The organism is Cellulophaga fucicola (genome assembly GCF_900119145.1).
In the GTDB taxonomy this organism is placed as follows: Bacteria; Bacteroidota; Bacteroidia; order Flavobacteriales; family Flavobacteriaceae; genus Cellulophaga; species Cellulophaga fucicola.
Genome location: NZ_FPIY01000006.1, coordinates 57,672 through 115,342, shown reverse-complemented (window position 1 = coordinate 115,342; position 57,671 = coordinate 57,672). Strand labels below are relative to the sequence as shown.

General features: G+C 31.9%; 60 protein-coding genes and 2 tRNA genes (2 of these 62 cut by a window edge). 20 read left to right on the top strand and 42 right to left on the bottom strand.

Going from position 1 to position 57,671, the window contains the following annotated elements; all coding sequences use genetic code 11:
* The 6 genes from BT107_RS15960 to BT107_RS15935 form a co-directional block, all read left to right on the top strand.
* Positions 1 to 168 carry the 3' end of a UxaA family hydrolase gene (locus BT107_RS15960; protein ID WP_072304837.1) on the top strand. It extends 1,485 nt beyond the left edge of the window, so 168 of the gene's 1,653 nt are visible here — the last part of the coding sequence; its start codon lies beyond the left edge, outside the window; the stop codon is at positions 166 to 168.
* Positions 169 to 202: 34 nt separating this feature from the next.
* Complete coding sequence (locus tag BT107_RS15955; protein WP_072304836.1) at positions 203 to 1,681, top strand: tagaturonate reductase; 1,479 nt, start codon at positions 203 to 205, stop codon at positions 1,679 to 1,681.
* A gap of 1 nt (position 1,682) precedes the next feature.
* The gene (locus BT107_RS15950) at positions 1,683 to 2,510 is read left to right on the top strand and encodes an amidohydrolase family protein (protein WP_072304835.1); all 828 of its coding nucleotides are present in this window, start codon (positions 1,683 to 1,685) and stop codon (positions 2,508 to 2,510) included.
* Positions 2,511 to 2,520: 10 nt separating this feature from the next.
* Positions 2,521 to 3,312, top strand: coding sequence for an SDR family oxidoreductase (locus tag BT107_RS15945; protein WP_072304834.1), 792 nt, complete (start codon positions 2,521 to 2,523; stop codon positions 3,310 to 3,312).
* 95 nt (positions 3,313 to 3,407) lie between these two features.
* Complete coding sequence (fucP, locus tag BT107_RS15940; RefSeq protein WP_072304833.1) at positions 3,408 to 4,748, top strand: L-fucose:H+ symporter permease; 1,341 nt, start codon at positions 3,408 to 3,410, stop codon at positions 4,746 to 4,748.
* A 2-nt stretch (positions 4,749 to 4,750) separates the two neighbouring features.
* The gene (locus tag BT107_RS15935) at positions 4,751 to 5,092 is read left to right on the top strand and encodes an L-rhamnose mutarotase (protein ID WP_072304832.1); all 342 of its coding nucleotides are present in this window, start codon (positions 4,751 to 4,753) and stop codon (positions 5,090 to 5,092) included.
* Between the two features lie 136 nt (positions 5,093 to 5,228).
* On the opposite strand, the gene BT107_RS15930 is transcribed toward BT107_RS15935, so the two are convergent.
* The 12 genes from BT107_RS15930 to BT107_RS15875 form a co-directional block, all read right to left on the bottom strand.
* Entirely contained in the window at positions 5,229 to 6,242 is a 1,014-nt protein-coding gene (locus BT107_RS15930; protein WP_072304831.1) for an L-rhamnose/proton symporter RhaT, read from the bottom strand.
* Positions 6,243 to 6,276: 34 nt separating this feature from the next.
* On the bottom strand, positions 6,277 to 7,320 hold the full coding sequence (locus BT107_RS15925; protein ID WP_072304830.1) for an aldose epimerase family protein: 1,044 nt from the start codon (positions 7,318 to 7,320) through the stop codon (positions 6,277 to 6,279).
* Between the two features lie 10 nt (positions 7,321 to 7,330).
* Positions 7,331 to 8,422, bottom strand: a complete 1,092-nt coding sequence (locus BT107_RS15920; RefSeq protein WP_072304829.1) for a mandelate racemase/muconate lactonizing enzyme family protein — start codon at positions 8,420 to 8,422, stop codon at positions 7,331 to 7,333.
* A gap of 30 nt (positions 8,423 to 8,452) precedes the next feature.
* Positions 8,453 to 9,907 carry an aldehyde dehydrogenase gene (gene aldA, locus BT107_RS15915; protein ID WP_072304828.1) on the bottom strand — a complete coding sequence of 485 codons (1,455 nt, stop codon included), beginning with the start codon at positions 9,905 to 9,907 and terminating at the stop codon, positions 8,453 to 8,455.
* A gap of 11 nt (positions 9,908 to 9,918) precedes the next feature.
* Positions 9,919 to 11,322 (bottom strand): sulfatase, encoded by a 1,404-nt coding sequence (locus BT107_RS15910; protein WP_072304827.1) that lies wholly within the window; start codon positions 11,320 to 11,322, stop codon positions 9,919 to 9,921.
* 19 nt (positions 11,323 to 11,341) lie between these two features.
* Positions 11,342 to 12,112, bottom strand: a complete 771-nt coding sequence (locus BT107_RS15905; RefSeq protein ID WP_072304826.1) for an SDR family NAD(P)-dependent oxidoreductase — start codon at positions 12,110 to 12,112, stop codon at positions 11,342 to 11,344.
* A gap of 17 nt (positions 12,113 to 12,129) precedes the next feature.
* Positions 12,130 to 13,146, bottom strand: a complete 1,017-nt coding sequence (locus BT107_RS15900; RefSeq protein ID WP_072304825.1) for a zinc-dependent alcohol dehydrogenase — start codon at positions 13,144 to 13,146, stop codon at positions 12,130 to 12,132.
* Positions 13,147 to 13,340: 194 nt separating this feature from the next.
* Positions 13,341 to 14,132, bottom strand: coding sequence for an IclR family transcriptional regulator (locus BT107_RS15895; RefSeq protein WP_084639255.1), 792 nt, complete (start codon positions 14,130 to 14,132; stop codon positions 13,341 to 13,343).
* 114 nt (positions 14,133 to 14,246) lie between these two features.
* On the bottom strand, positions 14,247 to 15,473 hold the full coding sequence (locus tag BT107_RS15890; RefSeq protein WP_072304823.1) for a glycoside hydrolase family 117 protein: 1,227 nt from the start codon (positions 15,471 to 15,473) through the stop codon (positions 14,247 to 14,249).
* Positions 15,474 to 15,477: 4 nt separating this feature from the next.
* Positions 15,478 to 18,009 (bottom strand): glycoside hydrolase family 2 TIM barrel-domain containing protein, encoded by a 2,532-nt coding sequence (locus BT107_RS15885; protein WP_072304853.1) that lies wholly within the window; start codon positions 18,007 to 18,009, stop codon positions 15,478 to 15,480.
* A gap of 374 nt (positions 18,010 to 18,383) precedes the next feature.
* Positions 18,384 to 18,456: transfer RNA gene (locus tag BT107_RS15880), tRNA-Lys, on the bottom strand.
* 297 nt (positions 18,457 to 18,753) lie between these two features.
* Positions 18,754 to 18,826: transfer RNA gene (locus BT107_RS15875), tRNA-Lys, on the bottom strand.
* Positions 18,827 to 18,964: 138 nt separating this feature from the next.
* Here BT107_RS15875 and BT107_RS15870 point away from each other — a divergent pair.
* Positions 18,965 to 19,480 carry a shikimate kinase gene (locus BT107_RS15870; protein ID WP_072304822.1) on the top strand — a complete coding sequence of 172 codons (516 nt, stop codon included), beginning with the start codon at positions 18,965 to 18,967 and terminating at the stop codon, positions 19,478 to 19,480.
* On the opposite strand, the gene BT107_RS15865 is transcribed toward BT107_RS15870, so the two are convergent.
* Entirely contained in the window at positions 19,472 to 19,969 is a 498-nt protein-coding gene (locus BT107_RS15865; protein ID WP_072304821.1) for a phosphoribosyltransferase family protein, read from the bottom strand. The two genes, BT107_RS15870 and BT107_RS15865, sit on opposite strands and share 9 nt — an antisense overlap.
* A 49-nt stretch (positions 19,970 to 20,018) precedes the next feature.
* On the bottom strand, positions 20,019 to 20,399 hold the full coding sequence (locus tag BT107_RS15860; protein ID WP_072304820.1) for an RNA-binding S4 domain-containing protein: 381 nt from the start codon (positions 20,397 to 20,399) through the stop codon (positions 20,019 to 20,021).
* A 78-nt stretch (positions 20,400 to 20,477) separates the two neighbouring features.
* Here BT107_RS15860 and BT107_RS15855 point away from each other — a divergent pair, with 78 nt between their 5' ends.
* On the top strand, positions 20,478 to 21,443 hold the full coding sequence (locus BT107_RS15855; protein WP_072304819.1) for an FKBP-type peptidyl-prolyl cis-trans isomerase: 966 nt from the start codon (positions 20,478 to 20,480) through the stop codon (positions 21,441 to 21,443).
* A 110-nt stretch (positions 21,444 to 21,553) separates the two neighbouring features.
* On the opposite strand, the gene BT107_RS15850 is transcribed toward BT107_RS15855, so the two are convergent.
* The 3 genes from BT107_RS15850 to BT107_RS15840 form a co-directional block, all read right to left on the bottom strand.
* Positions 21,554 to 22,138, bottom strand: coding sequence for an outer membrane beta-barrel protein (locus BT107_RS15850; RefSeq protein ID WP_072304818.1), 585 nt, complete (start codon positions 22,136 to 22,138; stop codon positions 21,554 to 21,556).
* A gap of 106 nt (positions 22,139 to 22,244) precedes the next feature.
* The gene (locus BT107_RS15845) at positions 22,245 to 23,198 is read right to left on the bottom strand and encodes a transketolase family protein (RefSeq protein WP_072304817.1); all 954 of its coding nucleotides are present in this window, start codon (positions 23,196 to 23,198) and stop codon (positions 22,245 to 22,247) included.
* 51 nt (positions 23,199 to 23,249) lie between these two features.
* Positions 23,250 to 24,095: a transketolase gene (locus BT107_RS15840; protein ID WP_072304816.1), complete on the bottom strand. Its 846-nt coding sequence runs from the start codon at positions 24,093 to 24,095 to the stop codon at positions 23,250 to 23,252.
* Positions 24,096 to 24,264: 169 nt separating this feature from the next.
* Here BT107_RS15840 and tgt point away from each other — a divergent pair, with 169 nt between their 5' ends.
* The 11 genes from tgt (at position 24,265) to pyrF (ending at position 34,230) form a co-directional block, all read left to right on the top strand.
* Complete coding sequence (gene tgt, locus BT107_RS15835; protein WP_072304815.1) at positions 24,265 to 25,395, top strand: tRNA guanosine(34) transglycosylase Tgt; 1,131 nt, start codon at positions 24,265 to 24,267, stop codon at positions 25,393 to 25,395.
* Between the two features lie 3 nt (positions 25,396 to 25,398).
* Positions 25,399 to 26,475: an LptF/LptG family permease gene (locus BT107_RS15830; RefSeq protein WP_072304814.1), complete on the top strand. Its 1,077-nt coding sequence runs from the start codon at positions 25,399 to 25,401 to the stop codon at positions 26,473 to 26,475.
* Complete coding sequence (locus tag BT107_RS15825) at positions 26,462 to 27,376, top strand: DMT family transporter (RefSeq protein ID WP_072304813.1); 915 nt, start codon at positions 26,462 to 26,464, stop codon at positions 27,374 to 27,376. Before BT107_RS15830 ends, BT107_RS15825 begins: the two co-directional genes overlap by 14 nt.
* A 96-nt stretch (positions 27,377 to 27,472) precedes the next feature.
* Positions 27,473 to 28,651 carry an AIR synthase related protein gene (locus tag BT107_RS15820; RefSeq protein ID WP_072304812.1) on the top strand — a complete coding sequence of 393 codons (1,179 nt, stop codon included), beginning with the start codon at positions 27,473 to 27,475 and terminating at the stop codon, positions 28,649 to 28,651.
* Between the two features lie 50 nt (positions 28,652 to 28,701).
* Positions 28,702 to 29,148 (top strand): QcrA and Rieske domain-containing protein, encoded by a 447-nt coding sequence (locus BT107_RS15815; RefSeq protein ID WP_072304811.1) that lies wholly within the window; start codon positions 28,702 to 28,704, stop codon positions 29,146 to 29,148.
* A gap of 29 nt (positions 29,149 to 29,177) precedes the next feature.
* Positions 29,178 to 29,612, top strand: a complete 435-nt coding sequence (locus BT107_RS15810) for a thioredoxin family protein (RefSeq protein ID WP_072304810.1) — start codon at positions 29,178 to 29,180, stop codon at positions 29,610 to 29,612.
* Between the two features lie 89 nt (positions 29,613 to 29,701).
* Complete coding sequence (locus tag BT107_RS15805; RefSeq protein ID WP_170854750.1) at positions 29,702 to 30,601, top strand: FAD:protein FMN transferase; 900 nt, start codon at positions 29,702 to 29,704, stop codon at positions 30,599 to 30,601.
* 9 nt (positions 30,602 to 30,610) lie between these two features.
* Positions 30,611 to 30,820 (top strand): DUF4266 domain-containing protein, encoded by a 210-nt coding sequence (locus BT107_RS15800; protein ID WP_072304808.1) that lies wholly within the window; start codon positions 30,611 to 30,613, stop codon positions 30,818 to 30,820.
* 17 nt (positions 30,821 to 30,837) lie between these two features.
* The gene (locus BT107_RS15795; RefSeq protein WP_072304807.1) at positions 30,838 to 32,112 is read left to right on the top strand and encodes a DUF3570 domain-containing protein; all 1,275 of its coding nucleotides are present in this window, start codon (positions 30,838 to 30,840) and stop codon (positions 32,110 to 32,112) included.
* A 90-nt stretch (positions 32,113 to 32,202) separates the two neighbouring features.
* Positions 32,203 to 33,279, top strand: coding sequence for a peptide chain release factor 1 (prfA, locus tag BT107_RS15790; protein WP_072304806.1), 1,077 nt, complete (start codon positions 32,203 to 32,205; stop codon positions 33,277 to 33,279).
* A gap of 129 nt (positions 33,280 to 33,408) precedes the next feature.
* A complete protein-coding gene (pyrF, locus tag BT107_RS15785) occupies positions 33,409 to 34,230 on the top strand; it encodes an orotidine-5'-phosphate decarboxylase (RefSeq protein WP_072304805.1) in 822 nt (273 codons plus the stop codon).
* Here the strand turns inward: pyrF and BT107_RS15780 are convergent.
* Positions 34,222 to 34,416, bottom strand: coding sequence for a hypothetical protein (locus BT107_RS15780; protein ID WP_072304804.1), 195 nt, complete (start codon positions 34,414 to 34,416; stop codon positions 34,222 to 34,224). The genes pyrF and BT107_RS15780 overlap by 9 nt on opposite strands.
* A 199-nt stretch (positions 34,417 to 34,615) precedes the next feature.
* On the opposite strand from BT107_RS15780, the gene BT107_RS15775 reads away from it, so the two are divergent.
* Positions 34,616 to 35,395, top strand: a complete 780-nt coding sequence (locus BT107_RS15775) for an alpha/beta fold hydrolase (protein WP_072304803.1) — start codon at positions 34,616 to 34,618, stop codon at positions 35,393 to 35,395.
* A gap of 217 nt (positions 35,396 to 35,612) precedes the next feature.
* On the opposite strand, the gene BT107_RS15770 is transcribed toward BT107_RS15775, so the two are convergent.
* The 24 genes from BT107_RS15770 to BT107_RS15655 all read right to left on the bottom strand — a co-directional run.
* Complete coding sequence (locus BT107_RS15770) at positions 35,613 to 36,317, bottom strand: DUF4197 domain-containing protein (RefSeq protein WP_072304852.1); 705 nt, start codon at positions 36,315 to 36,317, stop codon at positions 35,613 to 35,615.
* 207 nt (positions 36,318 to 36,524) lie between these two features.
* Entirely contained in the window at positions 36,525 to 37,412 is an 888-nt protein-coding gene (locus tag BT107_RS15765; protein ID WP_072304802.1) for a hypothetical protein, read from the bottom strand.
* 47 nt (positions 37,413 to 37,459) lie between these two features.
* Positions 37,460 to 39,721, bottom strand: a complete 2,262-nt coding sequence (locus tag BT107_RS15760) for an FUSC family protein (protein ID WP_072304801.1) — start codon at positions 39,719 to 39,721, stop codon at positions 37,460 to 37,462.
* Positions 39,722 to 39,798: 77 nt separating this feature from the next.
* Positions 39,799 to 40,878, bottom strand: coding sequence for an L-dopachrome tautomerase-related protein (locus BT107_RS15755; RefSeq protein WP_072304800.1), 1,080 nt, complete (start codon positions 40,876 to 40,878; stop codon positions 39,799 to 39,801).
* Positions 40,879 to 40,905: 27 nt separating this feature from the next.
* The gene (locus BT107_RS15750) at positions 40,906 to 41,571 is read right to left on the bottom strand and encodes a peroxiredoxin-like family protein (RefSeq protein WP_072304799.1); all 666 of its coding nucleotides are present in this window, start codon (positions 41,569 to 41,571) and stop codon (positions 40,906 to 40,908) included.
* A gap of 27 nt (positions 41,572 to 41,598) precedes the next feature.
* Positions 41,599 to 42,255 (bottom strand): DsbA family oxidoreductase, encoded by a 657-nt coding sequence (locus BT107_RS15745; protein WP_072304798.1) that lies wholly within the window; start codon positions 42,253 to 42,255, stop codon positions 41,599 to 41,601.
* A 47-nt stretch (positions 42,256 to 42,302) separates the two neighbouring features.
* Positions 42,303 to 42,992, bottom strand: a complete 690-nt coding sequence (locus BT107_RS15740; protein WP_072304797.1) for a haloacid dehalogenase type II — start codon at positions 42,990 to 42,992, stop codon at positions 42,303 to 42,305.
* Between the two features lie 12 nt (positions 42,993 to 43,004).
* Positions 43,005 to 43,670, bottom strand: a complete 666-nt coding sequence (locus tag BT107_RS15735) for a hypothetical protein (protein WP_072304796.1) — start codon at positions 43,668 to 43,670, stop codon at positions 43,005 to 43,007.
* A 167-nt stretch (positions 43,671 to 43,837) separates the two neighbouring features.
* Entirely contained in the window at positions 43,838 to 44,389 is a 552-nt protein-coding gene (locus tag BT107_RS15730) for a carboxymuconolactone decarboxylase family protein (protein WP_072304795.1), read from the bottom strand.
* Positions 44,390 to 44,455: 66 nt separating this feature from the next.
* Positions 44,456 to 45,019 (bottom strand): TetR/AcrR family transcriptional regulator, encoded by a 564-nt coding sequence (locus BT107_RS15725; RefSeq protein WP_072304794.1) that lies wholly within the window; start codon positions 45,017 to 45,019, stop codon positions 44,456 to 44,458.
* A gap of 100 nt (positions 45,020 to 45,119) precedes the next feature.
* Complete coding sequence (locus tag BT107_RS15720; protein ID WP_072304793.1) at positions 45,120 to 46,016, bottom strand: hypothetical protein; 897 nt, start codon at positions 46,014 to 46,016, stop codon at positions 45,120 to 45,122.
* A gap of 119 nt (positions 46,017 to 46,135) precedes the next feature.
* Positions 46,136 to 46,972: a phosphatase PAP2 family protein gene (locus tag BT107_RS15715; RefSeq protein ID WP_072304792.1), complete on the bottom strand. Its 837-nt coding sequence runs from the start codon at positions 46,970 to 46,972 to the stop codon at positions 46,136 to 46,138.
* 202 nt (positions 46,973 to 47,174) lie between these two features.
* Positions 47,175 to 48,158, bottom strand: coding sequence for a glycosyl transferase family 90 (locus BT107_RS15710; RefSeq protein WP_072304791.1), 984 nt, complete (start codon positions 48,156 to 48,158; stop codon positions 47,175 to 47,177).
* 101 nt (positions 48,159 to 48,259) lie between these two features.
* Positions 48,260 to 49,216, bottom strand: coding sequence for a hypothetical protein (locus BT107_RS15705; RefSeq protein ID WP_072304790.1), 957 nt, complete (start codon positions 49,214 to 49,216; stop codon positions 48,260 to 48,262).
* Positions 49,213 to 50,031 carry a VanW family protein gene (locus BT107_RS15700; RefSeq protein WP_072304789.1) on the bottom strand — a complete coding sequence of 273 codons (819 nt, stop codon included), beginning with the start codon at positions 50,029 to 50,031 and terminating at the stop codon, positions 49,213 to 49,215. Before BT107_RS15700 ends, BT107_RS15705 begins: the two co-directional genes overlap by 4 nt.
* 209 nt (positions 50,032 to 50,240) lie before the next feature.
* Complete coding sequence (locus BT107_RS15695) at positions 50,241 to 52,085, bottom strand: PLP-dependent aminotransferase family protein (RefSeq protein ID WP_072304788.1); 1,845 nt, start codon at positions 52,083 to 52,085, stop codon at positions 50,241 to 50,243.
* Between the two features lie 203 nt (positions 52,086 to 52,288).
* Positions 52,289 to 53,026, bottom strand: coding sequence for an SDR family oxidoreductase (locus BT107_RS15690; RefSeq protein ID WP_072304787.1), 738 nt, complete (start codon positions 53,024 to 53,026; stop codon positions 52,289 to 52,291).
* A 13-nt stretch (positions 53,027 to 53,039) separates the two neighbouring features.
* Positions 53,040 to 53,831 (bottom strand): haloacid dehalogenase type II, encoded by a 792-nt coding sequence (locus tag BT107_RS15685; RefSeq protein WP_072304786.1) that lies wholly within the window; start codon positions 53,829 to 53,831, stop codon positions 53,040 to 53,042.
* Between the two features lie 50 nt (positions 53,832 to 53,881).
* Positions 53,882 to 54,484: a TetR/AcrR family transcriptional regulator gene (locus BT107_RS15680; RefSeq protein WP_072304785.1), complete on the bottom strand. Its 603-nt coding sequence runs from the start codon at positions 54,482 to 54,484 to the stop codon at positions 53,882 to 53,884.
* Positions 54,485 to 54,589: 105 nt separating this feature from the next.
* The gene (locus BT107_RS15675; protein WP_072304784.1) at positions 54,590 to 54,967 is read right to left on the bottom strand and encodes a hypothetical protein; all 378 of its coding nucleotides are present in this window, start codon (positions 54,965 to 54,967) and stop codon (positions 54,590 to 54,592) included.
* Positions 54,968 to 55,005: 38 nt separating this feature from the next.
* The gene (locus BT107_RS15670; protein ID WP_072304783.1) at positions 55,006 to 56,037 is read right to left on the bottom strand and encodes a serine hydrolase domain-containing protein; all 1,032 of its coding nucleotides are present in this window, start codon (positions 56,035 to 56,037) and stop codon (positions 55,006 to 55,008) included.
* A 4-nt stretch (positions 56,038 to 56,041) separates the two neighbouring features.
* The gene (locus tag BT107_RS15665; RefSeq protein ID WP_072304782.1) at positions 56,042 to 56,257 is read right to left on the bottom strand and encodes a hypothetical protein; all 216 of its coding nucleotides are present in this window, start codon (positions 56,255 to 56,257) and stop codon (positions 56,042 to 56,044) included.
* 43 nt (positions 56,258 to 56,300) lie between these two features.
* On the bottom strand, positions 56,301 to 56,831 hold the full coding sequence (locus BT107_RS15660) for a DUF4269 domain-containing protein (protein ID WP_072304781.1): 531 nt from the start codon (positions 56,829 to 56,831) through the stop codon (positions 56,301 to 56,303).
* 53 nt (positions 56,832 to 56,884) lie between these two features.
* Positions 56,885 to 57,671, bottom strand: partial view of a class I SAM-dependent methyltransferase gene (locus BT107_RS15655; RefSeq protein ID WP_072304780.1) — the 3' portion only. Its footprint extends 17 nt past the window's final position; the window shows 787 of its 804 coding nt (coding positions 18–804); its start codon lies beyond the right edge, outside the window — the gene reads right to left on this strand; the stop codon is at positions 56,885 to 56,887.

Genomic DNA, 57,671 nt, shown 5'->3' with positions numbered 1-57,671 from the left:
ATAGATATAAACGCGGGGACTATTATAAGCGGGGAGGATACCATAGAAACTATGGGAGAAAAAATTTTAGAACACATTATAAAAGTAGCTAGCGGAGAACTAGCATCTAAAGCAGTAACACATGGCAATAACGACTTTATTCCGTGGAAGAGAGGAGTTTCTTTATAAATACTATTTACATAGTAAACAACGCATTGTAAAAATGACAACAAAAGAAAAAACGATACAACTAGTAGATAGGAGTACAGCACAAAAGCCAGTTATACACCCCATACGTGTTATGCAGTTTGGTGGAGGTAACTTTTTACGCGCTTTTTGTGATTGGATGTTTGATGTGTTAAACAAAACAACAGATTTTAATGGTAGTGTAGCTGTAATAAAACCAACAGAAAGAGGTGATTATACAGCCCTTAGAGCACAAGATGGCTTGTTTACTGTTGCTTTAGATGGTATAAAAAACGGAAAAACAATTTCGGAGGTTACGTTAGTAGAATCTATAAGTACAGTTATTCAACCTTATACAGAGTGGGATAAGTACTTAGAATTAGCAGAGTTACCAGAATTACGGTTTATAGTTTCTAATACTACAGAAGCCGGAATTCTGTTTTCTAAAAATGATAAAATTACAGATTGCCCTCCAAAAGAGTTTCCTGCAAAGCTAACATTGTGGTTGCATCACAGGTATAGTTATTTTAACGGGGCAGAAGACAAGGGGTGTATTTTATTGCCTTGTGAGTTAATAGAAAATAACGGTGAGGCTTTAAAAGAAACAGTTTTACAATATGCAGAGCATTGGCAATTAAAACAAGGGTTTATAGACTGGATTTTAAATTGCAACCATTTTTGTTGCACACTTGTAGACCGTATTGTTTCTGGTTATCCTGCAGACAGGGTTGCGTCTATAGAAAACAATATAGGTTTTAAAGATAAACTTGTAGTTGCTGGGGAAGAATACCATAGTTGGGTAATAAAAGCAAATGCTATAGTACAAAAAGAGTTACCTTTTTCTAAAACAGACCTTAATGTACAGTTTGTAAAAGATTTAGCAGATTACCGAGAAATGAAAGTGCGTATTTTAAATGGCGCACATACATCTTTAGTTCCGGTTGGTTATTTAGCCGGACTTAGAACAGTAAAAGAGAGTATGGATAATGATGTGGTTAGCAATCATATTTTACAAGTTTTAGCTACAGAAATTAAACCTACACTAACCAATTTTTCAGCAAAAGAAATAGATGCTTTTATAAACTCAGTTATAGACAGGTTTAAAAACCCTACGCTTGAACATTTTCTTATTACAATTTCCTTAAATAGCACTTCAAAATTTCAGGCAAGGTTGTTACCTTCTTTTATAGAATATACCCAGTTATATGACTCTTTTCCTAAACGAATAGCTTTTTCATTGGCAAGTTTAATTCGTTTTTATAAAGGTAGTTTTAATGGGGAAGCTATTGCTGTTACTGATGATAAGTTGGTTGTAGAGTTTTTTAAAAACCAATGGAAAATGGTAGATGAAAAATCACAATCTCTATCAGATTTAGTAAAGCACACTTTAGCTAATAAAAATATAATGGGCAAAGATTTAACTCCGTATAAAGGGTTAGTAGAATTTATAACCAAAAGCATTATAGCTATTGAAGAAAATGGAATAGAACAATGTCTTAAAAGTTTAGAAAAATAATATGATAATAGATGCCCACCAACATTTTTGGAAATACGAACCAGCAAAACATAGTTGGATAGATGATAATATGGCTGTAATTAGAAAGGACTTTATGCCTGCTAATTTAAAAAAGGTTTATCTAGAAAATAATATAGACGGCTGTGTTGCGGTGCAAGCAGACCAAACAACTTTAGAGAACGATTTTTTATTGGATTTAGCATCTAAAAATAGCTTTGTAAAAGGTATTGTTGGTTGGGTAGATTTTAGAGCAGATACTATAGATGAGGTTTTAGAAAATTACAGCAAGCTAAAAAAAATAAAAGGTTTTAGGCACGTAGTACAAGGAGAGCCAGATCATAATTTTTTATTAAGGCCAGATTTTTTAAATGGAATTTCAAAATTAGAAAAATACAATTTCACGTATGATATTCTTGTGTTTCCACATCAATTGGGTGCGGTGTTAGAGTTTGTAAAAAAGTTTCCTAACATCAACTTTATAATAGATCATATAGCAAAACCTTATATAAATGACGGTTTTTATGATGGTTGGGCAAACTTAATGTTGGCAATTGGTCAACAACAAAATGTCTATTGTAAACTATCTGGTATGGTAACAGAAGCAGATTATAACACGTGGACACCAGAAATTATAGCACCATATATGCAACTTGTTTTAAAAGCTTTTGGTGCAGATAGGTTATTATTTGGATCAGATTGGCCTGTGTGTTTAGTGGCTGGTAATTATAAAAAAGTTAAAGAGTTAGTTACAGATTTTATTTCCCAATTGAGTAAGGGAGATCAAGAAAAGATACTTGGGTTAAATGCTGTAAAATTTTATAATTTATAAAAGATATAAAATGGATTTAGGTTTAAAAAATAAAGTAGTTGTAGTAACAGGTGCTGCTGGTATTAAAGGGAGTATAGGAGAAACTATAGTACAGCATTTAGCAGCAGAAGGGGCAATACCAGTAATAGTTTGTAGAAATGATAGAGGTTTTGGATACGAGAAAGAACTTAAAGAAAAAGGTGTAGATGCTTTGTTTGTAAAAACAGATTTATCAGACCACAAACAAATTGAAGCTGCGGCTAAACAAATTGAAAAAAAATATGGTAAAATTGATGCATTAATAAATAATGTAGGTGTTAATGATGGTGCAGGTTTAGATGCTTCTGTAGAGGATTTTATGTACTCACTTAAACTTAATATGGTAAGTTACTTTGCAATGGTAAAATATTGCTTGCCAATGCTTAAAAAAACCAAAGGAAATATTTTAAATATAGGGTCTAAAGTTGCTCTTACTGGTCAAGGAGGTACATCTGGTTATGCAGCATCTAAAGGAGGTGTCTTAGGTTTAACTCGTGAGTGGGCTGTAGATTTAATTACTTACGGAATACGATCTAACGCTATTGTAATTGCTGAGAGTTGGACACCTGCTTACGAAGCTTGGATAAAAACATTAGAAAACGGAGAAGAAAAACTTGAATCTATTGTAAAAAAGATACCATTAGAAAATAGAATGACAATGCCTGCTGAAATAGCAGACCAATGTTTGTTTACAATATCTTCAAAATCATCGCATACCACAGGACAGTTTATTACAGTAGACGGCGGTTATGTGCATTTAGATAGGTCTTTGTTAACAGAATAGTAGATAAAATCATTTGTTCTATTGTTTAAGCCAATTGCGGCTTTAGTTAGTATTTGTCATCTGTAGTTTTATCAATAAAAGTAATTTACCTAAATATGAATCAACCAAAAAATATCCCAATAGTAAAAAAGGAATTGTTATTTCCTTTTATAATGATAACCACTTTATTTGCTTTATGGGGAATTGCAAATGACTTAACCAATCCTATGGTTTCTGCATTTAAAAAAGTAATGCCAGAATTATCTAATATGCAGGCTTCTTTAGTACAATTTGCTTTTTATTTTGGGTACTTTTTTATGGCATTGCCTGCCGCTTTGTTTATTAGAAAATACAGTTATAAATCTGGTATAGTTTTAGGGTTGTGTTTGTATGCAATAGGAGCTTTTTTGTTTTATCCGGCAGCAGCTTTTCAAGAGTTTAATTATTTTTTAATTTCACTTTGGGTAATTACTTGTGGGTTAGCGTTTTTAGAAACCACATCTAACCCGTTAATATTATCATTAGGGTCAAAAGAAACAGCAACGCAGCGTTTAAATTTAGCACAAGCATTTAATCCTATTGGTTCTTTAATTGGGATGATAGTTGCACAGCAGTTTGTTATTTCGGCATTGCGTTCCGATGATAAAAATGAAAATGGAGAGTTAATTTATGATAGTTTATCTACATCGGCAAAAGCTGTTATTAGAGAGAACGATTTAAGTGTAATTAGTGTACCATACATTATACTTGGTGTATTTGTTTTGTGTATTATGGGAATAATTTTATTCATTAAAATTCCTAAATCCGTAGATGGTGATAAAATGTCTATTTCAGATTCATTTAAAAAACTATTTTCAAATAAAAATTACATTTTTGGCGTCATTGCTCAGGCCTTTTACGTGGGAGCACAAATTATGTGTTGGACTTATATTTTTCAATACGTAGATAATATAAACGAAGGTTTACCAGCAAATGAAGCTTTAACCGCTACGTGGTATAATGTAGCAGCTATGGTTATTTTTTTAACTGGTAGATGGATTGGTACTGCGTTAATGAAAACACTTAACCCATCACGTGTTCTATTCTTATTTGGTATAGGCGGAGTATTATTTTCTGCAGGAGCAATTTTATTACAAGGGCAAATAGGTTTGTATTCTTTAGTGGGCGTATCTTTATTTATGTCTATTATGTTTCCTACTATTTATGGTATTGCGCTTAAAAATATGGGAGACGAGGCTAAAATAGGATCGGCAGGTTTAGTAATGGCCATTGTAGGTGGTGCATTAATGCCGGTATTACAAGGTGCAATTTTAGATTGGGGAGGGCCAGGTTTTTCAGATATTAAAGTTTTAGGTTTTATACCAGAGGTTAATTTTTCATTTATTTTACCTTTAATATGCTTGTCTGTTGTTACTTTTTATGGCTATGTAACTTATAAATCATCAAAGAAAATATAAAAATGGAGATCAAAAGATATTGTTATTCTTGTGACCTAAAAGACGATTCTAAACTTATAGCAGAATACAAGGCTTACCACGCAGAAGGTAAAGCTTGGCCAGAAATTACTAAAAGCATAAAAGATGCAGGTATTGTAGATATGCAAATTTACCTTACAGGCAATAGAATGTTTATGATTATGGAGGTAGATGCAACTTTTGATCCTGTTAAAAAAGGAGAAATGGATGCTAATAATCCAAAAGTACAAGAGTGGGAAAACTTAATGTGGAATTACCAGCAAGAATTACCTTGGGCAAAAGAAGGTGAAAAGTGGATTGCTTTAGAAAAAATATTTCAATTATAACAGTTAGTTTTTTTTAGTTCTTTTTGTTAGAGTTTAGGCTGTTGTAATAACAGTCTAAACTTTTTTTGTTAAAAGTAAAAGACCCACCATATGGTGGGTCTTTTTTGCAAAAAATAAAAACTAACTCTAATTTTTTTTAAGATATACCATTACTATAAGCAACAATAACAATGCCTATTACCATACAGCTTAGGCCAAAGTATAAGAACTTACGAGCTTTAGTAGAGGCTTTAATCCATTCTTTGGTTATAATACCACTAATAATTGCGGTTACTACACAAGAGGTGTTAAATATAGCATAACCAACGGTGTTACCAGAAGCTCCTAATTTATAGGCTGCAAAAGCAAATAGGGCAGAAGCAGCATAGTGAAAGAATGCCATAACCAATATTAAAACAAAATTTTTGCCAAAAGCAGGTGTTTTAAAATCTCCCCAAGCTTTTTTAGTACTTAGCTGCCAAAGAAAGTAGGCTGTCATTACAAGACCTCCACTAATAAATATAGGAAACATTACAGCAACGGCAGTTACCCACTCTGCATTTCCTGCCGCTTGGCTAGCTTCATGCAAGTACGGTCTGCCAGCTGCATTAGCATAACTAAAACCAGTAGCTAACAAACCACCTACAACGGCTATTAATATACCTGTAGCCATAGATCCTTTTTGCGAACTATTTTCTTTATTATCTTTTTCTACCTTTTCTCTAATAAAGCCCGCTTTACCATTTGCAAATATTCCAATTAAGACAATAAAGAGTCCTAATAGAATGGTTGTTAATTTGTTTGTTGGCGGTAAACCATCTTCAATAAATGGTAGTACAGAACCAACTAAAATTATTGTACCTATAAAAAGAGAAAACCCTAAAGACAAGCCAATGTGATTAATGGCTTTACTCCACATCATTACGCCAACACCCCAAAGAAAACTGGTAAGTCCCATTTTTATCCAAATATCTGTTGGCATATTGCTAAAAATATCACTAAACCCTTTTATTAAAGATATTGATGCTATTATAGGAACCACAAACATGGTCAATAAAAAAAACAAACTCCAAGTATTCTCATACTTAAAATCTTTTGTAAATTTTTCTGGTAGGGCATATAGGCCTAACATTAATCCTGCAAAAATTGCTAGTAATACTCCTTCTGTCATAGTTTGGTTGCTTTTTTGAGTGAATTAGTTGTTGTTAAAATGAAAATTTAAATACAGTTGTGCTTGTAAAATTTTCACCTGCTTTTGTAATAGATTTAGGCGAGTTTTTAATATTTGGTCCGTTAGGGTACCTGTGTGTTTCACAACAAAATCCTCTGTATTTTCCGTATTCTAGTCCATTTTCTCGTTTAAGATTATCTGCGGTGTATTTACCTGTGTATAGTAACATACAAGGTTCTGTAGTAAAAACATCTAGACTTAACTGTGCGTCCTCACTTTTTACTGTTGCTACTTTAGTTACTGTCTCACCAGTATTATCAAAAACATAAAAATGTTCAAAACCATCATTCATTGCATTGTGTGCGTCTGCAATTTTTTTAGGTTCCCTTAAGTCATCAGGAGCGTTAGTTACATCTACTATTTCTCCTGTTGCGGCAACAGTTTCGTCTGTTTTTAACCGTCTATTAGTATATACTTGTGCAGTATGGTTCTCTATAGATGTGGTAAAGCCAGACAAGTTAAAATACGTATGGTTTGTTAATGATAATGGTGTGTCTGCATCTGGTGTAGCACTGTAGTTTATGGTTAGCTCATTACTATTTGTTAGTGTAAATGTTACAGATACAGTAACATTACCAGGAAAACCTTCTTCTAAATCTTTACTTACTAAAGATAGCTTTAATTTATTTTCACTAGCCGTAGCAGTATCTACAGTCCATATTTTTTTATCAAAGCCAACAGCACCCCCGTGTAAATTGTTTGGTCCGCAGTTTTGCTCTAATTTGTATGTTTTACCATTTAAACTAAATTTAGCGTCTTTAATTTGTGAGCAATATCTGCCAACTGTAGAGCCAAAGTAAGGCGAGTTCTCTTTGTAATTATCAGAAAAATAACTGCCTAGAGTATCAAAACCACAAGCAATTTCTACTAATTCTCCTTTAGTATTAGGAACCTTTATAGACGTAATTGTTGCTCCGTAATTGGTTATTTTTACAAGCATACCGTTTGCATTTTTTAACGTATACAAATCTATTTCTTGCTCATTTATAGATCCAAAATTACTTTTTATAGGTTTCATACTTTATTTTTTATTGTTGATAAGGTGCTAATTTTTCCCAATTAAATATTACTCCTGTTCCTGGTTCATTAGATGCTACAGCCCTATGGTTTTCTACAACAAGAGGTCTAGTAGTATATTCATCTATAGGAAAACTATGTACCTCTAACCAACCTGCATTAGGTTGTGCAGATACCAAACTTACGTGAAGTTCTTGCATACCATGAGAACAGGCAGGAATATTGTACTTATCTGCCAAACGAGCAGCTTTTAACCAACCTGTAATTCCGCCACAGTTTGATGCATCTGGTTGAATAAAAGAAAGCTTAGCTTGCTCAAAAGCATACTCAAACTCGTGTATGGTATGCAAGTTTTCTCCCATTGCTAGTGGAAAGCCTGTTTTTTCAACTATCTCTGCATAGCCTTTATAGTCGTCTGGTATAATTGGCTCTTCAAACCAAGTAATATCATATTGTTTAAAACCTTTAATAGCCTTTATTGCTTTTTCAATAGACATAGAATAATTGGCATCTACCATAAAAGTTACATCCGGACCAATAAATTCTCTAACAGCTTTTATTCGTTCTAAATCTTCATCTAAATTTTCTCTTCCTATTTTTATTTTTACAGCATTAAATCCATTAGCTAAATAGGTTTTCATATTATTAAGAAGCTTTTCTATTGGGAACTGTAAATCAATTCCGCCACAATAAGCTTTACAAGTGTTATCCTTGCCGCCAGCCATTTTCCACAGAGGAAGATTGGCTTTTTTACACTTAATATCCCAAAGAGCAATATCTATAGTAGAAATTGCAAATGATGCAATGCCACCACGACCTACGTAGTGAATATGCCACTCCATAAAATCGTACAAGCCATCTATGTCTGTACCATCTTTACCTATTAAAACAGATGCAAAATCGTTTTCTACCATTGCTTTAATAGCGTGCCCACCTTTACCGCCAGTGTAGGTATAACCTGTTCCTGTACTACCATCTTCTAAAGTAATGGTAGTGGTTACTAGCTCAAAATGTGTGTGGTCTCCGTGTTTTGCATCATTTAAAACTTCAGGTAAAGGAACCTTGAAAAGTTTAGTTTCTACACTTATTATTTTTGTATTCATCTTAATTATTTTAAAAGAAGTTGTCTTTAATTAAGCTTTATGTTTAATGTAAAAAGTCTTTTTCTCCATATACTGTTCAAAACCATATTTACCATCTTCACCACCAGAACCAGATAATTTGTAACCGTTATGAAAACCTTGATGTTGCTCTCCGTGACCACGATTTACATAAATTTCTCCATACTCTAGCTCATCATTACATTTCATAATGGTGTTCATATCATTGGTAAATACCATTGCAGCAAGTCCGTATTCACAATCATTTACATAACCTATTACCTCGTCAAAAGTTTTAAATTTTAAAACGGGTAAAATTGGTCCAAAAGATTCTTCATGAACAATAGTCATATCTTGAGTTACATTTGTTAAAACGGTAGGCTCAAACCAGTATCCTTTTTCAAATTCTGCTCCTTCTGGTTTTTTTCCTCCAGTAGCAATTGTAGCCCCTTCTTTTAGACTAACAGCAATTAAATGTTCCATATGCTTTAACTCGACAGCATTTACTTTAGGACCCATATCTGTATCCTCTAACATAGGATTACCAACTTTTAAAGCCTTAGTTTTTGTTATGAATTTCTTCATAAAAACATCGTAAATATCTTCATGCAAATACATACGTTCATTACAGGTGCAAACTTGTCCGCAATTGTCGAATCTAGAATGTAATGCAGCATCTACAGCGGCATCAATATCTGCATCTTCAAATACTATAAAAGGCGCTTTACCACCAAGTTCTAACTGAACGTGAGTAAGGTTATTGGCAGCATTCTTTGCAATTTGTTGTCCAACAGGAGTAGACCCTGTCATTGTTATCATTTTTGTAATAGGACTTTCTACTAGTGCATTACCCATAGCTCTACCTGGACCGGTAATAATGTTTATAACTCCAGCAGGAATTCCTACTTTATTTGCCAAATTACCCAACTCTAAAGTTGCTAATGGTGTTTCTGATGTTGGTTTAATTACAATAGTATTTCCTGCAACCAAGGCCGGGCCCAGTTTACGACCAGCCAATGCTAAAGGAAAATTCCAAGCCGTAATTGCAACAACAACCCCACGCGGAACTTTTTGAATCCATATTTGCTCGTTAGGATTGTCAGAAGGAATAATATCACCTTCAATTCTGCGAGCACCTTCACAAGCATACCTAATAAATGAAGCCGTAACAGCAACCTCAAAACGAGCAACCTTTAAAAGTTTTCCTTGCTCTTTGGTTAATAGTTGAGCCAAATGCTCTGTATTAGCATCAATTTCATCTGCCAATTTATATAACATATCTGCTCTAGAACGTGCAGGTAATTTTTTCCATTCTTTTTGTGCTTTATCAGCAGCTTTTAAGGCGTCTAAAGCCTCTTCTGCAGTTCCGTTTTGCACGTTTGCAACTATTTCTTCTGTAGACGGGTTTACTATAGCTATAGTTTCGCCAGATGTAGATTTTACCCACTCTCCGTTAATAAATAACTTGTATTCTTTAGTTGATGACATAGTGTATGGTGTTAATTTTTTGTGTTCGTTTTTTTATATGCATCCATGCGGTCTGCAGCATGGCCTTCAAACTCTCTTCTTAATTGCCAAAGAGGTCTTTCTAATGTTAGTTCCCAAGCAAATAATTGCTTGTATAATGTTTTTACTTTTTCTGGATATTGATTTGCAAGATTGTTTACCTCAGAAACGTCTTCTTTTAAATTGTATAGCTCTGCAGGCCTATCTGGAAAGCGAATTAATTTCCAATCCATACTTCTTATAGCTCCTCTGTTTTCTTTTTTCCAGTAAAGAACCTCATGCGGTCTTGCTGTATTTTTACCTTTTACAAAAGGCAATAGATCCACACCGTCTAATTGTTTTAGGCTAGATGAATTTCCTTTTGCAACATTTAAAAATGTAGGTAAAAGATCTAAAGTGCTAATGGGGTAATTATAAGTTGTATTTTTCTGTAATTTACTTGGCCAAGACATTAAAAAAGGAACTCTAATACCTCCTTCTAAATGGTTTGCTTTTGTGCCACTTAACGGACTATTGTTAGATTGGTTAGCATCTGATGGTCCGCCGTTATCATTGGTATAAACAATTAGAGTATTTTTCTCTAGGCCTTGTTTTTTAAGTTCTTTTAAAACATTACCAATTGCTCTGTCCATAGCCAAAGTCATAGCTGCTAGTGTTTTTCTTTTACCAGTAAGGTCAGGAAAATGTTTTAAGTCTTCTTTAGTTGCTTGCATAGGAGTATGTACAGCATTAAAAGACAAGTAAATAAAGAAAGGTTTCTCTTTGTTTTTTTTGATAAATGATATTGCCTCATTAGCCAATTCATTAGTAAGATAGCCTTTATGTTCTAAAAAATTTCCAAATCCTGTTTCAAGTCTATCTTCATTTCTAGTTAATACATTAGTATCATCATATGGTAAATAGCTGCGAGCACCTCCTCTAAAGCCATAGAATTCATCAAAACCACGTTTTATAGGATGAAAACGATCTGCATTACCCATATGCCATTTTCCAAAAAGGGCAGTTGTATACCCCTGTTTTTTTAAATAATCTGCAATAGTAAGTTGGTTTGTAGGTAATCCCATTTCATCACCCAATAAGCCAGAAGCACTCATATAACCAGGGACATTATTTTCTTCAAAACCAAATTTTTGCTGGTATTGTCCAGTTAGTAAACCTGCTCTAGACGGGCCGCAAACAGCAGCACTTACATAAGCTTGTGTAAACTTTACACTTTTTTTGGCAAGCTTATCTAATTCTGGAGTTTTAAATTCTGTACTGCCTTGAAAGCCAAAATCAGCATAACCAGCATCATCAGAAAGTATAAAAACTATATTAGGTTTTTCTTGTCCAAATAGTAAACTCACCTCTAAAAAGACAAATAGGAGAACTGTTGTTTTTATATTTTGATGATACATTGTATACTGTATAAATTAATTATCTACCCATCCATCCGCCATCTACTAAGACGATAGAACCACTCATATAATTAGCTGCTTTAGAAGCTAAAAAGACTACAGGACCAGCAAAATCTTCTGGTTCTCCCCATCTTCCAGCAGGAATTCTTGCTAAAATAGATTCTGCTCTCTCTGGATTATTACGTAAAGCTTCTGTATTGTCTGTAGCAATGTAACCAGGAGCAATTGCGTTTACATTAACACCTTTGCCTGCCCATTCATTTGCAAATGCCATAGTTAATTGTCCTATAGCACCTTTACTAGCAGCATAACCAGGAACAGTAATTCCGCCTTGGTATGTTAGTAATGAAGCTGTAAAAACAATTTTACCAGAACCTCTAGCCACCATTTCTTTACCAATTTCTCTAGTAAGTATAAATTGTGCATTTTGGTTTACTTCAATTACCTTATCCCACATCTCATCTGGATGTTCTGCAGCAGGAGCTCTTAAAATAGTACCAGCATTATTTATAAGAATATCTATTTGTGGATGATCCTTTTTTACTTGATTTATAAAAGCATACAAGGCTTTTCTGTCTGAAAAATCACATTGATAAGCACTAAATTTTTTGCCTTTGGATTCAACTTCTTTAGCTACGCTACTTCCTGCTAATTCTAAACTAGCAGAAACACCAATGATATTTGCACCAGCTTCTGCCAAACCAATAGCCATAGCTTTGCCAATTCCTCTTTTACAACCTGTTACTAAAGCTGTTTTTCCTTCTAATTTAAATGTATCTAAAACACTCATTTTTTTATTTTCTTTAATTATAAACTACAATCCATAAGTACTTTCATCCCAGATGGGTTTTTGTCAATGTTTTCAAACACTTGCTGAATTTTGCTCAATGGTTGTACATCTGTAATCATTGCTTCAAAAGGAAGTTTATTTTCTGTTATAAGTTCTATAGATTTTTCATAGTCTTCCTTTTCGTAAACTCTAGCGCCAATTAAGCTTAATTCTTTCCAGAAAAATTTAAACAGGTCTACTGGTTTTTTCTCGCCATGAATTGCAACCATTAAAATTCTGCCTCTAATCCCAGCTACTTCACACATAACATCTAAAGCGGGTTGTACACCAGCTACTTCAAAAACAACATCTGCTCTTTTGTTGTCTGTTTTGCTTTTAACGTAGTCTACTAAATCTATTTCGGTAGGGTTTACGGCATCAAAACCAAGGTCTTTTGCCATTTTAATTCTTGTTGGGTTTACTTCAGAAATTATAACTTGTGCACCAACTTCCTTGGCAACCATAGCTACTAACATACCTATTGGTCCGCCTCCTAAAACAACTGCAGTTTCACCTTTAACAAGTCCGCTTCTACGTACATCATGTGTTGCCACAGATAAAGGCTCTATTAAAGCAGCTAGTTTTAAGTTGGTTTCTGGTTTTAGTTTATGTAGAACAAATGCAGGTACGTTCCAGTACTGTTGCATAGAGCCAGGACTATCTATACCAATAAACTTTAAATCTTCGCAAATATGGTTAAATCCTTTATCAGATGGTTTTACTTTTCTATCGTCTAATGGTCTAACTACAATTTTTTCTCCAACTTTATAGTTGGTAACATTTTTGCCAACTGCATCAATAGTACCAGACATTTCATGACCTATAGTTTGTGGTATAGAAACTCGTTTATCCATCATGCCATGGTAAATGTGTACGTCTGTACCGCAAACGCCAGAATAGGCTACTTTAATACGAACTTCACCTTCTGCAGGTTCTTCAATTTTTTGATCAATTACAGCAAAAGTTTTATTGCCTTTATATTGTGTTGCTATCATTTATTTAAGTTTCAAATAGTAAACTAGTTTCTTATTTGAAACAAATATACATTTTTTTATAAAACATGAACTATCTAAATAAGCTTAAATTAAAGGTAAAGTGTTAAAATATAATGAAGTAGGGGAGAGCTCCTTATGCAAGTATGATAAGAAGAGGTTTTAAAACTAAAAATTTATTTAAATGAAGACCGGTTTTATTGAGAAATAAAACCAAGTTTAACAGATATTTCTAAAGCGTATTTTGCAACAATTTGTCCTTTTTTATGAAACTCTTCATGTGGTAATCTACCGTGCGGCGCAGTAATCCAAAGAGCAGCAACTGGGTAGCCAGACTCATTAAAAATTGGAGCTCCAATACAATGTATACCTTGTATATCTTCGCCATTATCTATTGCATAACCATTTTGTTTTACTAAACTTAAAGTTTCTTTAAACTCTTTTTTAGATGTAATGGTATTTTTAGTGTATTTAGTAAGTGTAATTTTTTTTAAAAGTTTATTAGACTCTTCTTTGGGTAAAAAGGCTAAAATACTTTTACCACCAACAGAACTATGTATGTTAAATTGAGTTCCAGGTTCTACAAATAACTTTACAGGATAAGAAGAAGAAACTTGTTCTAAAATTGTGCCTTTAGCGTCTAACAATACACCTAACATAACAGATTCTTTTAGCTCGTCTCTTAATGCACGCATAACATCTATAGACATTTCTACAATGCTTTGCTCGTTCATTGCAGATATGCCTAGTGTAAGCATTTTTCTAGAAAGGGTTATTTTTTTAGTAGTCTCATTTTTCTGTAAGTAATTTTTAAAGATAAGTGTGCTAACTACTCTAAAAGCAGTGGTTTTTGTAAGATCCAATGCTTCAGTAATTTCGGCAAGAGTTAATCCGTCTTTTTTTGTAGCTAATATTTCTATAACCATTAAGCCCCTTTCTAAATTAGGAACATTGTATTCGGATTTTAAATCTGCCTTTTGTTTACTCATTAGATGTGTACTTATATATTGTAAAATTACTATTATTTATTCAACTATAAATAGAATAAAAAAAGGAACAATAATTAAATGTTCCTTTTTTAGTGTTTTAGTTTATGGTGTTACTTATTTAGATTTAACACCTTTGGCTTTATGTGTTGTTTTTCTGGCAGATGTAAAACTCATTATACTTTGGTAGTCACCACTATTGTATATGTGTGTAAGTCCCCAACGTAATATTTCTGTTGGTTCTTTTTCTGTATCTGCAGTTCTATTAAGTCCTATTGCGTGTGCCGGAACACCAGGAATAACAGATTTAATTTCAAAATTAATACCATCTGGAGACCATTGTATTGTGTTTTTTTCTGGACCGTCTGTGGTAATTAATGATGCTATACCACCATTGTAAGACCAAACGCAAATTTCATGACCACTGTTGCTTATTGGGTTGTAAGAAGATTTTACATAAGGACCTAGAGGGTTGTCTGCAATGGCAACACCATGGCGTATTTGTCTACCTCCAAATGTAATTTTTTCTCCCATTTGTTCTCCTTTGTAATATAAGTAGAACTTACCTTTATATGGTAAAATACAAGGGTCATGTACTTTGTGACTGTCAAAATCTCCCTTTTTTTCTACAGCAAAACGATCTTGTTCTTCTCCTTTCCAGACACCATTATCTGCAGGGCTTAAAATTGGTTCTTCACTTTTAGTCCAAGGACCATTAGGAGAGTCTGACCACGCTAAGCCAACTTGATTTTTTACACGTACATTGTATGGTGATTTTACGGTTTGGTAAGACAGGTAATATTTGTCTTCGTACTTCATTATTTCTACTGTAAAAACAGATCTATCATCATAAGCACCTTTTTCGCCTCTGGCAACAGCAATACCTTCTTCTTTCCAAGTTTCTCCATCTTCAGATGTAGCGTACCAAATATCACATCTATCCCAGGGAAAAACTTTTTCATTCTCTATATCTCCTCCAAACCCTTGAGAAGGACCTATACTTTTGCTATACCATACATAGAACTTTCCGTTTTCTTTAATAACTGCACTTGGATCTCTACGTACAACACCCTCTTCATACGCTAAATCTCCTTTTAAAGGTTTAAGGTTAGAGAATTGTATAAACCAATCGTTACCTAAATCTTTAGGCCATTGCAAAGCTCTTTTTGTTGCAGCACTTAAAGAATCTGGGTTTGAAATACCTAACTCATCAATCTGTTCGGGAGTTATTTCTATTTTAGGTTCTGTTACTTCAGCTGTATTTTCTACGCTAGTATTATTTTTACATGCAGTAATTAAAAGTACACAGGTAAGCCCGCATAATATTATATTTTTTCTGATCATAGTATTAATTGTTATTTGGTTCTAAAGTAATTTCTATTTGGTTGCTTTTTAATGAAGCAGAATTTGCATTTATTTTTATAGGAGTAGTTTTATTTTGTAGAGATTGAATAATTAAAAGTGCTCTTCCTTTACTTGTTTTTACTTTATTGCTGTTAAAGTTTTGTGTACTAGTAATACTACCATTATCTACACCTAGTAATTTTGCGTCACCAGTAATGTTAAAATTAATAATTTGATTTTCAGTTTGTACAGGATTACCGTCTTTATCTAAAATTTGAGCAATAATATGAGCAACAGTATATCCGTTTGCAGTTAGTTTTTGCTTGTCAGTAGTTAATTTTATAGCTACTGGTTTAGTTGTAGTAGTAATTACAGTTTCTACTTTTTTATCGTCTTTTAAACCAATAGCTTTTAGAGTTCCTTTTTTAAACGGTACAACCCATTTGTATATATGATCTTTAAAGCTGCTAAGCTTTTTTGTACCTAGCGATTTGTTGTTTAAAAATAACTCAACCTCTTCACAGTTAGAATACACTTCTACAACAGTAGCGTCATTATCATTATAGTTCCAATGCTCGTTTACATTGTGCCAAAACCATAAATTCTTTTCCCAACTACCTTCTTTTTTTTCTATAGGATTGCCATTTGCATCTAACTTATAAATAGATTTATCTAAAGTTTGAGAAGTGATATAGATATTAGGGTCATTATTCCATAAAGCATTAAACATATGGTATGATGGTTTTTTAAATCCAGCTAAATCTAATAAACCACTTGCAGTACCTTTTTTTGGCCAACTTTTATTAGACTCTCCCATATAATCTATACCTGTCCATAAAAATGTACCAGAAATAAATGGTCTTTCTATAACAGATTTCCACTCGTGCCACTGACCAAGACTTTCTGTTCCCATAATTGGTAGTTTAGGATAGTTTTTATGTCCGTAATCATAAATTACTCTACGGTAACTAAAACCAATAATGTCTAAAGCATCTGCGTAACCAGACTCATAACTAGAAGAAGGTAAAATTGAATTAGCAATTACATATCTGGTAGTATCTAATTCTTTAGTCCATTTTGTTAATTTTTTTGCAGTTTTACCAATGTCATACTTGCCTTTTGGTAGCGTGTTAAGCTTTTCTTTAATAGTGCTTATATTGTTAGGAGGTAGTGACCAGAAATAGTTTCCGCTCCAATCCATATTATTAAAAAATCCGGTAGATTCTGCATTTCTAGGGTATGTCCATTCAATTTCATTTCCTATACTCCATTGAAAAATAGAAGGATGATTTCTGTGTGATAAAACAGTATTTTTCAAATCTTTTTCTGCCCATTCTTGAAAATGTTCTGTGTAACCTCTTGTAATATAGTCTACACTTTTTTCATTCATATTTTTACGTTTGTCTTTAGGATTGTCCCACTCGTCAAAAAATTCATCTTGTACAAGAAAACCCATTTCATCACATAAATCTAAAAACTCATTAGATGCCGGGTTATGAGATATTCTAATGGCATTGCATCCTATATCTTTTAAGGTTTGTAAGCGTCTTTTCCAAACTCCTTTAGGTACAGCAGAACCAACAATACCAGCGTCATGATGTAAACAAACACCTTTTATTTTTCTGTTTTTTCCGTTTAAATAAAATCCAGTATCAGCATCAAACTTAATACTACGTATGCCAAATTTTGTTTTATGCGTGTCTATAATTACATCATCTTGTACAATGGTAGTAATAGCAGTGTATAGGGTAGGATTGTCTATATCCCAAAGCTTAGGGTTGTTAACGTTAATAGTAGTTAGGTCTTTTTGAGATGCATTTTTGGCAATCGTTATTTTTTTGGTATCAGTGTTTATAACGATATCGTCTTTATCATAAATAGTTGTAGTTAACTCAGCTGTTTTTGTAGTGTTGTATTTGTTATTTATGGTTGTTTGTATACTAACAGTGGCAAGTTCATTAGTTATGGATGGTGTTGTAATAAAAGAACCCCAAATAGGAATATGCAGTTTGTTTTTGGTTATAAATTTTACATTTCTGTAAATTCCAGAGCCAGTATACCATCTACTGTCTGCATATCTAGTTCTGTCTACCTTTACATTTATTGTGTTTTTGTTACCATTTTCATTTAAAGCAGCTGTTATGTCATAATAAAAAGGAGAATAACCGTACGGATGAAAACCTAGTTCTTTCTCATTTAAACTAATAGTTGCATTATTATACACACCGTCAAAAAGTATATACGCTACTTGATTATTGTTTAAATTGGTAACAAAATCTTTTTTATAATACCCAATTCCTCCTAATAAATAGCCTGTAGCACCTTCACCTTTTATAGAGTCAAGTTTATTGGCAATACTCCAGTCATGTGGTAATCTTATTTTTTGCCATTCGGTATCTGTAATTCCAGAAACAGAATCTTCAAGTTTAAAATTCCAATCAAAATTAAAATCGGTTTTCAGGGTTACAGTCTCTTGTGTTTTACAATTAAAGACTGTAATTATGAATAGAGTAACAAGCGCTATTTTGTATTTCATTTTAATAGTATTGGTTTTAAGCTTTTTAAATTGATTTAGCGTAGCTATATTCAATAGTGTTTAGCTATAGCTATGTGGAGTTATGCAAATATGTATATATATTGATACTTAAATATATATAGATACTAGACAAGAACTGAACAATACACAATACGTTGTAGGTTTTTAAACATTTGCACTAGACATAAGTTTAACAGCTATAAAAAATGAAGATATTTAATAGAATATGTATTTTTTAGTAAAAAAGTATATACTTAAATAAATAACAAGGCTTGTTTGGTAAATTATAAGTGTAGAATTTAAAACAACTTGCTTTAAAATAAAAAAACCTTGTAGATAAATTCTACAAGGTTTAATTTAAAGATTTCTCTTTGTGACCGGGCTGGGGCTCGAACCCAGGACCCTCTCCTTAAAAGGGAGATGCTCTACCAACTGAGCTACCAGGTCATTATTCCATCGCCTAAGCGTATTGCTGTTAGCGGGTGCAAATATATGACCTTTATTTTATTTGACAAGGACTTTTTGCAATAAAATAATATGTAAGACAAAAGCTATGGCTAAACCCCCTGTGTTATATTTAATTAGGGTTTTATTTTTTTTAATTAATAAAAGAAAAATTCTTTTTAAAAATAGAATTTAAGGTATTGTTATTTGTAATAATACAATTTTAAACTGCAAAGAGTAACTGTTAAGTTTAAAGCAAAAAAAAATCCGAAAACGTAATGTTTTCGGATTTTTTATTTGTGACCGGGCTGGGGCTCGAACCCAGGACCCTCTCCTTAAAAGGGAGATGCTCTACCAACTGAGCTACCAGGTCATTATTCCATCGCCTAAGCATATTGCTGTTAGCGGGTGCAAATATATGACCTTTATTTAGTTTGACAAGGACTTTTTTATTTTTTTTCGTTTTTTTTTATTTCCCTTAAAAATAGAGCATCTTTGTATAAAAAAATAAATGCAAATAGTACTGGTTGGTTATATGGGTAGTGGTAAATCTACTGTAGGGAAGGAGCTTTCCAAGCGTTTGAAAATCAATTTCTTGGATTTAGATACTTATATTGAAGCAAAATATGAGATGTCAATTCCTGAGATATTTTCGACCAAAGGAGAGATTTTTTTTAGAAAAGTAGAAATTTTGTGTTTAAAAGAAATTTTTGAAAAAGAAGAAGATTTTATTCTTTCTACAGGTGGTGGTACTCCTTGTTATGGAGATAATATAAATGTTATGACAACCAGTTCTAAAAACGTTTTTTACCTAAATGTTCCTATTCCAGAATTAATAAAAAGACTGGTAAAAGAAAAAGAACATAGACCATTAATAGCTAATATTCCAGAAAACGAGCTTCCAGAGTTTATTGGTACACATTTGTTCGAGAGAAGTTACTTTTATACAAAAGCACACCATACTATATTAGTACAGCAAAAAGATAGTGCCACAGTTGTAGATGAAATAGTGGGTAAGTTAGTTTAGGTAAACAGCATCATTTTTAGACTTAAACTCAACCTCTATATGTTCTTGCAAGGAAGTAGATAAAGAAATTCCTTTATAATCTGCTTTAACAGGGTATTTTTTATGGTTTCTGTTAACCAATACAGCTGTTTTTAATTGTCGTAACGGAACTTTTAAAAAATGAAACACTCCATATATAAGTGTGGAGCCAGAGTTTAAAACGTCATCTATTAAAACAACAGATTTATTAGTATAATCTTCCGTAGCAATAGAGGTTGTAACACCGCTTTCTAATGGGTTTTTTTTATCCATTTTTACAGTACAAAGTGTAATTTTTGCTTCGGTAATATCTTCTAAAATAGTGCTTAGCTTTTTAGCAAATTTTAAGCCGCCACCTTCTATACCCGCAATTATAATCTCTGTTTCATTAACATTAGCTTCATAAATTTGATAAGCTATACGCTTTATTTTATGCTGAATTTGGTCGTGAGATAATATTTTGTTCTGCATTTGTGCTGTAATTTTATATGTATCAAAGATAGTAAAGACTTTTTAAGTCTTATTCTTCTTCAGAAGAATTAGTAGTATAATCGTCTATTTCTCTTCTGTCTTTTTTAGTAGGTCTTCCAACTCCTTTTTTTCTGTAATAGTCTTTAGAGTATTTTAGAAGATCTGAATGTTCAAAAGCTTCTTTAGGAGTAGTATCCTTGCGGTACATATCTACTAATTTGGCGCCAACTCTGTTTGGCGGCACGTCTAATACGGTAAGTTTGTAGTTAATTTGGTTTTTTCTAACCTCAATTTTGTCCGTAGGGAAAACATCTCTAGATGGTTTAACGGCTTTTTCATTTATCTTAATATGTCCTTTTTTGCAGGCTTCCGTAGCAATACTTCTTGTTTTAAAATATCGTGTACACCATAAATATTTGTCTATCCTCATAATCTATCCAAAATCTTTGTTAACTACTTCCGCAAAAATAGGGGAAAATTGTATCTTGCGACTCATAAATTAGAATAGATGAAATTTAAAAACGTACTTATATTTGTTTTACTAGCCATTTTAGTATGGTCTTGTGGTAGTGATGATAATGGCTTTACTATAGTTCCTCCTAAAGCTTTGAGTGAGATAGTAGACCAAGATAAAGACTCTATAGTTCAATATTTAGAGACTCATTTTTACAACTATGAAGAGTTTCAAAATCCACCAGCAGACTTTGATTATAAAATTGTTTTAGGAGAAATTGAAGGTGATAACGCAGATAAAACCCCTCTAATAGATATGATGACAGCAGTGAAAACTACTGTTAGATCTACTGAAATTGGTTTAACTAATAACAAAGAGGTAGAGCATACGTATTACTATTTAGTAGCTAGGCAGGGTGTCGGTGATCAGGCCACTGCAATGGATTCTACTTATGTTCGTTACGAAGGTTTGTTGTTAGATAATACGGTTTTTGATGCTTCTACGGCTACTCCTTTATGGTTTGATTTAGCAACAATTCAAGCCCCTAGTCAAGGAGCAAGAGGTTTTTCTGAAGGTGCTAAATTCTTAAAAGCAGGTGGAGCACCAATTATAAATGAAGATGGTACTTTTGAAATCACTGATTATGGAGTTGGACTTGTGATTTTTCCTTCAGCTCTTGGTTATTATAACAATGCGACTGGTTTAATATCAGAATATAGTCCATTAATTTTTAAGATTGATTTAATGGCTGTTAACGAAGCTGATCATGATAACGATGGTGTACCATCTTATTTAGAAGATTTAAATGGTAATGGATACTTGTATGATGATAACACAGATTTAGCATCAGAAGAAGGGTCTTCATCCATTTCTACTGTGCCAGATTACTTAGATAATGATGATGATAATGATGGTAAATTAACTAGAGATGAAATTAGCGATGCTGATGGAAATATAATTTTTCCTTATCCGGATTCTAATAACGATGGTATTCCAGATTACCTGGATCCAAATAGCTAGTATAACTGTACATTATTGCAAAATATAAAAAGAGCCCTAGAAATTAATTTCTAGGGCTCTTTTATTTAATCACTAATTCTAGTGAAACTATATAATTATATGTCTGCTAATTATAATTTTAAAGATAGACTTAATATCAATTGATCTGGTCTTGTGTCTATTCTGTCTCCTCCGTTAATAGCGTTGTTAGAGTTTAGTATAGATACTTCGTTATCACTAAAACCTCTTTCATATCTAATGTCTACGCCTAATTTACCAAGATTAACGCCTACGCCTACGTTAAGGCCTACTGTAAAGTCGTTTTTAACATCGCCAATAGTTATACCTTCATAGTCAGTGTCTAGAATATATTGAAAAGATGGACCAGCAAATACATTTACAGGGCCAATTACCTTTGCGCCTACTAAAACTGGAAGGTCTAATTTTTGCATTTTAAAATCTTCTGCATAGCCAGATTTTAAAGATGTGTACACCAATTCTGGTCTTAAGTATAAGTTACCAGCTGTTTTTGCATAGATACCAATGTGGTATCCTACATTTTTGTCGGGGTCATTATATGCATCCTTTGCCGAATCAAAATAATCTCCGTTACCACCGTAGTTTAAACCTCCTTTAATACCAAAACCTGCATCTGTTTGGGCGTAAGTAGCTAAACTAGCTAAAGCCAATGTAATTACTAAAAGTGTTTTTTTCATTTTAAAAGTGTTTTAAACAAAAAGAGAATGACTGTAAAAAAACAATCATTCTCAATATGTTATTAATTAATATGTAAGTATAAGTATCAAAAATGATACCATTGTCTTACTTGCGTTCTATAACTTTTATAACGGCTTTTTCTATCGCTTTATTGTCTAAACCGTATTTTTCCATTAATTGTGCAGGAGTTCCACTTTCACCAAAAGTATCATTAGTGCCAATGAATTCTTGTGGTGTTGGTTGACTAGTTGCTAAAACACGAGCAACACTTTCTCCTAAACCTCCTAAAACATTATGCTCTTCTGCAGTTACAATACAACCTGTTTTTTTAACAGAGTTAATAATTGCGTTAGCATCTAATGGTTTTATAGTGTGTATATTAATTACTTCTGCAGAGATACCTTGACTTTCTAAGTTTTCGGCAGCTATTAAAGCTTCCCAAACCAGGTGGCCAGTTGCTACAATAGTAACATCTGTACCTTCTGTTAAATGTACAGCTTTACCAATTTCAAATTTCTGATCAGCAGGAGTAAAGTTTGCTACTTTTGGTCTTCCAAAACGTAAATAAACAGGGCCATCATAATCAGCTATTGCAATAGTTGCAGCTTTTGTTTGGTTGTAATCACAAGGGTTAATAACTACCATTCCTGGTAACATTTTCATTAATCCTATATCTTCTAGTATTTGGTGTGTTGCACCATCTTCACCCAATGTAACACCAGCGTGAGAAGCACAAATTTTTACGTTTTTACCAGAATATGCTATAGATTGGCGTATTTGGTCATAAACTCTTCCTGTAGAAAAGTTAGCAAAAGTACCTGTAAATGGTATTTTACCACCAATAGTTAAACCAGCAGCAATACACATCATGTTAGCTTCTGCAATACCTATCTGAAAGAATCTCTCTGGATTTTCTTCAATAAATTGATCCATTTTAAGAGAGCCAATTAAATCTGCACATAATGCAACAACGTTAGGGTTTGTTCTTCCTAATTCTGTTAAACCTGCACCAAAACCACTTCTAGTATCGTTTTTTCCTTGATCTATGTATTTTTTCATATCCTTTATGATTTTTCTCTTTTATGTAAGAGAAGGTAGATTTAATTTTTATTAGTAGTCTCCTAAAGTTTCTGGGTTTTGTGCTAATGCTATCTCTAGTTGCTCATCATTAGGAGCTTTACCGTGCCAAGCGTGCGTGTGCATCATAAAATCTACACCATTACCCATAACTGTGTGTAATAATACGCAAACAGGTTTTCCTTTGCCAGTCATAGTTTTTGCCTTTTTAAGGCCAGCTATAACAGCTTCAAGATTGTTACCTTCTTTTATGTCTAAGACATCCCATCCAAAAGCTTCAAACTTACCTTTAATGCTACCCATTGCTAAAACGGTATCTGTAGAGCCATCAATTTGTTGTCCGTTTAAATCTATAGTAGATATTAAATTGTCAACTTTATTAGCAGAAGCATACATCATAGCTTCCCAGTTTTGACCTTCTTGTAATTCACCGTCTCCGTGTAAACTATATACAAGATTACTGTCTTTGTTTAACTTTTTAGCTAATGCAGCACCAATTGCTACAGACATTCCTTGTCCTAACGAACCTGACGCAATACGGATTCCAGGTAACCCTTCGTGTGTAGTTGGGTGTCCTTGTAATCTAGAATTAATTAGTCTAAAAGTGTTAAGCTCATCTACTGGAAAATATCCACTACGTGCTAATACACTATAATAAACAGGAGAAATATGACCGTTAGATAAGAAGAAAAGGTCTTCACCTTTACCATCCATGTCAAATCCTTCGTTTAATTCCATTAATTCATTGTACAGGGCTACAAAAAATTCTGCACAACCTAAAGAACCACCTGGGTGGCCAGAGTTAACTTTGTGCACCATTCTTAAAATATCCCTTCTCACTTGCGTGGTCAAATCTTGTAATTCTTCCAGTCTTGGCATTTTTATATGTTGTTAATTCGCGTGTAAAAATAAGATCTATCTTTTGCTTGTACAAGGCTAGTTATTATAATTTATTAACTACTTTACAATTAATAGGCAACTTTATTTTTTTGTTAGCAATTTTTTGTAACTGAGTTGATTATATTTGCGGTTATAAATACTATAATTTTTGAAATTTACAATAGAAAAAAAAGACGCGCAGAGTAAGGCACGTGCCGCAACAATGGTTACAGATCATGGGGTTATAGAGACACCTATTTTTATGCCAGTTGGTACAGTTGCATCTGTAAAAGGGGTTCATCAAAGAGAATTAAAAGAAGAAATAAACCCAGATATTATTTTAGGAAACACATATCATTTGTATTTACGTCCTAAATTAGATATTTTAGAAGCTGCTGGTGGTTTGCATAAATTTATGGGGTGGGATCGTAATATTTTAACAGATAGTGGCGGTTACCAAGTCTATTCTTTATCAGCAAACAGAAAAATAAAAGAAGAAGGTGTTAAGTTTAAATCTCATATAGATGGCTCTTTTCATTTTTTTACACCAGAAAATGTAATGGAAACTCAGCGTACAATTGGTGCTGATATTATTATGGCGTTTGATGAGTGTACACCTTACCCGTGCGATTATAATTATGCAAAACGATCTATGCATATGACGCACCGTTGGTTAGATCGTTGTATGAATCATTTAGAAACGTTACCGTTTAAATACGGTTATGAGCAAACTTTTTTCCCTATTGTGCAAGGATCTACATATAAAGATTTACGTAAACAATCTGCAGAATATATTGCAAACGCAGGAGCAGAAGGTAATGCTATAGGCGGTTTGTCTGTGGGGGAGCCAGCTGAAGAAATGTATGCGATGACAGAGGTTGTTTGTGATATTCTACCAGAAGACAAGCCAAGGTACTTAATGGGTGTAGGTACACCAATTAATATTTTAGAAAATATAGCTTTAGGAGTAGATATGTTTGATTGTGTTATGCCAACACGTAACGCCCGTAACGGAATGTTGTTTACTGCGCATGGGACTATAAACATTAAAAATAAAAAATGGGAAGCAGATTTTTCTCCTATTGATGAAATGGCAATTACTTTTGTAGATACAGAGTATTCTAAAGCTTATTTACGCCATTTATTTGCTGCTAATGAGTATTTAGGAAAGCAAATAGCAACCATACACAATCTAGGTTTTTACCTATGGTTAACTCGTGAAGCTAGAAAGCATATAAAAGCTGGTGATTTTACAGAGTGGAAAAATATGATGGTAAAACAAATGGATAAAAGATTGTAGTAATTGAGCATTCTAGATAAATATATATTAAAACGTTATTTGCTTACCTTTTCGGTAATGATCTTGTTATTTGTGCCAATTGGCGTAATGCTAGATTTGGCAGAAAAAATAGGTAAAATAGTAGCGAATGAAGCTCCGCTTTTAGAAGTGTTAGAATATTATATGAACTTTATCATATATATTGGGAGTCTTCTATTTCCTATTTTTCTGTTTTTATCTATTATCTTTTTTACATCTAAACTCGCCTCAAATACAGAGATTGTAGCAATTTTAAGTTCGGGAGTTTCTTTTGGTAGGTTTTTAAGACCTTACTTTATAGGAGCTACCATTATTGCAATACTAATGTTTGTTATGGCAATGTTTATTGTCCCTAAAGCCAGTTTAGATTATCACGAATTTATATTTAAGTACCTAAAAAAAGGTAAAAAGTTTCAGGAGACAACTAACATATATAATCAATTAAACGAAAACGAATTTCTTTACATAAGTAGTTTTGATCCTAATAGACAGTTGGGGAGTAATTTTGTTTTAGAACATTTTAATGATGATAAATTAGCATACAAACTTACTGCATCTAGTATAAGATGGATACCTAAAGATACTGTTTATAGGCTAACAGGTTTTACTTCTAGAACAATGAAGGGTAATGTAGAAATTCTTGAAAAAAAGAGTAGGCTAGATACTATTTTTAATTTTAAAATAGATGATTTAACTCCTGTTAGTTATGTAGCAGAAACTAAAAATATTTTTGAGCTAAATAAGTTTATTGAAGACCAGCGTAAAAAAGGAGCGTCTAACATAAATACGTATGTAATGGCTAAATATAAGCGTTGGGCTTTGCCAGTTAGTGCTTTTATATTAACACTAATTGCAGTATCTGTTTCTTCAATAAAACGTAGAGGAGGTATGGGGCTTAATTTAGCATTTGGAATTGTAATTGCCTTTGTGTACATATTTTTTGATAGAGTTTTTGCTATTCTTGCAGAAAAGGCTGGTTTATCACCTTTAATAGCAATTATTATTCCTAACGCAATATTTGCAATCATTGGCTTATACTTGTTAAAAAATGCTAAGCGATAAATTTAAAAATTATCTTCATTTACACTTTATAGTATTTGTTTGGGGATTTACAGCTGTTTTAGGGAAACTAATTACTATAGATGCTTTACCGCTGGTTTGGTATAGAATGTTTTGGGCAGCTATTTTTGTTTTACTTTTTATTGTATTGCGCAAGAATAACTTAAAAGTAACTCGTAAAACTTTATTTTTATTACTGGGTACAGGTGTTGTTATAGCTTTGCATTGGGTTACATTTTTCTCCGCAATAAAAGTATCTAATGTATCTGTGGCTTTGGCAACAATATCTTCGGGAGCATTTTTTGCAGCTATATTAGAACCAATTTGGTACAAACGTAAAGTTATTTGGTACGAGATTGTTTTTGGGCTTATAGTTATAGGTGGTCTTGGACTTATTTTTAATATAGAAGCATCATACAAAGAAGGTATTATACTTGCTTTAATTTCTGCTTTTTTGGCAACGGTTTTTTCTTTAATGAATGGTAAGCTTATTAAAGAGCATAAGCCTTCCATAATTTCTTTTTACGAACTTGGAGCAGGGGTTGTATTTTTATCAATCTATATGCTTTTTCAAGGTAATCTAACACAGATAAATTTTCAACTTTCTGCTTCAGACTGGATTTATATATTGGTTTTAGCATCTTTCTGTACAGCTTATGCTTTTATTGCATCGGTTAAAATAATGAAATTTTTAAGTCCATATACGGTAATGCTTACTACAAACTTAGAGCCTGTTTATGGTATTCTATTGGCATTTATAATTTTTGGTGACAGCGAAAAAATGGATCCTATGTTTTATTTAGGTGCTTTTATTATTCTAATTACTGTAATTGCTAATGGTATTCTAAAAAGCAGAACAGAGAAAAAGAACCAGAAAGCATTAAAGAAACAAGCGGTTGTTTAATTTTTTACGGTTATAAACCATCATTGTTGATATCTACCAAAGTTTATTGCTGCTAATTTTATGGATTACATTATTTTTGCGTCAAAGTAAAAAAGTATGAGTTCATCTAATAGCGAAAGGTATAACCAAAGAGGAGTTTCAGCATCTAAAGAAGATGTGCACAATGCCATTAAAAATATAGACAAAGGTCTTTTTCCTAAGGCATTCTGTAAAATAGTTCCAGATTACTTAACTGGTGATAAAGATTATTGCTTGGTAATGCACGCAGATGGTGCTGGTACTAAATCGTCTTTAGCATACATGTACTGGAAAGAAACAGGAGATATTTCTGTTTGGAAAGGTATAGCACAAGATGCTTTAATAATGAATATAGATGATCTTATCTGTGTTGGAGCAACAGATAACATTATGTTGTCTTCTACTATAGGGAGAAATAAAAATTTAATTCCGGGTGAAGTTTTATCTGCCATTATTAATGGTACAGAAGAGCTTATAGAAGATTTAAAAAACCATGGAATTGTTATACATTCTACTGGCGGAGAAACTGCAGATGTTGGTGATTTAGTACGCACCATAATTGTAGATTCTACAGTAACGGCTAGACTTAACAAAAAGGATGTTATAGATAATGCCAATATTAAAGATGGCGATGTTATTGTTGGTTTAGAATCTTTTGGGCAAGCTACTTATGAGAGCGAGTACAATGGCGGAATGGGTAGTAACGGACTTACATCTGCAAGACACGATGTGTTTTCTAAATACTTAGCCAATAAATATCCAGAAAGTTTTGATGCTGCTGTACCAGAAGACTTAGTATATTCTGGAGGTGTTAAATTAACCGATGAGGTTGCAGATTCTCCTATAAATGCAGGTAAGTTGGTGTTATCTCCTACAAGAACTTATGCGCCAATTATTAAAAAAATATTAGAGAAATATAACGCTACAGATATACATGGTATGGTACATTGTAGCGGAGGTGCACAAACTAAAATTCTTCATTTTGTAGATAATTTACATATTGTAAAAGACAATCTTTTTCCTGTGCCACCATTGTTTAAGTTAATACAAGAACAATCTAAAACAGATTGGAAAGAGATGTACCAAGTTTTTAACTGTGGTCACCGTATGGAGTTGTATGTAAATCCTGCTGTAGCAGAAGAGTTAATTGCTATATCTAAAGGTTTTGGTGTAGATGCTAAAATAGTTGGTAGAGTAGAAGCAAATGCTACTAAAAAACTAACAATTACTAGTGAGTACGGAACTTTTGAATACTAACTAACAACAATTTTCACCTTTTATCCGTTGTACTTATAAAACAACTAATTATGGAAAGAAAACAGTTTTTAAGAACTTTAGGAGTAGGTGCTGCATTTGCATTAACTTTTCCTTGCTTAGGTGGGTGTTCTAGTGATAGCGATGGTGAAAAAGGTGATATAAAAGAAGAACCGAGTAATGTAGATTTTACAATTGATCTAGAGTCTGATGAAGCTTCTAAATTAGGAACTAATGGCGGTTTTATTCTTAAGAATGATGTTGTTGTGGTAAAAAACCTAGAAGGCGAATTTGTTGCAGCTAGTCAAATTTGTAGTCACGAAAATTACGATCAGGTTAGATTTGCAAATGTAGATGGAGGTATTTTTTATTGTGATGTTCACGGTTCTCGTTTTAGTCAAACAGGCACTCCTTTAAACCAGGTAGATAGTAAAGCGGCAAAGCCTTTAAAAGTGTACCAAATAACGCTAACAGGTACTATGTTACGTGTTTTTGAGTAGTTTGGCAATATTTTTGATTTTAGTGTAATATGAAAAATTTAGTTGTAATAGTATGTCTGTTATTTTCTTATACAATAACAGCACAAGAGTGGAGTAGTAGTTTTTCTGATGCAGTTACTAAGGCAAAAGAACAAGACAAATACATATTATTGGTTTTTTCTGGATCAGACTGGTGTGCTCCTTGCATAAAGTTAGATACAGAAATATGGCAATCATCAGAATTTAAAGAATACGCAGAAAAAAAATTAGTGCTTTACAAAGCAGATTTTCCTAGAAAAAAGAAAAATAGATTACAAAGCGACTTAGAATTAGCAAACAGAGAGTTAGCTAATACATATAATCAACAAGGTTATTTTCCGTTTGTACTACTTTTAGATAAGGATAAAAATATTTTAAGTAAAACAGGATATAAAAATAGCTCACCATCAGAATATATTCAGGATTTGAGTACTTTTGTTAAGTGAAAAAATTACTGTCCCCCCTGTTTTGTTTTTTCTTTTTGTTTACAGTTGCTCAAGAAAAACACATTACCGCCCATAAAACTGTAAAGTTAATGGGCAATAGATTCGATTTTACTATAGTTGCTAAAGAAACAGCAACAGCAAATGCTTATATAGATGAGTGTATTGCAGAGGTAAAACGAATAGAAAAAATAATATCTTCTTGGGATAAAAATTCTCAAACTTCAGAAATTAATAGAAATGCAGGTGTTGCTCCTGTGCAAGTAGCTCCAGAACTTTTTGGGCTTGTAGAGCGTGCTATACAAATATCTAAAGTAACAGATGGCGCTTTTGATATCACCTATGCAGCTTTAGATAACGTCTGGAAGTTTAATATACATATGGATTATTTACCTACAGATGTGCAAATAGCTAATTCTATAGCAAACGTAGGTTATAAAAATATTGTTATAAATAAAGAAGAACAAACCATCTTTTTGCCAAATAAAGGGATGAAAATTGGCTTTGGTGCAATAGGAAAAGGTTTTGCTGCCGACCAAGTAAAACAATTAATGATAAGTAAAGGGGTAATCGGTGGTATTATAAATGCATCAGGAGATTTAACTACTTGGGGAACCCAGGTTAGTGGAAAAAAATGGATGGTGGGTATAAGTAATCCGCTAGATGCAGAAAAAATATTTTCTTGGTTGCCTATAGTAGATTCTTCTGTAGCAACTTCTGGTAATTACGAAAAGTATATCATTTTTAAAGGAGAAAAATATTCGCATATCATAGATCCTAGAACCGGTTGGCCTTCTAAAGGTGTTAAAAGTGTTTCTGTTTTTTCTAAAAAAGCAGAATTGTCAGATGCTTTAGCTACATCTGTATTTGTTATGGGAGTAGAAACAGGATTGTCTGTTATAGAGCAATTAAAAGGAGTAGAGGTTATAATAGTAGACCAAAATAACCAAATACATAAAAGTAAAGGTATTACGTTCCAAAATAATTACTAAATTTAAAGTATGAGAAATTTAATTATCCTTTTTTGTTTATCAATTACAGCTACATCTTGTGTAACTGTAAAGGGGTATGATAAGGTGTACCTTAATGATGAGGAAATGACCTTAGCAGCAAAAAATATAGAACGTTACGAAACCAATTTTCAGGTTTATAGAGAGTCTGCCTCAGGAGCAAACGGAGGTAAAACAGGTGGTGGTTGTGGCTGTAACTAAAAAAAATAATTAAAATAATGCAAAAGATTCTTATACCAATAGTTTTGTTGTTTTCTGTTCTAATCTATGGACAAGAAGAAGCAACTTATAGCAAACGAGTTTTAGAAGACACAGAAGTAGATCTACTTTTTAGTTACTACGATCAAGACGGAGATAATGCAGCTGTAACTGGTGGCGAGGGTACGCAAGAATTAACAGACGTAACATCTACTATAGTCGTAAAAATGCCTTTAAATAATGATGATGTACTTACTGTAGATGTTGGTATATCAGCGTATACATCGGCTTCATCTAGTAATGTTAATCCTTTAGATGGCGATTTTAATAAAGCAGTAAACCCTTTTAATGCTTCTTCAGGTGCTTCTAAAAGTGATAAGTTAATTCATTTTAAAGCTAGTTACGAGCATAGCTCAGAAGATAGAAATAAGATTGTAGGTGCTAGTTTATATGCTGCAAAAGAGTACGATTATAGTTCTGTAGGTGTTGGAGCTAGTTATGCATATTTGTTTAACGAGAAAAACACAGAATTATCTATCTCTGGACAAGTCTTTTTAGATAAATGGAAACCGCAATACCCAATAGAACTAAGACAAGGCTTTTTTGACAGTAGAGTTACAGGTACTTATAGTCCTAATTTTACCGAGTTTAGTGACGAAAATAGAAACACATATTCAGTATCTTTAGGATTGTCCCAAATTTTAGGTAAAAAGGTACAAGGGTCGTTATTTGCAGATATTATTGTGCAAAACGGATTGTTAAGTACACCTTTTCAGCGTGTATATTTTGGAGATGTAAATGATTTTTTTATAGATGATTTTCAACTAGCAGACGGAGTAGAAATATTGCCAGATAACCGAGTTAAGATTCCAATAGGAGGTCGTTTAAATTATTATATAAGTGATGCTTTTGTAGTGCGTAGTTACTATCGTTTTTATACAGATGATTGGGGAATTACCTCTAATACAGCTAGTATAGAGATTCCTATTAAATTAAATAATGTTTTTACATTATACCCAACGTACAGGTTTTACAACCAAACAGAATCTGAATATTTTTATGAGAAAGAAGCAGCAGTGTCTACTTTAGATTATTACACATCTGATTATGATTTAAGTGAGTTTATATCTCATCAATACGGGGCAGGTCTACGTTACAAAGATATTTTTGCCAAGCAAAGAGTTTTTGGTTTTGGTTTAAAAACTATAGACGTTAGAGGTACAATGTACAATAGAGATAACGGATTAGACTCTTTTATAGTAAGTTTGGGAGCTACTTTTGTAAATGTTAACTAGAAAAAACTCTTTTTTTATTGGCTAGTTTGTTTTGTTGTTTATAAATCTTTAAAAATATCGTAAATTCGCAGTCCAAGCGAAGCACGGATTATGATTGACAAATTAAATATAGTAAAACAACGTTTTGATGAGGTGTCGGATTTAATTATCCAACCAGATATTATATCAGATCAAAAGCGTTATGTAGAGCTAAACAAAGAATATAAAGATCTTAAAAAGTTATGTGACAAGAGAGATTTATATCTTGAGTTTACGAACAATATAGAAGAAGCTAACGAAATTATTTCTGACGGAAGTGATGCAGAAATGGTAGAAATGGCTAAAATGCAATTAGAAGAAGCTAAAACAGCATTGCCAAAGTTAGAAGAAGAAATTAAATTATTACTAATACCTAAAGACCCAGAAGATTCTAAAAATGTTGTGGTAGAGGTAAGAGCAGGTACTGGTGGAGATGAGGCTAGTATTTTTGCAGGTGATTTATTTAGAATGTACACTAAGTATTGTGAATCTAGAGGTTGGAAAACCAATGTTATAGATTTAAGTGAAGGTACAAGTGGTGGTTACAAAGAGATTCAGTTTGAAGTTACTGGAGATGAGGTGTACGGAACATTAAAGTTCGAGGCTGGTGTACACCGTGTGCAACGTGTGCCACAAACAGAAACCCAAGGTAGAGTGCATACAAGTGCTGCAACGGTAATGGTATTACCAGAAGCAGAAGATTTTGATGTGCAAATAGAGCCTAAAGATGTACGTATAGATTTTTTCTGTTCTTCTGGACCAGGAGGGCAATCTGTAAACACAACTTACTCTGCTGTACGTTTAACTCACGTACCTACAGGTTTGGTAGCACAATGTCAGGATCAAAAATCGCAGCATAAGAATAAGGAAAAAGCTTTTAAAGTATTACGTTCTAGATTGTACGATCAAGAATTAGCTAAAAAGCAAGAAGAAGATGCAGCAAAACGTAACTCACAGGTAAGTAGTGGTGACCGTTCTGCTAAAATTAGAACATATAATTATCCGCAAGGTAGAGTTACAGATCATAGAATTGGTTTAACACTTTACGATTTGCAAAATATAATTAACGGAGATATTCAAAGAATTTTAGATGAGTTAATGCTTGTAGAAAATACAGAGAAACTAAAAGAAGCATCTGAAATTTTCTAGAGAATAGCTAGATTCTAAAAAAATGAAAGATTTTGTAGGTTGATATATTGAAGGTTGAAGAGGTTCAGGTTCAAAATACATCAATTGCAAAATCTTTTTTTATATAACAAAGTCAAAACATAGTATAGAATGACAACAGAACAGTTAGTAGCGCAAATACATAAGAAACAATCTTTTTTGTGCATAGGCTTAGATGTAGACCTAACTAAAATTCCGCAGCATTTACTAAAAGAAGAAGATCCTATCTTTGCATTTAATAAAGAAATTATAGATGCTACACACCATTTATGTGTTGCTTATAAGCCAAATACTGCATTTTATGAAGCATATGGTATAAAAGGATGGGTTTCTCTAGAAAAGACTATAAAATACCTTAATACTAATTACCCAGATATTTTTACAATTGCAGATGCTAAACGTGGAGATATAGGTAATACATCAACAATGTATGCCAAAGCCTTTTTTGAGGACTTAGGGTTTGACTCTGTTACTGTTGCCCCGTATATGGGGAAAGACTCTGTAGAACCATTTTTAGCCTTTAAAGACAAGCATACAATACTATTAGCACTAACATCTAATGCTGGCGCTTTTGACTACCAAACAAAGCTTGTAGACAATAAAGAATTATATAAGCAAGTTTTAGTAACCTCTAAGACGTATAAAGGAGCAGAGAACTTAATGTATGTTGTAGGAGCTACAAAAGCCGAATATTTATCCGAAATTAGACAAATAATACCTAATAGCTTTTTGTTAGTGCCAGGGGTAGGGGCACAGGGAGGTAACCTTGCTGATGTTTGTAAATACGGAATGAGTTCTAACGTAGGTTTATTAATAAACTCATCCAGAGGTATAATTTATGCAAGCAACAATTTAGACTTTGCTAATGCAGCAGCACAAAAAGCTCAAGATTTACAAAAGCAAATGAAAATAGAGTTAGATAAACTAAACTAGTTTTTCTAAAGTTCTTCTAGTTTTTACAGCTTTAAATTGTAAAAACTCAGCTAATTTTGTATTACTATTTCCTATTTGTGCAGCCATCTCAATAAAAGAGTTGTATCTGCGTTCTAATAAAGAAATCATATTCTCTTCGTTAGTTAAAGGAGTAGTAGTACCTACTTTGCAATATTGATTTTTCATAGCTAATGTTTTGTTCTTTACAAAGATACGTTTCAAACAGGGGGTTTGGTTCATCAGAAGAGTGAAGTATGACCAATAAATAGGTAATTTATCTTTTTTTTAACTTTAATTTCTGAAAATCCTAACATTGTGATACAAACAACATATATAATTCCTATTTTTACGCGCTTAAAGCATCATCAATCAACACAAAAATATATTGCTTAATTATACAACTTATAGACATAAAACTTCTGAAAAATGGGTTACGTTTATTCACGGAGCAGGAGGTAGTTCTTCTATCTGGTTTAAACAAGTAAGAGCATTTAGGAGTGAGTTTAATATACTACTTATAGATCTAAGAGGTCACGGTGGATCTAAACATAGTTTTAAAGATGTGTATGATAAAAAATATACGTTTAATTTCTTAACTGAAGATATAGTACAAGTTTTAGAATTTGAGAAAGTTGAAAAATCTCATTTTATTGGTATATCATTAGGAACAATTCTAATTAGAAATTTAGCTGAAAATTATCCAGAAAAAGTTGAAAGTATGGTTTTAGGAGGTGCAATACTAAAACTTAACTTTAGATCGCAAGTTTTAATGCGTTTAGGAACTATTTTTAAATCTGTTGTTCCTTATCTATGGTTGTATAAGTTTTTTGCATTTGTTATAATGCCAAATAAGAACCATAAAGAGTCTAGATCGCTTTTTGTAAGAGAAGCTAAGAAATTATACCAGAAAGAATTTATACGTTGGTTTAAGCTTACTGCAGACATAAACCCATTATTGCGTTTTTTTAGAACTAAAGATATTAAGATACCTGCTTTGTATATTATGGGGCAAGAAGATTATATGTTTTTGCCTTCTATACAAAAGGTTGTACAACAGCATACAGCTTCAGAATTGGTAGTTATAGAAGATTGCGGACACGTTGTAAATGTAGAGCAGCCAGATGTTTTTAACGAAAAAGTTATAAAATACATAGCATCGTTTTAAATACAAACTATTGTAAAAAATAAAAACCGGTGCTCCCACCGGTTTTAAACTAACTAACTCAAAAAAATACTAACTCAATTTTTTTACAAAAATCGAAAATTTTGTAATATCCACGGTTAACTAAACATTAATAATAAGTTAGATAACGCGTTTCATATTTACATAACGTCCTTATTTTTAGATTATTGTAAAATTGTAATAAAAATTAGTAATATTTTTAATCTTGTAGGGCAAATACTTTTTTAAGAAGATCAGTAGACCTAGAAGATACCTTGTTTCTTATTTCTTTTTCTTCAACAGCAATCATTGTAAAAACACCTTCTAAAGCCTGTTGTGTAACGTAATCTGTTAAATCTGGATTTACAGGTTGTACCAATGGTATGTTGTTGTATTTAGTAATTAATTGTGTCCAAATTTTATCTGCACCAACTTTAGAAAAAGAGTTTTTAATTACAGGATTAAATTTATTGTATAGTGCAGTTTCTGTATTTGCAGTTAAATATTGTGTAGCTGCATTGTCCGACCCAACTAAAATATTTTTAGCATCTGTAAAACTCATATTTGTTATAGCATTAACAAAAATAGGAGTAGCCTCACCAACAGCATCTTCTGCAGCTCTGTTAATAGCTTTTAAACCTTCATCTGCTAAGTTTCCTAACCCAATTTTACGTAAAGTGTTGTCTACTTTCTGTAATTCTTCTGGTAGTAATATTTTTACCAGTTCATTTTTATAGTAACCATCTTTTAGGGTAAGTTTGCTAACTTGTTTTTGTATGCCTTGGTTAAGTGCTGCGGTTAAGCCATTTGCAATTTCTTGGTTGCTTAAAACGGCTCCACTTTGCGGTAATTGATTTACTACTTGTTGCAACTCTGCACAACTAACTAAGTTAAATAAAACAATTACCAATAGTAATTTTTTCATAATGTTATGGTTTGTGTTTATAAAATACCTTATTAGGTACTGCAAAAGTACTAAAAGCCCCGAGTTTTTAAGCGTATTTAATTTTTTTTTAACCAAATTGTGATCTCTATTTTTTTTAAACACTTTACGGTTTAACAACTATATGGTTTGTTTTTAATAAAAGTATATAGCCACTAGAATTCTTTATTGTTCATTGCTACATATACTTTAACACATAGCAGCCCAATAACTACCTTGTAGTAGAAATGTTTTAAAAGATTTATAGGCTGGTTTTTCTCCTTTTTCTTTTATAATAAAAACGGCGTTTTCTTTATCCCAACTTAATATAATGTAAGCGTGTTCTATAGTTAAGTAAGCAGTGTATATTTTTTTTAATTCTTCTAGTGTTTTACCAAGCTCTTTTGTTGAAGATATGTTATCTGTAGTACTATTAGCTTTTATTATTTTTAAATCTATTGGAGCAATGCTATCTAGCGAACCAGATATTAAATAATCTAATGTTTTATCATCTTTAATAGAATTTGCAATAGACTGTATACTAGTTATAGATTTTGGTTTTCCTAAGTTTTCATTATAACTATATAACCAAGCACCAGTACCTTTAATGTTTAGCCCAAAAGGTATAAGTTCTATATTTACTTTGGTATCTGTACCCTTTCTAGGAATGGTAAAATTGAAATAAAATGCAGGGTTTGCTAATTGCTGAATTATTTGAGCTGATGAAAAAGTACGAAGACCAAAGTGATTAGGCAAAATAGTAGCTAGTTCTTTATTAGACGATGTACTCTTTGTCCAATTGCAAGAAACTTCATTAGATTGTAAAATAGTGTAATTATTGTCTAAATCCTTATATGCTGCAGCGTAAGAACTACAATAACAGCCACAAGTAGGGTAGGTACCGCAAACTTCTAGATATCCGTTTTTTGTATCATCTATAATTTCTAAACCTTTTTTATCTTCTTCATCTAAATCTCTAAAGTTAGAAAAACAGGTTTCTACATTTTCCCATAAAAGCTTACTTAACGGACTTTTTGTTTGTGCATATGTAGTGCAGGTAAATACTATGAATACAAAAAGAAAAATATATTTTTTCATAAGGAAGAACAGTTTAGTGTTTTAACTAATGTAAGAAAATAAGCTGGTTATTTAAAAATAGCTGTGTACTTAAAAGTTACTTTCCTTAAGTTTTCTGATAATGTTTTAAGCCAAACCAATTGGTTAGATATTAAGTGAGACTCTTGTAAATTAAGTAAGGTAGCTTTATCTATTTCAGTTTTGCCAGCTTCTATATCCTTATCTCTAGCAAGAGCTAAAGCATCAAAATCTTTTAAAAGCTTTTTTTGTGCTTTGTGTACTTCTTCTTTTTCTTCTTCTATTGGGTTACTATTTTTGTTTTCTAATTTTAGAGCCGAATTGGTTAAGGACTCGTTTATACTAGAAACAATAATATTAAACTCACTAGATGCAGGTGTAGTTTCGTGATTTAAAATATAACTACCTATAGACGCAATAGCAGAAAGCATAGTATGGTTTAGCGTTACAATATCATAAATTAATACAGATTCCTTTTGTTTAGATTTAGGATCTTGAGTTAAACGCTGAAAGGCTGCATTTAAATTACTCATTGCTAAAAAAGCCTCTTTTCTATATACTTTGTACTCTAAAGTGTAGGTTTCTTTATTTTGATATAATTTTTTAGTAGCATCTAGATAATCTCTATTACTTAGAATAACTTTTAAAATAACTTTATCTAAGTTTTTATATTCCCAACTTGGAAATAAAATATAATTGGCTAGTAGTGCTATACCTGCACCAAAAATTGTGTCTATTACACGATATTGAATTACCGAGAACGCATTAGGGTCTAGTAACGCATAAACAAAAACAATGTTTAACGTTATAAAGGCTGCACCAGCTTTATAACTCTGTTGTATTAATGAAAAGGCAAAGGTTAACGATACTACGGCTAAAACCATATAAACTATTGTGTTTTTAGTAATAAGAACAATAATAGTGGCTATTACGGCACCAATAATAGTACCTATAATTCGGTTTTTAGAGCGCTCTTTGGTAAGCCCGTAATTAGGCCTCATAATTACAATAATAGTTAGCACTATCCAGTATGCATTTTTAACATCCAAAAGGCTCCCTAAAACAAAACCAAAAACTATAGCAAAAGAAAGTCTTAGCGCGTGCCTAAGCATTGGAGATTTTAAACTAAAATGTTGTAAAAGAATATTAAACTTATATTCTTGCAACGTTAAAAACTGTTTAGATTCTTGAGTTTTTAATAAAACTTTAGAAGCATTTTCTTTATTGTTTAATACACGTCTAATTGCTTCAATTTCTGAAAGCAGTTGCTTTTGGTAATCGTGTAAGTTTCTTAGCGTAATAGCGCCATCTCTGGCTTTAGGTAATTTAAGCTCTTCTACATAAGCGTTTATAGAAGCGTTGCATTCTTTAAACGTTTTGTTTAATATAGATATGTCTGGTAGGTTTCCTTTTTTTAATAACAATTCAGACAAAGTAATAAGGTGGTTGCCCATTACTTTATTCATTTTTTTAAATGATTTTAAGTGTTGTTTCTGTAAAACAAAGAGCGAATCTATTTTAGAGTAATCTAAGTTGTTAGCCAGAGCTAGCTCAAAAATATCGACCAACGAAATAAAAATTAATAATCTTTTTTCGTTTGATAAAGACCTACCAGAACGCTTACGATCTTTTAATAAAAGCTCTCTTAATGTTTCGTGTTTTTCACTTATTTGCGTTTGTATAATAAGTGCCTTAGTAGAAAATTTATCTCTTTTTGCCGGTTTTGTTAATAGCTTGGCTCTAATTTTTAAATACTTTCCTGTAAGTGCAGAAGTATCAGACAAAAGCTGATCTACATCTTTTTTAGGAGAAATCCACCCAGAGATTAAAGAGACAAATAAATACCATAATCCACCTGCACCAATCAATAAGACGTGCAACCAAATTTCTGTAGCTTCAGGTTTTTTTACGGCCAAACCAAGTACAATTGCTAGTAAACCAGAAAAAGATACTAAAGAAGCTCTAAAGCCATAAGCAGAAATTAATGCTATTAAAAAGCTTAAAACCGCAATTACACCCAATAATAGTATAAAAATAGTTTTGGTAAATAGTATAACAAGTGTAACCAACATAGTTAGTGTTATACCAATTAAAATACCGTTTACTTTACGTTTTAGGCTGCCAGGAACATCACTTGGAGCATTTAAAAAGGCACCTAATACAATTGAAGGCGCATACTCCATATGTCCTATCAAATTAAAAAACACTAGAGGAATAACCACAGAAACGGTTAGTACTATACCTCTGTAAAAACTAGAGCCTTTTAAAAAAAGCTCTATAGTTTTTAAATACGTTGTAATCTTTTTTTGCATTGAATGCAAAGATAAGGTAATTGTTTTTTAAGGATTTAAGTGCTAACGTTAATTAAAGCGCAATAAATGATTAGGTTTTAGTTTGTAGGTAACTCTATTTTATGAACAGTAAAATCCATTGCAGAAATATCTGCTGTTACTTCGTTAATTCTAGAATTGGTATAGTATAAATAGTTATTGTAAATACTAAACGTATCTGCCCATTTTACCTTATCACCTTCAATTAAAATATGTGTGCTACCATCTGGTTTGCGATACATAATTTTGTTATTCTCTAAATCTGCATAATACAGAATACCATTATTATCAAAAATCATTCCGTCAGGAGCAGATGTTTTGGCTTCAAAAGTCACTCCTTTTTTTATGGCAACAGTATCTTTTAAGCTTAATGCAGCAGTTGGTATACTGTAAAGACTGTAACCAGTAAGTGCGTGGTAGTACAATTTATCGTTTTTTGTGTCTAAAGCAATACCATCAGAATGTACCGTATTTGACCATTTACCATCTGCAAAAGTTAAAAAATCTTGTTCTGCTTCTGTAGAAGAATGGTGGTCTAAAACTCGAGTAAACTTTTTTGTTGCTACGTCTAGGATAACTAAGCCAGAGTTTCCAGAATCTGTAAAATAGATTTTGTTGTTCTTTTTATCAACTCGTAAATCATTTATATAAGAGTTAGGGTGATAAGCTTCTTCGTTTAAAATATAAGTATGCTCTAATGCATTTGTTTTTAAGTTGAAAACAAAAACTCTAGGTGCATCTACTACTTCTTGAAAAAGCGCACTTCTGGTATCTAAAACGTATAATAAATCTTCAAAAGCAACTACAGACTGTACTCCAACAAATTTATTATCAGCAACTGTATCTCCAATTTCCCAAGAGTTCCATTCTTTATTAGGAAAAGGTTCTTTAGTGTTTTTGCTTATTTCTAAGACCGAATTTGCAACTCCTTTTCTCCATCTAGGGAAATTTACAAAAATACGCCCCTTGTTACTTACCGAAATTCCAGTTACTTGTTGCCCCTTAAAAGATGTTATTTGTGTAACTTTTGGCGTTTCAGTCTGTATGACTACAGGTGTAGATTTTATTTTATTATCTGTTTTTTCTTTACAAGAAATAAATAAAATAGAAAGGATAATTATATAGCTTAAATTTTTCATTGATTCGTTTTTCTTACTAAAAATATATTATTTTAACTTTTGTAAAGCAGCCAATATTTCTGAAGGTTCTGCACGTACGGTATAATCTGCATCTAAAAAAGCATACGTAATTATTCCGTTAGTATCAATAACATAAGTAGCAGCTAAAGGCAGTTCATTACTAGTATCTCCATTTACATTATTTAAACCAAAACCAGCGTTGTAAATAGTAGCCACATCGTCTGTTAACGTATAAATCACGCCATATTCTTTACCAATAGTGTTTTTTAAATCGCTTAAAACAGCAAATTCTAAATTGTTTTTTTCTGATGTACTTAAAGAGTTATCTGGCAATTCTGGAGTTAAAGCTAAAAGCGTAGCGCCTTCGTTTTTAAATTCAGGTAATTTTTCTTGTAAAGCGTGTAATGTAATATTACAGTACGGACACCAACCACCCCTGTACCAGGTTAAAACTACAGGTCCGTTTTTTAGTTCATCATACAAAGAAACCGACTCATTTAAAGCATTTTTTAAAGTAAAATTATGCGCTTTGTCACCAACTTTCAAAGCCGAATCTAAAACTCCAGAGTTTTTAACACTAGAAATACCATCTGCATATATCTGTTTCTTTTCGTCTGTGAATTTAGCTGCACCTGTTTGGCGTACTTTATCTAATAAAGCGTCTAATTCTCCTATGTTTTTATTGTTGTTCATTTGTTGTGTTTTTAACAATTTGTAAAATTAAACAGATTGTTGTTCTGCAATTAACTCTGTTAATACCTGTTTGTAAATGGCTACTGGCTGTGCACCAGTTAATGCGCTTTTACGATTAAAAACTACTGTTGGCACAGAGTTTACACCTAAACTTTTCCAGTAATCTTCTTCAGATCTAACTTTAGTTCTTAGTTCTTCATTATCAAGTAAAGCGAAAGCTTCTGTAGTATTTAAACCAACGGTTTCTAGTTCTTTTTTTAGAACATCTCTGTTAGATACATCTTTGTGTTCCCCAAAAAAGGCATTCATTAGTCGCATTTTTAGTGCTGTTTGTTTGCCTTGTTCTTTGGCGTAATCTAATAGTACGTGAGCATCAAAAGTGTTTGCCATTCGCATACCCTTAAAATAATCAAACTTAAAATTAAGTTCGGCCCCAAAATCTGTCATACGCTCTTGAGACTCTTTTTGCTGTTCTGGTGTAGAACCATATTTTTCTGTAATATGTTCTTCTAAATCCTGACCTTCGGCCGGAATATTAGGATTTAACTGGAACGGTTGCCATTCTAATTCTATTTTGTCTTCAATTCCCATTTCTGTAATGGCTTGTTCTAGGCGTTTATAGCCAATAGCACACCAAGGACAAACAACATCCGATACTACATCTATTTTAATTTTTTCTGCCATCTTATAATATTTTATATTCTTTCCTATTTTTTTTTGAAACCTAATAACTATGCTTTAAGTGCGATAAGTTTTTTTGCAATTAGCAGTAAATTGGGTTCGTTAATTTCTGGTAGCGGTGCTAAAGGATACAATTGTTTTCCTGGTCTAGCAATAAAAGCACCTCTCCAGCCTGCCCAAATTGCGCCGGCAATATCCCATCCGTGAGCAGCAATCATTATACAATCGTTAGGTTTAACCCCCATTTTATTAGCGGCCCAATTGTATACGTCTTTGGCTGGTTTGTATTTTCCAAACTCTTCAACGCTTAAACGCTCATCAAAAAAATGAGTTAATTCGGCATTTTTAAATTGAGTTTCTACTCCTTTAGTAGAAGAATTTGTTAAAGAAACTAATGTATACCCAGCATCTTTTAAAACTGTTAAAGCCTCTTTAACTTCTGGGTGAGGAGGTAAAGAGCTAAAAGCTGTCATTACTTCTTTTGCATCTTCTTTAGAAATAGTAATATTGTTATTGGCAGCTACCATCTGTAATGCCGCAGCACCAATATTTCCAAAATCTGTAAATTGTTCACTAAGCGTTGTTACAAGGGAATAATGTAGCATTGTAGAAAACCATAATGGTAATAAGTCCTCTCTGTTTCCTAATGCTTTACCAACGCTTTTTTTCATAACGTTTAAGTCTAGTAAAGATTCGTTTACATCAAAAAATAATACTTTTGGTCTTGTTTTAGTTTTCATCTATAATAGTTTTTACTTACTTATTGTATCTGTCTTTAAGAATTTATTTTCATCTGGCTCATTCTCTATAATTTTATTCTTTGGAAGCATATTAATAATCATAGAATTTACTATTCTACTCTTCTTTAAATCTTGACTCACAATTTGTGCTTTGTGAAATACTCCCAAAGTTTTAGCTTCAGGTTTTGGTTTACTATTGTTTATTAAAACAATTTTGTAGGTGTTTTTACAAAATGACTCTATTTTAGTAATAAAAGGTATTAATAAAGCTTCTTCTTTAAATATAGGAGTAAAATTTCTTAAATAATTTTTAGGTGAAATGTCATTATCATTAGCAAATTTGTGAAAATCGGCTATATATAATTCACTACTTATATCACTGGGCTCGTACCCAAGCATTAAAAAAGATTCATCTGCTGCATTGTCTATATGAAAAGGAGTATTTACCTGTTGGTCAAAACGAACGAGCCAATGATAACTTAACTTTTTGTCATATTTATTTACAGTAAAATTAGATAACTCTTTTTTTAAATTTACCATAATTTCTCTTAATTTATAAGAGCTTAGATTTTTTCCGAGATCTAAATAAACGAAACCAGGAGCATCTGTATTTGCTCTAAATACTTCTTCTGCACAATACTTTGCTATCTTTTTTATGTTAAAGCTTTGTATTTTCATACTGGTTTAAGTTTTGTTTGCGCCATATTTTTCTATTTACAAAGTTATGTATGGCTAGTGCTAGAAAAACATTCTACTTAAAAAAATTAAACCTTCCGATTTTAAAACGGAAGGTTTAAATATGCCACTCTTCTGCATCATTTATCTACTTATGGCATTGTAATTTATTACTTTTTTGACCAAGCAAATTTTTTGAAGGCATCATCAACAGGAGTATTAGCAATATGGTTAGTATAGTTGCTAATTACTTTTTGAGATAATCCTAAAATTATTTCTAATACTTGTTGCTCTCCATAACCAGCAGAATAGAATGCTTCTAAATCTTCTTGAGAAACATTACCACGATTACGTGTTAAAGATAAAGTCATAGTACGTAACGCTTCTAATTTTGCATCTGCAAGAGGAGTTTCATCACGTAAAGCATCAATAATTGTATCATCAACTTTCATCATTTTTGCAATACCTGTATGTGCAGGTACACAATAATGACAAGCGTGTTCTACATTAATTGTTTGCCAAACTACAGTAAGCTCATCGTTATTAAAAGATGTTTCTGTAAATAATTGGTGTAACTCTTGGTACGCTTTTAATAAACCAGGAGCTCCAGCTAAAACACCGTGTAAACCAGGAATCATTCCGTATGCTTTTTGAGAATTTTCTAATAATGGTTTTGCAGCTTCTGGTGCAGATTCAATGTTGTGTACTTTTAAAGTTGTCATAATTTTTATTTATTTTTAATTTTTATTTCAATCTAAGCACTTGCTTAGTTTTATTGTAAAAAAAAGTTACAGGTTTTTAAATGTAACTTCTATTATATTTTCTAACTGATTTTGATGAAACACTTTTGAAGCTATTGATAGTCCCAAAAGATTATTCATTAAAAAATCTGCTTGACATTCTATTTTACTTTCATCCTTTTTGTCGTCTTGTTTAAGATTACTTACAAATAATTCTCTAATTTCATTAGCAAATTTTTTAAGCTCTTCCATTACCTCAGGATCTGCATCATCTTTTATCTCATTTACAGAATTTGTAACTAAGCATCCCTTGCGAATATGACCTTCCGTAGAAAATTCTAAAAAATTATAAAAATATTGTTTAATACCTAAAACACCATTATTAGACTGCCTTAGTATTTCTTTAATACCATTAATTTCTTTCTTATAATTTTTAATACTCTCTAAAAAAACACCTTGTTTATTTTTAAAGCTAGAGTAGATAGAGAATTGATTAATACCCATTTCTTTCTCTAGCATACGAACAGAAGTAGCTTCATACCCATTTCTCCAAAAAAGACCCATTGCTTTTTTGATTACTTCTTCTTCGTTATATTGTTTTTTACGAGCCATTAATTATAAACTACAGAACAAAACTAAGCACTTGCTTTGATATAAAAAACTATTTAAGATTTTTTAACATATTTATTCGATAAAAACCTAAGTAAACACCTTATTCAGTGGCATCATAGGTAGGTTTTATGATGTTTATTTTTTTAATAAAACAGTTAGTAGTGTCTTGTTCCTTTAAAAATAATGAAGCAAAACTATTGACCTTACCATTAAGTTGCCCTTTTGATATAGGTTTGTTGTACGTTGTAAAGTAGAATAGGTGAGTAGTATCTTTCAATTTAATTCTGGGGCCCATTATAAGTTTTAGATTAGATTCTATTTTCTGGTTATGTAGCTCAGTTTCAGAAAAAATTATCTTTGCTTTTTGTAAAGAATCTAACTCTCTAATTTTATTTTCTTTAGATTTTAAAACAGAAATGTAGTTCTTTTTATCTTTAATTAGTTGGGTTAAATGTTCTTTTTCTTTAGTGTTATAAAAATAAGTAGAAAAGGTAATATACTCTGTTTCTGTACCTGTATTAACAACGTTCTTTATAAAAAAGCGATCTTTTTCAGTATTTAAAATAATCTTGTAGCCCAGACTATCTCTGTTGTTTAAAAACTTATTTAATTCTGCTGTGATATCATTATTTCTTCGAATAACAGGTCTTGAGAAACCATATTCATTAAAGACATCATAATTTAGGTTAGGTCTAATTGTAGCGGTTATTTCTCTAGTGTCATTGGTATATACATATAAGCAGTCGTCTTTATTTATGATGCTATCTGTGTAACGCTTTATAGCCATAATGGCTTTATTGTACCTCTCCACAGATGCATCAAGATCTGACTGATCTCCGCCATAATGAATGTTTTGAAACTCTTTATTTTGTTTGTAATTCTGAATAAGTCCAGGTCCAAACCACTGAGCTAAATAAAATAAGATTACACCGCCAATTATTGCAGTTTTTAATAAGAGATACTTAATGTTGTCTTTATCTTGATTTTCTGGTTGCATATTACCTTTTTAAGGAACAACAAATATAAACGGCATATAAAGCAATAAAACCACTGTTTACAGCTAAATTTGATATCCGTTATACAGGCTAAAAAGATAAATGCAGCGGCTTAAATATTTTAAAAAGTACCAACAATACCAATTTGACTACCAGAAAATTTTAAATTCCAAGTAACTAGTTTTGGTTTTATAGGATAGTCGTATAGTTTTTCTTTAAACAAAAATTTATCTATGCCATCTACAACAAAAATGCTAAAAGCGGCACCAAAAGCAACATCACTTAACCAGTGAGACCCGTTTACCATTCTAGAAATAGCTGGCAAACTCCCAACAGAGTAAATACCTACTTTAACCCAAGTATTATCAAATTGTTTTGCGATTGAATGTGCTACCGTCATACCTAAAACGGTATGTCCAGACGGAAAAGAAAAGTATTCTTCAGTACCTTCAAAAGGTTTAAAGGTGTATGGGTCTTTACCAGAATATGGTCTTGCGCGTCCAAAGGCAGAACGAGCCATAATTTGTAAATACCCAGCAGTAATAGATGAAGAAATAATTAAAACACCTGTTTTACGTATTTGTTCGTTTTTTGTAAAAAGACCTACTCCGTAAACACCTGCATTCATAGCAAAGTAGTATTGAGGCTTAGCAAAATAAAATCCAAATTCTTTTACCGCATGAGGTAAGTGTTGTTCTTGGTTTATAAAAAAGTCACTAGTTTGTCTGTCTGCAGTTGCAATTATTGCAGTACCAACAAATAGGCTTCCAAACTTGGCAAAGTCCTTACCTTTCCAATGTAATGGTCTAGTTACAGAGTGTTTTATTCCCCGCCATGATGAGTTGGCATCATACTTAAAAGTTTTCCAGATAGTAGTACTATCTGTAGGTTTAGGAGATAGTTGAGCAGAGCTAATAGTAAAAGATAAAAGTAATAATAGTATACAGCCTAAACGCATAACTTGTTGTTTATTAGTTTTTTAATACTAGTTTTTTATCAACTACATATTTAGAAATAACAGATATACTAGCACTTAATTTTAGCGAGCAAAATTAACACTATAAATTAAAGTAACAGTCTAATTTAGGTAATTTACTAATGGTAACGAATAATTTTTATTGTAATCTGCTCACTATGTTTAAAATAGCTTGGCGTTTTGGCTAGTTTTTAAGTTGATTTGTTTTGATAAAATATTTATTCATGACCATTAAAGATATTAGATCCTCAGTCTTCTTATTTTTAAATTGCGCAACATAATTATTAGCGTTTTTAACAATTTCTTGTGCTTTTTCTGGATTGTCTATGTAAAATTGTAATTTTTCCTCTAAATCAGAGTAATCTTCTTTAATAGCAACATAATGGTAATCTGGTATAAGTGTACCTTCCATAAACCAAGTCTCAAATTTAGCTTTAGGCATTACTGCTAAAGAGCCAGAAGACATAACCCATTTTAAATTACTAGCTACATCGTTACCTTCTAAACATAATATAAACTTGTATTTAAGTTTTTCAGAAATGGTCATCCTGTTAACTTTCCATTTTTCTATAATTTTGTGTGTGTTAACCATTCCTATATCACACATAGGGTGATTAAAATATAGTTCTAAAAACTTAATTCTGTGTGGCTGTGATTTAAAAATTTGACCACGACTAACCAAAATATTTTTCTTTTTAGAAAACGGTACATTATCCTTTTTAACAAACATAAAGTGTCTAACCTTGTTCCATTTTAGTAATATAGAGTTTTGATTATCATCGTTAACAGGTCTACTTTTAACAAAAGCAGGTTCTTTGTAAATCTCTGTTATATCACCAAATAAAAAATGTCCCTTTAGACTTTGTTTAAAATACCTACCGTATTCATATACATCAAAAAAATACTCTTTTTTTCCTTTTTTTAACTGTAATTCTTCTAGTGCTTTAGATTCTGATGATAAATCAAAAGTACTTTCTAGTTTGTTGTAGTAGTTAACTCTATAAGTTATCTGTTCTAATTCAGCAGGGGTAAGTGTGTTTATTAAGTTTAATTTTGCATCTAATTTAGATTGATAAAACTTAGAAGGAATAAGTTGTCTAAGGTAGTTTTTAGAATAATATATTAGTTTATTATTTTTATGTTTATAAGACAATCTTTTAAGCTCCATAGTTTACACTTTTTTTACAAAAATACTATAAATGGTTAGAATAAAATAAACCTTATGCTAAGGTTTATAAACTTAGTATTCTAATCTATTTAATAATAGAATTATTCAATTTTTAATACGGTTTTATATATTTTACTTAAACCGTTTTTACTTCCTTTAACATAGTTTTTAAAATCTATAACGGAAGTAAATTTTCTAGATTTTATATGTAACCGCTTACTTGTAAAATATAAGATCTCGTTCTTTTGATCATAAAAAGGACAATACTCCATATATTTTGTGTTGATAGGGGTGCCAATGTTTGTGGCTTTTTGCCATTCTCCGGGTGCATTTTTTTTAGAGATGTATAAATCTCCACTTCCTTGACCATCATCTTCATTATATTTAGAGAACAGTAGAAAATCTTCGTCTAAAGATATAAAGGCATTAAACTCATAACCATCACTATTTATATTTTTGTTTAATATAATTGGTTTTTCATATTTATTTCCGTCCCAAGTACTAACATATATATCATCTTTGCCATAACCGGCAGGTGAGACCATAGTAAAGTATAAATTATTATTTTTACTAACAGAGGGGTAAAATTCATCTAAGTTAGAATTAACTGGTGCGCCTAAATTTTTAGGTTTAGACCATTTGCCTTTTTTTATATCTTTCTCTACATACCAAATATCAAAATCTTTTTTAACTCTTGTAGTGTCATTTAATGGTCTGTTAGATACAAAAAATAATCTATCTTCTTTAAAAGACAAAAAAGGTTCTAAATACATAAATGAATCGCAAAACGGTAGCAATTTTGGTTCTGTCCATTTGTTATTTTCTTTTTTTATATGGGCTATTTGAGAAATGCTTTGATCTGGACTTTGTAAAGTAAAATACGCATCATTACCATCTTTAGAAATACAAAAATCTCTAACATTAATGTAATCATTTAGAACGTCATCAAACTGTGTAATTTCTGACTCAATTTGAGCTATTATTGAGTTTGATATTAAAACTAAAAAAATGATTAATTTAGATTTAAGTGTGATTGTTCTCTTTAAACGTTTTTTCATTCAGGTTTTTTAGTATTTTGAAGAAAAGGGTTATACATCATAATTGCGTGGTTTTCAACAATCATTTCTTCAGTTTCTAAATTTTCTCTAGTAATTACTTTAAATATTTGATTGTGTCTGGAGTAACCTCCCCAAGACTGTTGTTTAATAATGTGGTTTCTTTCTTCAACCTTATAAGATTCTTCAATTTTAATATTAGATAATAATTCTCCGTTTAAATGAGTATCATCTAACCAAAGCTTAATTACAAAACTAGTATTAGTTTCATTTTTTATCTGTAAATCTATGTAGTTGTAAGATAAAGTTGCGCCAGCTCCAAAAGGTACTTTTCTATTCACATCAGGAAAAACATCAAAGCCGTGTCTATACCTTTCTTTAACGGTTAGCGGACTGTGAGCAAAAATCCAAAAAAGAAGGTTCCCTAATTGGCAAAGTCCACCTCCAGTATCTCTGTCTATTTCTCCATTTTTTAAAACTAGGCCTTCTAGATATCCTTTTCTTTTTGTTGGGCGACCAACAAGTTTCCAAAGTGAAAAATATTCATTTGGTTTAATTTCAATTTCATTAAGGTGTTTTATAGCTATAGCAAGGTTTGTTCTTTTGTTCTCTTGAAGATACATATCTACATCTTTTAGAGGTCTTAGAATAAGTGACCTGTGCTTAAATACAGAGTGCTGAAAATTTATACTGGTTTTAGCTTTAGAATAGTTACGATCTGTAAAAATCCAATTCCATTTTCTTTTAAGAATAAAGTACTCTTTACCTAGTTTTTGCCTTAGTTTACTGCGGTCTATTGGTTTTTTTATTTCGTTCAAAATTTCTAAAATAAAATATAACCTTTTGGCTATAGTTAGTGCTACTATTTAAAGTATGTATGTAGCTTTAAGTAAAGATTTATACACATAAATCTTGATTTCCAAGTTAGCCGATTTTTTATTTAAAGACAAGTTTATATAAAACGAAAAAAGCGCAACTTTTACATTGTGCTTTTTCACTATTAAATAATAGTACGGTATGTATACTGTTAAATACTTTTAACAAAATCTAAAAATACTTTTTTATGTAAATCTAGATCTAGATTAGGAGAAAGCGATGCACGTACAATATAGTCTTTATCACCTTCTTTAGTTGTTCCTTGTGTAGATGTTGCTGGGATTGTCCAATAACAACCTTTTAATTGCCCGTAACTTACACAGTACTTACTTTCGTTAGGGATTTCTGTAATCATTAAATTAATTAATTTAAGATTTAGAGCTCTTTTGTAATCTTCTTTCTCTTGAGCTGTGTTCCCTTTTGTTGGTAGGTCTAAAGAAAAAACTGAAGGTGTAAAATCTTGAGCTGCCAATTCTTCTGATACAAAATTGATTTTTGCTTCTGGTAGCGTTTCTTGTATAAAGTTTACAAACTCACGTGTATTTTTATAAGCTTCTATAATTCTATTATTCATAGAAGGTAGTTGCTTAGCTAGTATTTTATATTGTAGCTCTGTAGCCTCGTTATCACAAAGTATTAAGTGCTTTTCTATTTTATCAATTAAGTCTTCAGTTTTAGTATTACCTACACAATAGCCAGCAGTACATTTTCCTCCACTTGGAAACTTAGAGCCACTAGCAAAAGAAATTGTTCTTACAGTAGATAATATTTCACCTTTACCTAAAAAGTGAACATTAGGGCAAAATGTCTGGTCTAAAATAAAAACTGGATCTATAGCTAATGTACCCGCTGTAGTTTTACGCTCTTTACTTAAAACAGCTTTTAACTGTTCTAGATTAGGAACTTCTACTCTTGGGTTTGTCGGTATTTCTGCAATTATGTATGGTATGGCATCTTCATTTGCAATATCTGTTAAGACGGAGTCAATACTTTTAACCATATCGTTATCGCCATCTACAAGTAAATCTACTATTTCTACATTGTTAATACAAGCAGCTACACGTCTTGCTTGGTCATTTGTACCACCATAACAATTAGGAGGAACAACAAATTTAATAGCTTTTCCTTTGTGGTTTACTAGTGCATCATGCACTAGTCCCATCATAATAGCATATTGTATAGACAAGCCACTAGAAGCTACTAAAGGTTTTGTTGTAGAACCTGTAATGTCTTTAATAGATTTTAAAACAAGCGGCTTGTTTGTTTCTTTAGAACTGTTAATAGTAACAATGGTAGATTGCTCTGTAAGTGCTTTTAGTGCTGTAAGAGCGTTTTCTGGAGTCATTGCAATTGTTTCTCTTCTACGCACGTGTTGTATGTCCGAGATATAACTTGCATTCTCTTCTCCATTAACTAGTAGTACACTACCAAGATGAGCATAACAATTGATATAAAAGTCAATATTAGAGTTAAGTTCTGTAGTATTAAATTTATTCTGTTGTGAAATAAAAACTGTGCTGCCGTTAAAGTCTGAAACGCTAGATGCAGCATCAACTTTTTTCAAGTCAAATTTATAACCATAAACACTTTTTAATACGTCAGCATCAAAAAAATCTGGTAATTCACCAGTATAAAGAACTTGAGTGTTTTTCTGATCAAATAAGTTTTTTCTTAGAATAGCTAAAACAGGAATTGTCTTAGAAGAAAAACTAATTACGTTCTTAGATTTTAGACGATGTAAATTAGCAATTCCCCATTCTAAAACACAAGATAACGGGTGCCCTAACCTAATATAGTCATAAGCAGTAGGCAATTGGTTAAGTGCAGACGCTTTAGAATTATTGTTGTTAAACAATACTTTAAACTGATCTACAAATTGAGTTTTAGCCAATTTTTCATCATAAATATCTAGTCTATGCGTTGTTAGGTTTAACCAATCTGTTGGCATATTGTCTAGTACATCTTTAATATAATTCAGCATTTTATTGTCTTCCATAATTTAACCTTTATATAGATTGGCAATTTACATTAATTAGATTTATTTAGTAAACCTTATAAGACGTATTGTTCTATTTTGGCTTACGTTTAACAGTACTTTTTAATTCGTCTCTGTGTTTGTTAAATTAGTTCCCTAATAAAACAAACACTTGTTAAACATAAACTATTCATAACCTTTGTAGAATAACAGTTAACTATAAATTACACTAGAGCACCATTGGCTCCAATTACTTGCCCAGAAATCCATTTAGAATCGTCACTAGCTAAAAACAATACAACTTTTGCAATGTCTATTGGTTTTGCCAATCTGTTAAAGGCGTTCATAGCACTTAGTTTCTCTATTTGTTCTTTTGACTTACCGTCTAAAAATAATTCTGTTTCTGTAGCTCCAGGCGCAATAGCATTTACAGAAATTCCTCTTCCTATTTCTTTAGAGAATACTCTTGTCATTTGTTCTACAGCTGCTTTTGTAGCCGAATAAATAGCATAAGTTGGTAACATTAATTTTGTAGTACTAGAAGAAAAATTAATAATAATACCGTTATCTGCCAACTTACTGTCTGCTTCTTGTAATGTATTAAAAACGCCTTTTACATTTACATTAAACTGTTTTGTAAAATCGTCTTCAGTATTGTCTTTTAATTTTTTTGAAATCATAGTACCTGCATTATTTACCAAGACATCAATTTTTCCAAAAGTCTCAATAGCTTTGTCAAATAGCTCTGTTACTTGGTCTTTGTTGCTTACATCTGCTTTTACTACAATTACATTTCCTCCATTATCTGTAATTTCTTTTGCTGTAGCATCTGCTTCTTTTTTACTATTAGAATGATTAACAACAATACTTGCACCATTTTTTGCTAAAAGAATTGCAACCTCTTTACCAATACCTTTAGAAGAGCCTGTTACAATTATTACTTTGTTTTCTAATTTTTTCATAATTTAGAATTGTTTATTTTAATGCTGTTAACTTGTCTGCTACAAGCTTTAAATTTATTTCATTAATTTCTGGTTTCTCAGACAACGGATACAATTGCGCTCCTGGTCTGCTAATAAAAGCAGTTCTCCAATTTGCCCATATTGCACCAGAAATATCCCAACCGTGTGCTGCAACTAATAAACACTCATTTGGTTTAATGCCCATTTTTCTTGCCGCCCAGTCATAAGCATCTGTGTGTGGTTTAAATTTACCTATATCTTCTACACTTAATCTTTCGTCAAAAAAATCTGTTAAACCAGAATTTTTAAATTGTGTTTCTACTCCTTTGTTAGATGAGTTTGTAAATGAAACCAGCTTATAACCAGCATCTTTTAAACTTTTTAAAGCTTCTTTAACCTCAGGGTGAGCAGGTAAAGAACGTATAGGGCCTAAAATAGCCTCTTTTGCTTCATTTTCAGTTAGTGTAATTCCGTTATTTAGTGCTACCATTTGTAAGGCGGCAGCACCAATAATTCCAAAATCATTATACTGCCTGCCAACAGTAGAAACTAAAGAGTACTGTAGCATTGTTGTAAACCATAAGGGTAATAAATCACTTCTATTACCAAGAGCTTTACCTACACTTTTTTTCATAACTGTTAAATCTAACAAGGTTTCGTTTACATCAAAGAAAAGTACCTTAGGTCTTACGTCTTTGTTCTCATAAGTTGTTTTTGTATTAGCAAAACCAAGATGGGGAATTGCGGCAGCACCTAAACCTATTGTAGTTGCCTTTTTAATAAAGTTTCTTCTTTTTTCAGTCATATATGTAGTGATTTAAAACATTCCAATAGGTATGTTTTTTGGTAAAAAAATTATTTTTTTAATTGATTTAAATATAACTTAAGTCCTATTAGATATTCATCTAAAATAGTATCGTCATTGTATAGTTTTCTAATGCCCCTAATGCCTTCAAAGGCACTTATTAAGTATATGGCTACAGCCTTGGAATTTATATTTTCTTTTATGCTTCTTTCTTTTTTTCCTTTTTCAATTAAACAAATTAAAGCAATTTTCCATTCTTCAATTATACTTTTTAAAGCATTTTGGTATGCTATTTCTGTGTTGCCTATTTCGTTTATTAAGTTGTTCATAGGGCAACCGTTTTGCTTGTCGTAAAAAGGAAAAGCTTTTAAACGGTTCATAAAAACAGTCTCTAGAATAGTAAATGCATTCCCAGAGTTTTGCAAAGGAGTAATCATTCCGTCTACAACTCTCTTTTTTACTTTAAGACTAATAACGGCGGTACCTAATTCTTTTTTGTTTTTATAATGATGATAAAAAGCACCTTTACTCAAGGTAGTTTCTTTCATTATTTTATCTATGCTAGTCGTTTTAAAACCATCCTTATAGAATAAATTAAAAGCCTTATCTATAATAAGTTGCTTTGTAAGTTCAGATTTTAGGTCTTGTTGCATGTTGCAAAGATACTAAAAACATACGACTAAGAATGTTTTTTTGTATATCTCTCTAAAATAGGAGGTAAGTTGTTTTTTTAAGATGATAAGGTGTGTATAATAATTTTAGTTAATATCCGGAATTTGAAGCCTTAGGTTTGTTTCTTTTTCAAATTCCTGCTTCCAATTATCTCCGTATTTAGAATTCATTATCAATTCATTTTTCAGATTAATTGTTTTAACACTGTCAACAAGTTGGTCTGTAATCTCGCAGTCTGCAACCCTTTTTATAGTAAACCCAGATTTTTTGGTAATACTGCTATCTTTTTCTTCTACATAACCCTCTGGTACTAATTCGCCGTACAGGAGAAACGTTGGTATGTTAGCTACTTCATTTTTTTTAATGTTCTCTTTGGTTTTTTGTTCTGTTGCTTTTTGCTTGCAAGCAACCGTAAGACTTACTATTAGGATGAATATTAAAAAAGTATATGTGGTTTTAATCATAATTAATTATTTATTTAGAATCTTACTTAGAGAGTTGTCTATTTAGTTCTTATTATTTTTACAATTCGATTATATATAATTTCTGATAAATTCCAATTATAGCCTTCAAAATCAGTTGTATTCATAAACTGAACAACAACCATATCCATATCTTTATGGTATTCTGCTAAACTTTGATATCCAGGAACTAAGCCTCCGTGGTCATAAACGTAAATTGAAGAATAGATTTCTTGTTCTCCTTCATTAAACACCGTACCGTTATTTAATGCTCTTATGAAAATACCAACATCTTCTGCTGTAGCTAGCATTCCTTGTTCTTTGGTTTTAAAGTCTTCTTTAAGACCAACATAATAGCCACTCATAACATCGTCTATATTTTCTACTTCGCTAAGCGATCCAAAAGTATTTTTTAGTCCAAGTGGAATTAAAATTTCTTCTTTTATGTATTGGTCACGACTATACCCAACAACCTTTTCTATTATTCTGGAAAGCAATAAATAGTTAGTATTAGAATATCCATAACCCTTGCCGGGTTTAAAGTTAGCGGGTAAATCAAGAGCAAAATCTAACGGATCTTTATCGTTATTAGATTCATTTGTCCAAAAATCAGGATTATCTGTAAAGTTAGGAATACCACTTCTGTGTTGTACCATTAAGCGTAATGTAATCTTATCTGCATTTTCAATTCTGCCTACAAGCTCAGGAAAGTAATCTGCCAATGTAGCATCTAGAGACAAACGCTCGCTTTTAACCAGTTTGGTAATTGCCACGGCTACATATAATTTGCTAATACTTGCAATTTTAAACAAAGAATTTGGGTCTGCGGGTATCTTTTTTTCTTTGTTTTTAAAGCCAGCGGAATAAAACGCTGGGGACTTACCAGCTTGGTCTACATAAACAATAACACCATTAAACCCATAACCAATAGTGTTGTCTACTTGCTCTTGTACGGTATCTGGTAGTGGTAAAATCCAGGCTTTTACTAATATCCACGGTACATAAAACAATGAAATTATGGACCCGCCAATTAATAGTATTCTAAAAATTTGTTTTGCTTGCCTTTTTTTCATCTAATTACAAGAATATATATTTAAAAAAATCTTTATCTTTATGAGTGAGAATAGGAAGAAGTCTTTTATCATAATAGATTGAATCTAAAATTAAAGAAGAGACTTCATAAAATACTACTTGTTCAAATTTAACATCAGATATTACCTTTTCTTTTTTACCACTTAAAAACATTGCAGTAAAGACTAATGATAAAATTATCTGTGTTAGTTGTTTTTTCATATTAGAGCAAACAGTTTAGCAGTGAAAAGTAACAACTTAATTGTTATTTAGCTGCTAGCTTTAGCAGTTCAATATACGGATTTCCTTTTAGACCTAGTAGTTTTGCAAATGCAGGTTCTGTTTTTATTCCGCTAGATTTTAACCTTTTTATTTCTTGTCTAAATTTTAGTCCATTTTTCTCTAAGATGCTATTTTCTATAAGCATATGTAGATAAGCATTTTGTTTTGTGGTAGGACTATCTTGGCCAAAAATCTCAAATAAAAAGTTCTCGGTTTTAAACTCTGCAACAGTAGACTTAACTCCTTCTTGATTTACTGAGTAAATTTTAAAATCTTTTTTATCAGAGAATTGCTCTCGTAAGAAGTTAGAAAATTCGGAATGATTTTTACATTCACAAATTATATCCAAGTCACTTTCTGGAATATCAATTCCGATAGGAATTGTACCAGTCAAAATAGGATTAAACTTTTTAAGTTTCTCTAAAATTTTATACTTTTTAATTTCTGAGAAAGCAAGTTTTTGTCTATCATTTCCAGACTTTAAATATTCTATATCTCTAAATTTTTCAGTCAATTAATCTAATTTTAAAAGTATGTACAATAGCTTGTATATAGTAATTAATTGTTTTAGTTCTTCTTTTTTGAAACTATAGAATATACCATAGGAATTTTATCTTCTAAATGTGCTATTCTATATTTTCCTGGCTCAAATTCTATTGTTTTGTTAAAACAATTGTACGGCGAATAATCAAACTCATTAAACGTTTTTATTTCTAGACCGTTTTTTATTAGGCTGTTTACTACTTCGCCAATTCCGTGGTTCCACATTACATAAGATTGATTTATGTCTGCTTTTTTATCGGCATAAGTTCCGTTTTCTGTCTCTATAATTGCTCCAGAATTAAAATATCTGTATGTAATTTTTTTAAAATCGTCATCAAACATCCAAACAACAGGATGAAATTCTACAAAAACAAATTGCCCTTGTGGTTTTAGAAATTGAGACACAATTTTAGCCCATTTATCTATATCTGGTAGCCAGCCAATTGTACCGTAACTTGTATAAATAACATCAAATTTTTGGTCTAGATGTTCTGGTAAATCATAAATATTACAACAAATAAACTTTGTATTAGAATTGGTGTCTTTCGCAATTTGCTTAGCACTGTCTATAGCTTTGTCAGATAAATCTATACCTGTAACATTTGCGCCTAGCCTACTCAAGGAAATAGTATCCTGTCCAAAATGACATTGTAAATGCAAAATAGATTTTCCTTTTATATCGCCAAGTAAATTTAGTTCAATACTATTTAAAGAATTTTTACCTTTTAGAAACCCGTCAAGATCATAAAATTCAGATTTTAAATGAGTATCCGTTCTATTGTTCCAAGACTGTCGGTTTATTTCTACATAA

Bases quoted from the DNA above. Each gene is read 5' to 3' on its own strand.
- prfA (WP_072304806.1), top strand. From the start codon at position 32,203: ATGATTGACAAATTAAATATAGTAAAACAACGTTTTGATGAGGTGTCG.
- BT107_RS15900 (WP_072304825.1), bottom strand. From the start codon at position 13,146: ATGATAGCAACACAATATAAAGGCAATAAAACTTTTGCTGTAATTGAT.
- BT107_RS15895 (WP_084639255.1), bottom strand. From the start codon at position 14,132: ATGAGTAAACAAAAGGCAGATTTAAAATCCGAATACAATGTTCCTAAT.
- BT107_RS15825 (WP_072304813.1), top strand. From the start codon at position 26,462: ATGCTAAGCGATAAATTTAAAAATTATCTTCATTTACACTTTATAGTA.
- BT107_RS15890 (WP_072304823.1), bottom strand. From the start codon at position 15,473: ATGATCAGAAAAAATATAATATTATGCGGGCTTACCTGTGTACTTTTA.
- BT107_RS15925 (WP_072304830.1), bottom strand. From the start codon at position 7,320: ATGAAACCTATAAAAAGTAATTTTGGATCTATAAATGAGCAAGAAATA.
- BT107_RS15760 (WP_072304801.1), bottom strand. From the start codon at position 39,721: ATGCAAAAAAAGATTACAACGTATTTAAAAACTATAGAGCTTTTTTTA.
- BT107_RS15860 (WP_072304820.1), bottom strand. From the start codon at position 20,399: ATGAGGATAGACAAATATTTATGGTGTACACGATATTTTAAAACAAGA.
- BT107_RS15845 (WP_072304817.1), bottom strand. From the start codon at position 23,198: ATGAAAAAATACATAGATCAAGGAAAAAACGATACTAGAAGTGGTTTT.
- BT107_RS15955 (WP_072304836.1), top strand. From the start codon at position 203: ATGACAACAAAAGAAAAAACGATACAACTAGTAGATAGGAGTACAGCA.
- BT107_RS15810 (WP_072304810.1), top strand. From the start codon at position 29,178: ATGAAAAATTTAGTTGTAATAGTATGTCTGTTATTTTCTTATACAATA.
- BT107_RS15750 (WP_072304799.1), bottom strand. From the start codon at position 41,571: ATGAACAACAATAAAAACATAGGAGAATTAGACGCTTTATTAGATAAA.
- BT107_RS15715 (WP_072304792.1), bottom strand. From the start codon at position 46,972: ATGCGTTTAGGCTGTATACTATTATTACTTTTATCTTTTACTATTAGC.
- BT107_RS15855 (WP_072304819.1), top strand. From the start codon at position 20,478: ATGAAATTTAAAAACGTACTTATATTTGTTTTACTAGCCATTTTAGTA.
- BT107_RS15945 (WP_072304834.1), top strand. From the start codon at position 2,521: ATGGATTTAGGTTTAAAAAATAAAGTAGTTGTAGTAACAGGTGCTGCT.
- aldA (WP_072304828.1), bottom strand. From the start codon at position 9,907: ATGTCATCAACTAAAGAATACAAGTTATTTATTAACGGAGAGTGGGTA.
- BT107_RS15930 (WP_072304831.1), bottom strand. From the start codon at position 6,242: ATGACAGAAGGAGTATTACTAGCAATTTTTGCAGGATTAATGTTAGGC.
- BT107_RS15680 (WP_072304785.1), bottom strand. From the start codon at position 54,484: ATGCAACAAGACCTAAAATCTGAACTTACAAAGCAACTTATTATAGAT.
- BT107_RS15905 (WP_072304826.1), bottom strand. From the start codon at position 12,112: ATGAGTGTTTTAGATACATTTAAATTAGAAGGAAAAACAGCTTTAGTA.
- BT107_RS15665 (WP_072304782.1), bottom strand. From the start codon at position 56,257: ATGAAAAAACAACTAACACAGATAATTTTATCATTAGTCTTTACTGCA.
- BT107_RS15865 (WP_072304821.1), bottom strand. From the start codon at position 19,969: ATGCAGAACAAAATATTATCTCACGACCAAATTCAGCATAAAATAAAG.
- BT107_RS15670 (WP_072304783.1), bottom strand. From the start codon at position 56,037: ATGAAAAAAAGGCAAGCAAAACAAATTTTTAGAATACTATTAATTGGC.
- BT107_RS15695 (WP_072304788.1), bottom strand. From the start codon at position 52,085: ATGGAAGACAATAAAATGCTGAATTATATTAAAGATGTACTAGACAAT.
- BT107_RS15820 (WP_072304812.1), top strand. From the start codon at position 27,473: ATGAGTTCATCTAATAGCGAAAGGTATAACCAAAGAGGAGTTTCAGCA.
- BT107_RS15690 (WP_072304787.1), bottom strand. From the start codon at position 53,026: ATGAAAAAATTAGAAAACAAAGTAATAATTGTAACAGGCTCTTCTAAA.
- BT107_RS15935 (WP_072304832.1), top strand. From the start codon at position 4,751: ATGGAGATCAAAAGATATTGTTATTCTTGTGACCTAAAAGACGATTCT.
- BT107_RS15740 (WP_072304797.1), bottom strand. From the start codon at position 42,992: ATGAAAACTAAAACAAGACCAAAAGTATTATTTTTTGATGTAAACGAA.
- BT107_RS15885 (WP_072304853.1), bottom strand. From the start codon at position 18,009: ATGAAATACAAAATAGCGCTTGTTACTCTATTCATAATTACAGTCTTT.
- BT107_RS15720 (WP_072304793.1), bottom strand. From the start codon at position 46,016: ATGCAACCAGAAAATCAAGATAAAGACAACATTAAGTATCTCTTATTA.
- BT107_RS15910 (WP_072304827.1), bottom strand. From the start codon at position 11,322: ATGTATCATCAAAATATAAAAACAACAGTTCTCCTATTTGTCTTTTTA.
- BT107_RS15795 (WP_072304807.1), top strand. From the start codon at position 30,838: ATGCAAAAGATTCTTATACCAATAGTTTTGTTGTTTTCTGTTCTAATC.
- BT107_RS15710 (WP_072304791.1), bottom strand. From the start codon at position 48,158: ATGGAGCTTAAAAGATTGTCTTATAAACATAAAAATAATAAACTAATA.
- BT107_RS15675 (WP_072304784.1), bottom strand. From the start codon at position 54,967: ATGATTAAAACCACATATACTTTTTTAATATTCATCCTAATAGTAAGT.
- fucP (WP_072304833.1), top strand. From the start codon at position 3,408: ATGAATCAACCAAAAAATATCCCAATAGTAAAAAAGGAATTGTTATTT.
- BT107_RS15730 (WP_072304795.1), bottom strand. From the start codon at position 44,389: ATGACAACTTTAAAAGTACACAACATTGAATCTGCACCAGAAGCTGCA.
- BT107_RS15745 (WP_072304798.1), bottom strand. From the start codon at position 42,255: ATGGCAGAAAAAATTAAAATAGATGTAGTATCGGATGTTGTTTGTCCT.
- BT107_RS15950 (WP_072304835.1), top strand. From the start codon at position 1,683: ATGATAATAGATGCCCACCAACATTTTTGGAAATACGAACCAGCAAAA.
- pyrF (WP_072304805.1), top strand. From the start codon at position 33,409: ATGACAACAGAACAGTTAGTAGCGCAAATACATAAGAAACAATCTTTT.
- BT107_RS15765 (WP_072304802.1), bottom strand. From the start codon at position 37,412: ATGAAAAAATATATTTTTCTTTTTGTATTCATAGTATTTACCTGCACT.
- BT107_RS15770 (WP_072304852.1), bottom strand. From the start codon at position 36,317: ATGAAAAAATTACTATTGGTAATTGTTTTATTTAACTTAGTTAGTTGT.
- BT107_RS15705 (WP_072304790.1), bottom strand. From the start codon at position 49,216: ATGAAAAAACGTTTAAAGAGAACAATCACACTTAAATCTAAATTAATC.
- BT107_RS15840 (WP_072304816.1), bottom strand. From the start codon at position 24,095: ATGCCAAGACTGGAAGAATTACAAGATTTGACCACGCAAGTGAGAAGG.
- BT107_RS15800 (WP_072304808.1), top strand. From the start codon at position 30,611: ATGAGAAATTTAATTATCCTTTTTTGTTTATCAATTACAGCTACATCT.
- BT107_RS15725 (WP_072304794.1), bottom strand. From the start codon at position 45,019: ATGGCTCGTAAAAAACAATATAACGAAGAAGAAGTAATCAAAAAAGCA.
- BT107_RS15805 (WP_170854750.1), top strand. From the start codon at position 29,702: ATGGGCAATAGATTCGATTTTACTATAGTTGCTAAAGAAACAGCAACA.
- BT107_RS15850 (WP_072304818.1), bottom strand. From the start codon at position 22,138: ATGAAAAAAACACTTTTAGTAATTACATTGGCTTTAGCTAGTTTAGCT.
- BT107_RS15780 (WP_072304804.1), bottom strand. From the start codon at position 34,416: ATGAAAAATCAATATTGCAAAGTAGGTACTACTACTCCTTTAACTAAC.
- BT107_RS15920 (WP_072304829.1), bottom strand. From the start codon at position 8,422: ATGAATACAAAAATAATAAGTGTAGAAACTAAACTTTTCAAGGTTCCT.
- BT107_RS15815 (WP_072304811.1), top strand. From the start codon at position 28,702: ATGGAAAGAAAACAGTTTTTAAGAACTTTAGGAGTAGGTGCTGCATTT.
- BT107_RS15870 (WP_072304822.1), top strand. From the start codon at position 18,965: ATGCAAATAGTACTGGTTGGTTATATGGGTAGTGGTAAATCTACTGTA.
- BT107_RS15735 (WP_072304796.1), bottom strand. From the start codon at position 43,670: ATGAAAATACAAAGCTTTAACATAAAAAAGATAGCAAAGTATTGTGCA.
- BT107_RS15685 (WP_072304786.1), bottom strand. From the start codon at position 53,831: ATGACTGAAAAAAGAAGAAACTTTATTAAAAAGGCAACTACAATAGGT.
- BT107_RS15755 (WP_072304800.1), bottom strand. From the start codon at position 40,878: ATGAAAAATTTAAGCTATATAATTATCCTTTCTATTTTATTTATTTCT.